The 57,671-nt window shown below is 72.9% G+C and carries 38 protein-coding genes (2 of these 38 only partly in view); 14 read left to right on the forward strand and 24 right to left on the reverse strand.

Annotation, left to right across the window (positions count from 1 at the left end):
* Positions 1 to 1,148, forward strand: partial view of a glutamine-hydrolyzing GMP synthase gene (guaA, locus tag ACLJWH_RS32445; RefSeq protein WP_411145343.1) — the 3' portion only. The gene continues 439 nt to the left of window position 1, outside the view; the window shows 1,148 of its 1,587 coding nt (coding positions 440–1,587); the start codon falls outside the window, past its left edge; it ends in the stop codon at positions 1,146 to 1,148.
* Between the two features lie 91 nt (positions 1,149 to 1,239).
* Here guaA and ACLJWH_RS32450 read toward each other — a convergent pair whose 3' ends face one another.
* A complete protein-coding gene (locus ACLJWH_RS32450) occupies positions 1,240 to 2,229 on the reverse strand; it encodes a GlxA family transcriptional regulator (protein WP_411145344.1) in 990 nt (329 codons plus the stop codon).
* Positions 2,230 to 2,329: 100 nt separating this feature from the next.
* Between ACLJWH_RS32450 and ACLJWH_RS32455 the strand changes: the two genes are divergently transcribed.
* Both ACLJWH_RS32455 and ACLJWH_RS32460 read left to right on the forward strand, forming a co-directional pair.
* On the forward strand, positions 2,330 to 3,097 hold the full coding sequence (locus tag ACLJWH_RS32455) for a DJ-1/PfpI family protein (RefSeq protein ID WP_411145345.1): 768 nt from the start codon (positions 2,330 to 2,332) through the stop codon (positions 3,095 to 3,097).
* A 253-nt stretch (positions 3,098 to 3,350) separates the two neighbouring features.
* Entirely contained in the window at positions 3,351 to 4,136 is a 786-nt protein-coding gene (locus ACLJWH_RS32460) for a class II aldolase/adducin family protein (protein ID WP_411145346.1), read from the forward strand.
* 169 nt (positions 4,137 to 4,305) lie between these two features.
* Here the strand turns inward: ACLJWH_RS32460 and ACLJWH_RS32465 are convergent, their stop codons facing one another.
* Complete coding sequence (locus tag ACLJWH_RS32465; RefSeq protein ID WP_411145347.1) at positions 4,306 to 5,064, reverse strand: hypothetical protein; 759 nt, start codon at positions 5,062 to 5,064, stop codon at positions 4,306 to 4,308.
* 9 nt (positions 5,065 to 5,073) lie between these two features.
* Positions 5,074 to 5,736, reverse strand: a complete 663-nt coding sequence (locus ACLJWH_RS32470; protein ID WP_411145348.1) for a hypothetical protein — start codon at positions 5,734 to 5,736, stop codon at positions 5,074 to 5,076.
* A gap of 417 nt (positions 5,737 to 6,153) precedes the next feature.
* Here ACLJWH_RS32470 and ACLJWH_RS32475 point away from each other — a divergent pair, with 417 nt between their 5' ends.
* Positions 6,154 to 7,455, forward strand: coding sequence for a hypothetical protein (locus tag ACLJWH_RS32475; protein ID WP_411145454.1), 1,302 nt, complete (start codon positions 6,154 to 6,156; stop codon positions 7,453 to 7,455).
* 254 nt (positions 7,456 to 7,709) lie between these two features.
* Here ACLJWH_RS32475 and ACLJWH_RS32480 read toward each other — a convergent pair whose 3' ends face one another.
* Positions 7,710 to 7,916 carry a hypothetical protein gene (locus ACLJWH_RS32480; RefSeq protein ID WP_411145349.1) on the reverse strand — a complete coding sequence of 69 codons (207 nt, stop codon included), beginning with the start codon at positions 7,914 to 7,916 and terminating at the stop codon, positions 7,710 to 7,712.
* On the reverse strand, positions 7,913 to 9,406 hold the full coding sequence (locus ACLJWH_RS32485) for a PspC domain-containing protein (RefSeq protein ID WP_411145350.1): 1,494 nt from the start codon (positions 9,404 to 9,406) through the stop codon (positions 7,913 to 7,915). Before ACLJWH_RS32485 ends, ACLJWH_RS32480 begins: the two co-directional genes overlap by 4 nt.
* Positions 9,407 to 10,242: 836 nt before the next feature.
* On the opposite strand from ACLJWH_RS32485, the gene ACLJWH_RS32490 reads away from it, so the two are divergent.
* The 4 genes from ACLJWH_RS32490 (at position 10,243) to ACLJWH_RS32505 (ending at position 15,718) form a co-directional block, all read left to right on the forward strand.
* Positions 10,243 to 12,000 (forward strand): serine/threonine-protein kinase, encoded by a 1,758-nt coding sequence (locus tag ACLJWH_RS32490; RefSeq protein WP_411145455.1) that lies wholly within the window; start codon positions 10,243 to 10,245, stop codon positions 11,998 to 12,000.
* 155 nt (positions 12,001 to 12,155) lie between these two features.
* The gene (locus tag ACLJWH_RS32495) at positions 12,156 to 13,439 is read left to right on the forward strand and encodes a PspC domain-containing protein (RefSeq protein WP_411145351.1); all 1,284 of its coding nucleotides are present in this window, start codon (positions 12,156 to 12,158) and stop codon (positions 13,437 to 13,439) included.
* A gap of 164 nt (positions 13,440 to 13,603) precedes the next feature.
* Positions 13,604 to 14,329 (forward strand): LuxR C-terminal-related transcriptional regulator, encoded by a 726-nt coding sequence (locus tag ACLJWH_RS32500; protein WP_411145352.1) that lies wholly within the window; start codon positions 13,604 to 13,606, stop codon positions 14,327 to 14,329.
* Between the two features lie 264 nt (positions 14,330 to 14,593).
* Positions 14,594 to 15,718, forward strand: a complete 1,125-nt coding sequence (locus ACLJWH_RS32505; protein ID WP_411145353.1) for an alpha/beta hydrolase — start codon at positions 14,594 to 14,596, stop codon at positions 15,716 to 15,718.
* On the opposite strand, the gene ACLJWH_RS32510 is transcribed toward ACLJWH_RS32505, so the two are convergent.
* Positions 15,708 to 16,436 (reverse strand): GNAT family N-acetyltransferase, encoded by a 729-nt coding sequence (locus ACLJWH_RS32510; RefSeq protein WP_411145354.1) that lies wholly within the window; start codon positions 16,434 to 16,436, stop codon positions 15,708 to 15,710. The two genes, ACLJWH_RS32505 and ACLJWH_RS32510, sit on opposite strands and share 11 nt — an antisense overlap.
* Before the next feature lie 167 nt (positions 16,437 to 16,603).
* Complete coding sequence (locus ACLJWH_RS32515; protein WP_411145355.1) at positions 16,604 to 17,728, reverse strand: NlpC/P60 family protein; 1,125 nt, start codon at positions 17,726 to 17,728, stop codon at positions 16,604 to 16,606.
* Positions 17,729 to 18,146: 418 nt separating this feature from the next.
* On the opposite strand from ACLJWH_RS32515, the gene ACLJWH_RS32520 reads away from it, so the two are divergent.
* Complete coding sequence (locus ACLJWH_RS32520; protein ID WP_411145356.1) at positions 18,147 to 18,500, forward strand: hypothetical protein; 354 nt, start codon at positions 18,147 to 18,149, stop codon at positions 18,498 to 18,500.
* 186 nt (positions 18,501 to 18,686) lie between these two features.
* Entirely contained in the window at positions 18,687 to 21,188 is a 2,502-nt protein-coding gene (pcrA, locus tag ACLJWH_RS32525) for a DNA helicase PcrA (protein ID WP_411145357.1), read from the forward strand.
* 148 nt (positions 21,189 to 21,336) lie between these two features.
* On the opposite strand, the gene ACLJWH_RS32530 is transcribed toward pcrA, so the two are convergent.
* Positions 21,337 to 23,169 carry a peptidoglycan DD-metalloendopeptidase family protein gene (locus ACLJWH_RS32530; RefSeq protein ID WP_411145358.1) on the reverse strand — a complete coding sequence of 611 codons (1,833 nt, stop codon included), beginning with the start codon at positions 23,167 to 23,169 and terminating at the stop codon, positions 21,337 to 21,339.
* A 380-nt stretch (positions 23,170 to 23,549) separates the two neighbouring features.
* On the reverse strand, positions 23,550 to 24,353 hold the full coding sequence (locus ACLJWH_RS32535; RefSeq protein WP_411145359.1) for an esterase/lipase family protein: 804 nt from the start codon (positions 24,351 to 24,353) through the stop codon (positions 23,550 to 23,552).
* Positions 24,354 to 24,746: 393 nt separating this feature from the next.
* On the opposite strand from ACLJWH_RS32535, the gene ACLJWH_RS32540 reads away from it, so the two are divergent.
* Positions 24,747 to 25,205, forward strand: coding sequence for a cobalamin B12-binding domain-containing protein (locus ACLJWH_RS32540; protein WP_411145360.1), 459 nt, complete (start codon positions 24,747 to 24,749; stop codon positions 25,203 to 25,205).
* A gap of 65 nt (positions 25,206 to 25,270) precedes the next feature.
* Here ACLJWH_RS32540 and ACLJWH_RS32545 read toward each other — a convergent pair whose 3' ends face one another.
* Both ACLJWH_RS32545 and ACLJWH_RS32550 read right to left on the reverse strand, forming a co-directional pair.
* Entirely contained in the window at positions 25,271 to 27,085 is a 1,815-nt protein-coding gene (locus ACLJWH_RS32545; protein ID WP_411145361.1) for a DUF5691 domain-containing protein, read from the reverse strand.
* Between the two features lie 212 nt (positions 27,086 to 27,297).
* The gene (locus ACLJWH_RS32550; RefSeq protein ID WP_411145362.1) at positions 27,298 to 28,656 is read right to left on the reverse strand and encodes an SWIM zinc finger family protein; all 1,359 of its coding nucleotides are present in this window, start codon (positions 28,654 to 28,656) and stop codon (positions 27,298 to 27,300) included.
* Between the two features lie 259 nt (positions 28,657 to 28,915).
* Between ACLJWH_RS32550 and ACLJWH_RS32555 the strand changes: the two genes are divergently transcribed.
* The 3 genes from ACLJWH_RS32555 to ACLJWH_RS32565 are packed head-to-tail and all read left to right on the forward strand — an operon-like array spanning position 28,916 to position 34,234.
* The gene (locus tag ACLJWH_RS32555) at positions 28,916 to 30,049 is read left to right on the forward strand and encodes an ATP-binding protein (RefSeq protein WP_411145363.1); all 1,134 of its coding nucleotides are present in this window, start codon (positions 28,916 to 28,918) and stop codon (positions 30,047 to 30,049) included.
* Positions 30,046 to 32,790 carry a DUF5682 family protein gene (locus ACLJWH_RS32560; protein WP_411145364.1) on the forward strand — a complete coding sequence of 915 codons (2,745 nt, stop codon included), beginning with the start codon at positions 30,046 to 30,048 and terminating at the stop codon, positions 32,788 to 32,790. The genes ACLJWH_RS32555 and ACLJWH_RS32560 overlap by 4 nt, the downstream gene beginning before the upstream one ends.
* A gap of 25 nt (positions 32,791 to 32,815) precedes the next feature.
* A complete protein-coding gene (locus ACLJWH_RS32565; protein WP_411145365.1) occupies positions 32,816 to 34,234 on the forward strand; it encodes a VWA domain-containing protein in 1,419 nt (472 codons plus the stop codon).
* Between the two features lie 418 nt (positions 34,235 to 34,652).
* Here the strand turns inward: ACLJWH_RS32565 and ACLJWH_RS32570 are convergent, their stop codons facing one another.
* From ACLJWH_RS32570 to ACLJWH_RS32630, 13 genes are all read right to left on the reverse strand, one after another.
* On the reverse strand, positions 34,653 to 36,236 hold the full coding sequence (locus ACLJWH_RS32570; protein ID WP_411145366.1) for a DUF6519 domain-containing protein: 1,584 nt from the start codon (positions 36,234 to 36,236) through the stop codon (positions 34,653 to 34,655).
* Between the two features lie 321 nt (positions 36,237 to 36,557).
* Positions 36,558 to 38,744, reverse strand: a complete 2,187-nt coding sequence (locus ACLJWH_RS32575; protein WP_411145367.1) for a hypothetical protein — start codon at positions 38,742 to 38,744, stop codon at positions 36,558 to 36,560.
* A gap of 121 nt (positions 38,745 to 38,865) precedes the next feature.
* Entirely contained in the window at positions 38,866 to 42,807 is a 3,942-nt protein-coding gene (locus ACLJWH_RS32580) for a putative baseplate assembly protein (RefSeq protein WP_411145368.1), read from the reverse strand.
* Positions 42,804 to 46,139: a putative baseplate assembly protein gene (locus ACLJWH_RS32585; protein ID WP_411145369.1), complete on the reverse strand. Its 3,336-nt coding sequence runs from the start codon at positions 46,137 to 46,139 to the stop codon at positions 42,804 to 42,806. Before ACLJWH_RS32585 ends, ACLJWH_RS32580 begins: the two co-directional genes overlap by 4 nt.
* Positions 46,136 to 46,522 (reverse strand): GPW/gp25 family protein, encoded by a 387-nt coding sequence (locus ACLJWH_RS32590; protein WP_411145370.1) that lies wholly within the window; start codon positions 46,520 to 46,522, stop codon positions 46,136 to 46,138. The genes ACLJWH_RS32585 and ACLJWH_RS32590 overlap by 4 nt, the downstream gene beginning before the upstream one ends.
* Positions 46,519 to 46,983: a hypothetical protein gene (locus ACLJWH_RS32595; RefSeq protein WP_411145371.1), complete on the reverse strand. Its 465-nt coding sequence runs from the start codon at positions 46,981 to 46,983 to the stop codon at positions 46,519 to 46,521. Before ACLJWH_RS32595 ends, ACLJWH_RS32590 begins: the two co-directional genes overlap by 4 nt.
* A gap of 23 nt (positions 46,984 to 47,006) precedes the next feature.
* Positions 47,007 to 47,531: a phage baseplate assembly protein V gene (locus ACLJWH_RS32600; RefSeq protein ID WP_411145372.1), complete on the reverse strand. Its 525-nt coding sequence runs from the start codon at positions 47,529 to 47,531 to the stop codon at positions 47,007 to 47,009.
* Between the two features lie 193 nt (positions 47,532 to 47,724).
* The gene (locus ACLJWH_RS32605; RefSeq protein WP_411145373.1) at positions 47,725 to 48,867 is read right to left on the reverse strand and encodes a hypothetical protein; all 1,143 of its coding nucleotides are present in this window, start codon (positions 48,865 to 48,867) and stop codon (positions 47,725 to 47,727) included.
* On the reverse strand, positions 48,860 to 49,243 hold the full coding sequence (locus ACLJWH_RS32610; protein WP_411145374.1) for a hypothetical protein: 384 nt from the start codon (positions 49,241 to 49,243) through the stop codon (positions 48,860 to 48,862). The genes ACLJWH_RS32605 and ACLJWH_RS32610 overlap by 8 nt, the downstream gene beginning before the upstream one ends.
* A gap of 3 nt (positions 49,244 to 49,246) precedes the next feature.
* Positions 49,247 to 49,915 (reverse strand): hypothetical protein, encoded by a 669-nt coding sequence (locus ACLJWH_RS32615; RefSeq protein ID WP_411145375.1) that lies wholly within the window; start codon positions 49,913 to 49,915, stop codon positions 49,247 to 49,249.
* Entirely contained in the window at positions 49,912 to 50,598 is a 687-nt protein-coding gene (locus tag ACLJWH_RS32620) for a hypothetical protein (RefSeq protein ID WP_411145376.1), read from the reverse strand. Before ACLJWH_RS32620 ends, ACLJWH_RS32615 begins: the two co-directional genes overlap by 4 nt.
* A gap of 14 nt (positions 50,599 to 50,612) precedes the next feature.
* Complete coding sequence (locus tag ACLJWH_RS32625) at positions 50,613 to 57,404, reverse strand: DUF4157 domain-containing protein (protein ID WP_411145377.1); 6,792 nt, start codon at positions 57,402 to 57,404, stop codon at positions 50,613 to 50,615.
* Positions 57,401 to 57,671: the 3' portion of a hypothetical protein gene (locus tag ACLJWH_RS32630; protein ID WP_411145378.1), read on the reverse strand. Its footprint extends 191 nt past the window's final position; the window shows 271 of its 462 coding nt (coding positions 192–462); its start codon lies beyond the right edge, outside the window; the stop codon is at positions 57,401 to 57,403. The genes ACLJWH_RS32625 and ACLJWH_RS32630 overlap by 4 nt, the downstream gene beginning before the upstream one ends.

Consider the following 57,671-nt stretch of genomic DNA (forward strand, 5'->3'; position numbering starts at 1 on the left):
CCGAGGGCTTCACGGTCACCGCGTCCACGGACGTCGTGCCCGTCGCCGCCTTCGAGAACGACGCGAAGAAGCTCTACGGCGTCCAGTACCACCCCGAGGTGCTGCACTCCACCCACGGCCAGCAGGTCCTGGAGCACTTCCTCTACCGCGGCGCGGGCATCGAGCCGGACTGGACCACCCACAACGTGGTCGAGGAGCAGGTCGCCGCGATCCGCAAGCAGGTCGGCAGCAAGCGGGCCATCTGCGGGCTGTCCGGCGGCGTGGACTCCTCGGTGGCCGCCGCGATCGTCCAGAAGGCCATCGGCGATCAGCTGACCTGCGTCTACGTCGACCACGGCCTCCAGCGCAAGGGCGAGTCCGAGCAGGTCGAGAAGGACTTCGTGGCCGCCACCGGCGTCCAGCTGAAGGTCGTCGACGCCGAGGAGCGCTTCCTGACCGCCCTCGCCGGGGTGTCCGACCCCGAGGAGAAGCGGAAGATCATCGGGCGCGAGTTCATCCGCGTCTTCGAGCAGGCGCAGGCCGAGCTCGTCGCCGAGGCCGGTGCCAGCGGCGAATCGGTGGCGTTCCTCGTCCAGGGCACCCTCTACCCGGACATCGTCGAGTCCGGCGGCGGCACCGGCACCGCCAACATCAAGTCGCACCACAACGTGGGCGGCCTGCCGGACGACATCGAGTTCGAGCTCGTCGAGCCGCTGCGGCAGCTCTTCAAGGACGAGGTCCGGATGGTCGGCACCGAGCTGGGCCTGCCGGACGCCATCGTCCAGCGGCAGCCGTTCCCCGGCCCCGGCCTGGGCATCCGGATCGTCGGCGAGGTCACCAAGGAGCGCCTGGACCTGCTCCGCGAGGCCGACGCCATCGCCCGCGAGGAGCTCACCGCCGCCGGACTCGACCGCGAGATCTGGCAGTGCCCGGTCGTGCTGCTCGCCGACGTCCGCTCGGTCGGCGTCCAGGGCGACGGCCGCACCTACGGCCACCCGATCGTGCTGCGGCCGGTCTCCTCCGAGGACGCGATGACCGCGGACTGGACGCGGATGCCGTACGACGTGCTGGCCCGCATCTCCACCCGCATCACCAACGAGGTCGCCGACGTCAACCGCGTCGTCCTCGACGTCACCAGCAAGCCGCCGGGCACCATCGAGTGGGAGTGACCTGACCGGTACCCCGCCCGCCCCGCCGACGCCGTCGCTCACCCGCTGAGCGGCGGCGTCGGCGTATGCCGTGGCGGGTGGGGGAGATCCGTCAGGCGGGCTGCGGCCGGGCGGCCGGGTGGGCCAGGGGCCGGAACGCCGTCCGGTACCCCACCGGGCTCGTCCCCACCTGGCGCCGGAAGTGCAGCCGCAGGGTCACCGGCGACCGGAAGCCGGACGCCGCGGCGACCTGCTCGACCGGGAGGTCGGTGGACTCCAGCAGCGCGCGGGCGTGGTGGATCCGGGCGCGCAGGAACCACTGCATGGGCGTGGTGCCGGTCTGCGCGCGGAACCGCCGGTTGAGGCTGCGTACGCTCAGGTGCGCCTGGTGGGCGATCTCGTCCAGGGTGAGCGCGCGGTGCACATTGCGCTGCATCCACTCCAGGACCGGTTGCAGGCTCGCGCCCGCGTCCCCGTCCTCCGGCATCGCGTGCGCGATGAACTGGGCCTGGCCGCCGCCGCGTTGCAGCGGCATGACCACCAGGCGCGCGGTCTCGGCGGCGACCCGCGCGCCGTGGTCCGCGCGGACGAGGTGCAGGCACATGTCCAGCCCCGCGGCGGCGCCCGCCGCGGTGAGCAGCCGGCCGTTGTCCACGAACAGCACCGAGGGGTCCACCACGATCCGCGGGTACCGCTCGGCCAGCCGGCCGGCCAGGGCCCAGTGGGTCGTCGCGCGCAGTCCGTCCAGCAGCCCCGCCGCGGCCAGGACGAAGGCCCCGGTGCAGATCGAGACCACCCGCGCCCCGCGCCCGGCGGCCGCGCGCAGCAGGGCGAGCAGTTCGGCGGGCGGCTCGGCGGCGGTGTCCCCGATCCCCGGGACGACGATCGTGTCCGCGTCGGCGGCGTCGGCGATACCGTACGGCGCTTGCAGCCGGTAGCAGGGGACACCGGCCGCGTAGGAGGTGGCGTCGCCCGTCGCGCACACCCTGACCTCGTAGGCCGCCGAACCATCGGGCAGCCGGGCGCTGGCGAACACCTGGCAGGCCGCGGAGAGGTCGAATCCGGACACGCCGTCGGGGGCGAGGACGGCGACGGTGTGCATGGCCAGAACCTATCGCACGGCGGCATGCGTGCCACTTTCGGCGGACCGTGGCCGGGAGCGAGGCTGATCCGGCAAGGACAGAGGGGGACGAGGAGGAACAGTGCGTCGCAGGGACATTCTGAGGTCGGCACCGGCGGTCGCGGTGGCGGGAGCGTTCGGGACCGCGGGCAGCGCCGCCGCGGCCGGCCGGCCGGCACCCCGGGCCGGTGTCACGGGCGGGACGGGCGGGCCCCGGCGCGGACCGCTGCGCGTACAGGTCCTGCTCTTCGACGGCGTGGAGGAACAGGACTTCATCGGCCCGTACGAGGTCTTCTCGGGGGCGCAGCGGTTCGGCGGCGCCGTCGAGACGCGCTATGTCACCCTCGACGGGCCCCGGACGGTGACGGCCGTCTACGGGACCCGGATCGCCGTCGGCCACGGCTGGTCGCCGGGCTCGGCCGACATCCTCGTGGTGCCCGGGGGCGGCGGTGACGGCAAGGGCGGCCCGGGAGTGCTGCGGGAGATCCGCCGGGGCGCCCTGCCCCGGGCCCTGACGGCCGCCCGCCGCCCCGGGCTGACCCTGGCCGGGGTGTGCACCGGCGCCCTGCTGCTGTCCGCGGCCGGCCTCACCCGGGGCCGCCCCTGCACCACCCACCACAAGGTCAAGGACACCCTGCGGGCCCAGGGCGCGCTGTTGCGCGACGCCCGCGTGGTGGACGACGGGGACCTCGTCACCTCCGGAGGGATCACCTCGGGGATCGACCTGGCCCTCTGGATGGTCCAGCGCGAACTCGGCGCCGACCTCGCGGTGGAACTGGAAGGGATCCTGGAGCACGAGCGCCGCGGCTCGGTGTGGCGCCGGGAACCGGGCGCCCGGCTGGTGTCGTAGGCGCGGCACCGCCCGTACGGCTCAGTTGGACCGGGCCGTACGGGCCCGGCGGGGGCCTGCGGGGACGGTCGGCCGGGCCGCTGTCCGGGCCCGCCGCCATCCGGGCCTGCCGGAGTTCTGGCCTCCTCGCGCGGTGGGGGATAGCTTCCGCCCCGAGCGCGGTGAGTCAGCCGCGAGCCGGCCGGGGGTCGGCCGTGCCGCGGCCGCGACCCGTACGGCCAGGCCGTGCCGTACTGCCAGGAGGAGAGCCGAGATGCCCGAACCGACGCCCGTGCCCATCGAGCAGCTGCGGTTCGCGATGCCGCCGCGCCACGCGACCGTCGAGGGCGAGCGGCAGTACCGCAAGGAACGCCTGGCCGCGGCGCTGCGCCTGTTCGGCCGGCTGGGCTTCGAGGAGGGCGTCGCGGGCCATGTCACCGTCCGGGACCCGGAGTTCACCGACTGCTTCTGGGTCAACCCCTTCGGGATGGCCTTCCGGCACATCACGGTGAGCGAACTGATCCTGGTCAACCACGACGGAAAGGTCGTCGAGGGCCGCCACCACGTCAACCAGGCGGCGTTCGTGATCCACGCGCAGGTCCACCGGGCCCGCCCGGACGCCGTCGCCGCGGTCCACAGCCACTCCACCTACGGGCGGGCGCTCTCCTCCCTCGGGGAACTGCTGGACCCGATCACCCAGGACGCCTGTGCCTTCTACGAAGCGCATGTGCTCTACGACCGGTACACGGGCGTCGTCGTGGACGAGGAGGAGGGGCGCCGGATAGCGGCCGCGCTCGGGCCGCACAAGGCCGTGATCCTGCGCAACCACGGGCTGTTGACGGTCGGCGATTCGGTGGACGCGGCGGCCTGGTGGTTCATCGCGATGGAGCGGTCCTGCCAGGTGCAGCTGACCGCCAGGGCCGCGGGCAGTCCGGTGCCGATCGGCCACCACGACGCCGTCCGTACCCGCGAGCAGCTCGGCAGCGACCTGGTGGCGTGGATCAACTACCAGCCGCTGTACCAGCACATCGCCCGGAGCGAGCCGGATCTCTTCGACTAGCGGGGGCGGACCCGGCGTTCCGGCCCCTGCCCCGCCCCGGCGACGAGGATCGGGCCAGGGGCCGGTGTACGCCGCCGGCCGACGGTACGGACCGGCCGACGGCGGGTGCTCACCGCACGCTCCCCGCCGCTACGGGAAGCGCGACGGCCTCATGGACGGCGGCACGGCCTCAGAGATGAGGGAAGAGGCCGGTGAAGGATTCGGGGCCCGCGGAGAGCCCCCGGGTGAACGGGGCGTCGAAGTCCCACACCAGGAAGAGCAGCAAGGCGATCAGGGTGCTGAAGACCGCGGCCATCAGCAACTCCGTTCCGGAGCGGCGGATCTGGAGGGCGAAGATGAGACCGATGGTGATCACGGCACCGGTGATCAGCCCGAACCAGACCACACCGGGCAGCGTCGAACCGGCGTTGTCGGCGCGGTAGGTACGGGCCCCGTCGGCCACCGCGAGCTGATCCGTGAGGGGCTGGTAGGAACGCGCCTCGAAGTCGTTGCGCGGGTGGTAGTCGGTGACATCGGCCCGTACCTGCGCCAGCAGGTCCGTGCCGCGCTGGGTGACCTCTTCCCGGTCGGCCATCGCCGGCCATTCCTCGCGCACCACGTACGAGACGTAGGCGTCGACGTCCGCGCGGAGGTGATCGCGTACCGCCGGTGGGTACGCGCGGGCCCGTGCGCTGATCTCGTGCAGGGACTGCGCCTCGGTCCGCACGGTGTCCTCCGCGGTGCCCCGGGCCTCCCAGACACCGGCGATGGCGAGGCCGAGGACGATCGCGTACACCACCCCGACCATCATCGTCATGTACTCGATGACATCGGGGGTGTCGGACGGATCGTCGTCGTCGCCGATCCGGCGCTGCTTGAGCACCATGATGAGCAGGACGACACCGCAGACCGAGGCTATGGCGATGCCCAGTACCAGCCATTGCGACATGAGGACCTCCTACGGGGAACGGCGTCCGGCGGCGCCGGACGAGGAACGCGAACGGGGGCGCAGGGCGGCGGCGGCCAGGATGGCCGGGGTGGTGATCAGCAAGGTCGTGGTCACCATGGAGTGCCCGGCGTGCGGCTGACGGGTCACCGGCGCGTAGCGGTCCGGGAGCGGGTGGACGGGGGTGGGAGCGGGCTTCGAAGTGGGCGCGGGGGCGGATTCCGGCGGGCGAGGGGTGCGGGATGGCGCGGCGGCGCGCGGGCTCGGCCGCGGGGGCGCGGGCGCGGGGTGGAGGGGGCGGTCCGGTGGTGGCGGTGGGGCGTGCGGCGTCGGCCGGGGCGCGTGGGTGGGGGCCGGGCGCGGCGGGGGAGCGGGCGGCGGCGGTGAGGGCTGCCAGGTGGGGGTGGGGTCCGGTTTCGTACAGGGGAAGTGCCAGCCGTGCGGCAGGGGGAACCCGGTCGGCGGCACGGGCGGCGAACCCCGCCCGGCGAAGGCGCAGTTGTCGCCTCCGGTCCGTCCCGCGTACGCCGCCGCCACCGCTGACGCTGCCCGGCCCGGCGCGGCGACCTCGGCGAGCGCGATGAGCGCGAGGCACGCGGCGACCGCGAGCGCCGACCCCAGCCGGCGCGGCGGGCGTAGGGGTATCCGGAGGGGTGCGCGGCGGGCTGCGGGCATCGGTGCGCGGATCGGTGCGCGCGGTGATGCGGATGCCGACGCGGGCGCGGACATGGGCGCCGACACGGGTGTCGATGCGGAGGGTGCTGCGGGCGTCGTCGCACGCGTCGATGCGCGTATCGATGTGTGTATCGATGTGTGTCTTCCACTCACGCCGAGATCCTGTGCCGCGGGGGTGCCGGTCAGCCGCGCCGCGCGGCCGGTTCCCCCGAATGTGGGAAGCGGTTCGGTCCGGTGGGCGGTTGCCGTTGCGGTGTGCGTGTACGGGTTCGCGGCGCGGGGTTGCCAGGTCAACCGATCGCGGCCGCCCGTACCCCCTGTCAGCAGGACGTTTAGGGGGTGAGGCCGCTGTGTGAGGCACAATTCGCCCGCAAAGAAGATAAGTTGACGACGAGTGGCGGCGGGGCGGTAGCGGACGTGTCGGTTGATGCGGCAGGCAGGGTGGCCGGGACGGGCGAGCCGGGGGGCGGCGCGGCGGGCGGCGAGGGCGGCGCGTGTCTGTGCGGACGGTGCCCGCACGGCACCCGCGAGGGGCACCGGCGGGCGGTCGCCGCGTTCGTCGCGCTACGCGAGGAGTTCGCGGCGGGGCGCGGAGTGCCGGCCGGGCTCGCGCACTCCGCCGGGGCCGCCCGGCAGTGGGTTTCCGATGAACTGACACTCTCCGCACGGGCATTGGCCGAGCGGGGTGCCGTCGAGCGGACCGCCTGGCTGGTGACCGTGCGGCGGCGCACCCTGCCGGCGGTGTGGGCCGGGGTCGCGGTGCTGCTGCTGGGACAGGCGCTGACCGCCATCGGCGCGGGCTGGACGGTGGCGCGTACGGCGGGTCTCGCCGCGGCCGTCGTGGCGGCGCTCGGTCTGACGGCGGTGGCCTGGTGGCACCGCGAGCACGGCGGGGTGCTGGCGCCACTGACCGGCGAGGACCGGCGGCTGTCCACCTCGCGCGTGGTCGCGGCGGTCTGGGTGGCCGTGGCGCTGTACGCGGTGCTGATGGCGGCCGTCCAGCTGGCCGCCGCGACCGGCGGACGTACCCGGAACCATCTTCTCGTCGGCCTCGAACTTCCCCAGGCCCAGACGCTGTTGGCGGTGCTGTTCATCGTGAGCGGGGTGGCGGTGGTGGCGCGCCGGGTGGTGGCTGTCCGGATCCGGGCGGGACGGTTGCAGAAGGTGCCCGCGGAACGTCCGGGGGCGGTGGACCTGCTGGCGGACGATGCGGGGCGCGCCAGCCTCACGGACGCGCAGTACGTGCTGGTGAACGCGGTCGTGGTGGTCTTCGCACTGGTGCGGCTGGCCGTCCGGCCCACTCAACTGCCCGCTGTGTCATGGGGGCTGGTGGTGCTGGTGGCTCTCTCCGGGGCGGTCTATCTGGCCGGGAAGGCGGCGGAGGGCGGCCGTCCGGTCATCCTGTCGGTGGTCCGCGCCCGGGAACTGGGCGATCTCGCCGCGCCGATCCGTACCGGCGACGACATCGAGATCCGCGGCACCGGCTTTCTCCCGCCGGGCGCCGGCACACCGGACCGGCTCGCCAGGACCGTCGTACGCATCGGCGCGGTGCATGTCCCGGTGCCCCTGGTCCCCGTGGCGGGCGGCTTCGCCAATCCGACGGACGGGGTCCTGACCGTGCCGGTACCGGTGGATGTGGAGCCGGGGCGGGTCGAGGTACGGGTGGTCACGGCCGCGGGGGTGGAGACGGCCGCCTATCCGATCGACGTGCAGGAGTGAGGCCGGTGAGGACGTCGCCGGTGGCGGGCACCTGGCGGGAGGGCGGGCAGCAGGCCGGGACCGGGACCCGCCTGGGCGCGGGCGCCGTCCGAGGGCAGGGGCCTGCCTGAGGGGCTACGGGGCCTGCCTCAGGGGTTTGCTCGCCCTGTGCCGCCGCCGTCCTGCCGTTGCCGTCCCGCCGCCGCGGCGCGGGCGTTGTGGCGGGGCCGCGGGGGCGAGAGGCGTCCGGGGCGCGGCAGGGAACTCAGGACACGTCAGGTGCGCTGCGGGCGGTGGTGGCGGACGGTCGCCCAGACGGCGGCGGTGATGCCGGAGAGCAGCAGACCGACGGGGACGGCGAGCAGCAGCCAGTGGCCGGGCGCACGCCAGATGCCGAGGGCGTCGAGGGCGTAGCCGGTGCCGACGACGATGGCCGTGAGGCCGGAGATCAGCCGGGCCGGTTCGAAGGGGTGGCGCTTCATGAAGGGGCTCCCTGGGGGGTCGGGGCCGTCGAGGGGGTACCGGCCGGACCGCTGGGCGTGGCGGACGGGGAGGCCGGGGCGGACGAGGTGCCCGGGGAGCCGGAAGTGGCGCGCTGGATCTCGATCTGGCCGACGCCGACCTTGAGGGTCAGGTCCAGGGAGCCGCGTGGTTTCTCGCCCTTCGCGAGGCCGTCGGGCGGCAGGGTGACCGTCCGCTGCCGGCTGCCCGCGGTGAAGTCCACGTTGTCGTACGCCTCGTTGGGCATCTGGATGTCGCCGAGGCCGATGGAGGTCCGCAGCTTGATGGTGACCCCTGGCGGCAGCGTCACCTTCAGTCGGCCGGCGCCCACTTCCGCGCTGGTGCGGACCGTACGGCCGTCCTTGATGGCCAGCGAGCCGAGATCCAGAGTGCCTTCCCCGGAGCCGACGTCGTACCGCTGCTGGACGGCGGCGAGGCTGGTCGGGGTCCAGGAGCGGTACTGCCAGTGGGTGGTGAGGTTGTCGGGGAGCACCGTCGCGCCCGCGAGCAGCAGGGACGTCAGGGCGACCATGAAGACCGTGCCGCCGCCCGTCCGGCCGAACCAGGTGCTGAGCACCAGGCCCAGGCCGAGGACGACCAGCGCACCTGCCAGCCCGGCCTGCAAGGACACCGTGGGGCCGGCGTACCGGGCGACGGCGAGGGCGGTGGCGGTTCCGGTGAGCAGGGCCAGCAGGAACGTCCAGCCGCCGATCGGGCGGCCGGCCCGTGCCACCCTGCGCGGCGCGCCGGCGGGGTGCGGAGGCCGGCCCGCGCCGGGCGGAGCGCCGCGCTCGCCGCGCTCGGCGGGGCGGCCGGGCTGTCCGGCGCCGTGTTCGAACGTGTAGGTGATGTCGAGGGGGGTGCTCTCGGGCCCCCACAGATAGGCGTTGGCGGCCATCGCCTCCTTGGAGCGGGGGTCGCGCCACCAGGAGGGGCTGTTCGGCGTGGGGGGTGCCTTGGTCTCGGGCGGGGCGTCGGCGACGGCCTGGGCCGTGGCGGCGTCCATCGTCTCCAGGCCGTCGGCCTCCGCCTGGCGGCGTCGGCGCGACCAGTAGGCGGAACCGCCCACGGTCAGCGACAGCATGATCGCGAAGGACATGGCGCTGCCCTTGCCGACCGTCGTCAGGAACAGGCCGCAGCCGATGAGCGCGAGGAGCAGGGCCGTCAGCGCGGAGCCCTCGACGCGGCCGGAGAGCAGCCTGCGGCCCTCGTTCTCCTCCTCGCCGTCCATGGGGATGATCAGCCAGGCGAAGCCGTAGGCGATGAAGCCGAGGCCGCCCACGGCGAGGACGGCCAGCACGATCCGGAAGATCACCGGATCGAGATCCCACTGCCGGCCGAGCCCGCCGCAGACCCCGGCGACCACCTTCTGCCGCCGGCTGCGGCGCAGCGGCGGCAGCGGTGACTGCGGCGGGGTGGGACCGGCGGCATCGGCGGGCGCCGGGTCCTCGGCGTGGGCTGCATCGTTCATGGACCCATGGTGACAAGCGCGGCGGAATCCCGGAATCCGTGGAAACCCTGGCAGATCCCTGAGATCCGGGCTGGGGGGTAAGGGGTAAGGGGTGGGGGCCAGGACCGAGGGGCGGGCGGCGCCGCCACCGGCGTCAGATTCCTCGGGCCTGCCCAGGCCCCTCGGGCCCTCGGGCCCGCACCGACAGCTGGGCCCGCCCAGGCTCAGGGCCTCCGACGCCTGGCCCTGGCCCAGGCATCTTGGCCCCGACGCCTCGGCCCCGGCCCTCGGCCCCGGCCCTCGGCCCCTCGGGCCCGCACCGACAGCTGGGCCCGCCCAGGCCCAGGCCCAGGCCCAGACCCTGGCCCCGGCCCCGGCATCTTGGCCCCGACGCCTCGGCCGGGCCCTGACACCCAGGCTCGCCGCTGGGACCACCGAGCCCACCGAGCCCATCGAGCCCACCGAACCCACTGAGATCGCCGATACGCCCGCCCATCCGCCCCCGAAACGCCCGGCCACCCGCTCCTGCCCGTCCTCGGACCACGTCCCGCCCTCCGGGTTCCGCGAACCGTTTCGCACGGCCACCGCCGCCCCCGCTGTGTCCCCATATCCCCCGCGGGTTCACATAACGCCCCGTGTCCCGCCGACAGCCCGCCCCGAGCCGGGCCGCCGACCAGGGAGCGGTGTGACGGCGAGCGGTGGCCGACGGCCGATCCGGCGGGTTCGGCGACTATCGTTACGCACTGAATACGTACGGGTTTCCGGAGGGGCGTGCGGTGACGGAGGCGGCGTCGGTGGACGAAGGACGACTGGTCGCCAGGCGATATCGCCTGCTGGAACGGATCGGCCAGGGCGGTATGGGCACCGTCTGGCGGGCCCGTGACGAGGTGCTCGGCCGTCAGGTCGCGGTCAAACGACTGCATGTGTCACCCCAGTTGCAGCCGGACGAACTCGCCACGCGCTATGAGCGCACCACCCGGGAAGCGCAGGCCGCGGCACGTATCAACCACCCCAATGTGGTGGGCGTGCACGATGTCGTGGACGACGAGGGGCTGCCGTGCATCGTCATGGAGTACGTCCCGTCCACGACGCTGGGCGACGCCATCAAGGCAGCGGCGCGGGCCGACCGTTCGGTGCTGCCACGGGAGGCCGCCCGGATCGGGCGCGGCATGATCGCGGCGCTGCGGGCCGCGCACTCCGCGGGTGTGCTGCACCGCGACGTCAAACCGGGCAATGTGCTGCTCGGTGACGACGGCCGGGTGGTGCTGACCGACTTCGGGATCGCGGTCGCCACCGGTACCTCCACGCTCACCAAGACCGGCGAGCTGGTGGGCTCCATCGACTACTTGGCGCCGGAACGGGTCAAGGGCGGCACCCCCGGACCCGCCTCGGACCTGTGGGCGCTGGGCGCGACGCTCTATCAGGCGGTCGAGGGGCGGCCCCCGTTCCGGAAGAACACGGCCGTCGAGACGGCGTACGCGATCGCCATGGACCCGCTGGAGCCGCCGCTCAAGGCCGGGTCGCTGGCCCCGCTCATCGAGGCGCTGCTCGCCAAGGAGCCGGCGGACCGGCCGACGGCCGAGGTCGTCGAACAGGCGCTGCGGGCGGCCGAGGCGGAGGCGGACACCGCGCTGATGGGCTGGCCGACGCTGGCACTGGGGACGGTGGGCCGCGGCCGGCCGGAGCAGCCCACGGCACCCGAGACGGCCACCCGCCCGGTACCGCGCCCGGACGCGCAGCAGACCGCACCGGACGCCGGTACGCGTACGGGGACGGCGGCCGGTACCGGGGCGGGCGCGGGCCGGGAGGCCACCACCGGTACGGGAACGGGCGCGGCCACCGGGGCCGTGACCGCTCCGACGGCGGTCACGGCGGGGAGCGTCGCGGAGTCCGCCACCGCCGACCGTACGGGTGCGCTGCCCGCGGCCCTGCCGCCCGGTAAGCGCCGTGGCCGCAGGGCCATGGTCTGGGGTGTCGTCGGGGTACTGGCCGCCGGAAGCGGTGCGGGCGTGGTCTGGTACACGATGCAGCGCGACGGCTCCGACGTGTCCAACGAAGCGGCGAACGGCAGCGCCACCGGCGACAACGGCAAGGGCAGCGGCAAGGCCACCCCGTCGCCGCCCGGCGTCCCGCGGAACAGCGTCGGACCGCCGCCGCCCCTCCCCAGGGGCTACCACCTCGCCGAGGAGCCGACGCTCGGCATCTCCTTCCCGGTGCCCGACGGCTGGAAGCGGGAGGTCAAGGACAGCGGCCGGCAGGTCACCTACAGCTCGGACGCGGAGATCGCAGAGCTGACGATCAACGTCCTGGACTTCGCCACGGCGGACCAGGTGCAGCACTTCAAGGAGGTCGAGACCGACCTCAAGGAGCGCTACCCGGCGTACAAGCGGCTGCGGCTCCAGGACACCGTCTTCCAGGGCGAACCCGCCGCGATCTGGGAGTTCACCTTCCAGGGCAAGTCCCGCGAGTACCGGGGCATCGACCTCGGGTTCGGCCACGAGGGCGGCAAGGAGTACGCGATTTACGTGTCCGCGCCGAGTGCGACATGGAAGAAGTCCGAAGAGATCTTCTCGCAGGTGAAGGACGGGTTCCGCAAGACGGTGCCGACGAGCTGAGGCGTGCCGTCGGAGCCCGTCGGCGCCCGTGGCGGGTATCCGGGGCGCCGTCGGCGGACCGGCCGCGCCCCGGAAGCCGTCCGGCGCAAGGTCAGGGGCGTCCTCAGGGTCGCCCCTGATGCGACGGGCCCCGGCCGCATGTGACGATCGGGGACATGACCACCGCGCCGCCCCGCGCCGAGACGATCTACGACGCGGCACCAGCCCCTGACGATCCGCCCGTGCGCAAGCTCTACCGCAGCGCCGACGGCCGGATGCTCGGTGGCGTCGCGCGCGGCCTCGCCGGACACCTCGGGCTGCCGGTCTCCTGGGTCCGGGTCGTGTTCGTGGCCCTCTTCATGGCCGAGGGCATGGGCGCGCTGCTCTACGCCGCCTTCTGGTTCTTCGTTCCGCTCGGCGTCGGCGGAGTCGAGGACAAGCGCGCCGCATCGCCCGACGACAAGCGGCGGCTGCTGGGCCGCAAGCCCGAGAAGGGACAGCTCTTCGCGCTGATCGCGCTGCTGATCGGCGCCGCGATCGTCGCCTCCAGATTCCAGCTCGGCCAGGCCAACGGCTATCTCTGGCCGGTGCTGCTGATCGCCGCCGGTGTCGCCGTGGTGTGGCGTCAGGCCGACAACGCCCGCCGCGCCCAGTGGCTGGAGCTCGGCCGCCGCAAGGACCTGCTGCCGGTGCTGCGCGGCGCGGTCGGGGTGGTGCTGGTCGGCGCCGGGGTCACCGGCATCGTCGTGCTCCAGGGCTCGGTGCGGCATCTCGGCTCGGTGCTGCAAGCGTCGCTCGCCGTCATCGTCGGTATCGCGCTGCTGGCCGGCCCCTATCTGGTACGGATCACCCAGGACCTCTCCGAGGAACGGCTGATGCGTATCCGCGCCCAGGAGCGCGCCGAGGTCGCCGCCCATGTCCACGACTCCGTTCTGCACACCCTCACCCTGATCCAGCGCAACGCCGACGACCCCCGCGAGGTCGCCCGGCTCGCCCGCGCCCAGGAGCGCGAGCTGCGCGCCTGGCTCTACAAACCCGAGGGCCGCGGCAAGGACGAGGACGAGCAGCCGGACACCCTGGCGGAGGCGGTCCGCGCGGCGGCCGCCGAGGTCGAGGACCATCACGGCGTCCCCATCGAGGTCGTGGTCGTCGGCGACTGCCCGCTGGACGAGGCGCTCGGCGCGCAGATGCAGGCCGCCCGCGAGGCGATGGTCAACGCCGCCAAGTACGGTGGCGAGGGCGGCGCCGTGCAGGTGTTCGCCGAGGTGGAGGGCCGTACGGTCTTCGTCTCGGTGCGCGACCACGGCCCCGGATTCGACCTGGACGCGGTCCCCGAGGACCGGATGGGCGTACGGGAATCCATCATCGGCCGGATGGAGCGCAACGGCGGCACCGCCCGGCTGCGCTCCGCCCCCGACGGCGGCACCGTCGTCGAGCTGGAAATGGAGCGCACGGAATGACCGGCCGGCGCGGCCGCCGCCCTGTCCGGTGTATCCGGCGAGGGCCGCGCCGCAGGGCGGGCTGACGGGCGGCGCCGGGCGGGCCGCGGCACGGACCGGTGGAGACATGGCGGAGCGGGGCACGGGATGATGTCGGCGCAGACACCGAGGGACGGACGGACGAGATGAGCAGCGACGGCGCACAGCACGGCGCACAGCAGGACGGTGCCGGAAGCGGTACGGACGGGGGACGGACCGTACGGGTCGTGCTGGTCGACGACCACCGGATGTTCCGTACGGGCGTCCAGGCCGAGATCGGCGAGACCGGGCGCACCGGTGTCGAGGTGGTCGGCGAGGCCGCCGACGTCGACCAGGCGCTCACGGTCATCGCCGCCACCCGCCCCGAGGTCGTCCTCCTGGACGTCCACCTCCCCGGGGGCGGCGGTGTCGAGGTGCTGCGCCGCAGCGCCTCGATGATGGCCGACGCGGACCGCCCCGTCCGCTTCCTGGCGCTCTCCGTCTCCGACGCCGCCGAGGACGTCATCGGTGTCATCCGCGGCGGCGCCCGCGGCTATGTCACCAAGACCATCACCGGCACCGACCTGGTCGACGCCATCTTCCGGGTCTCCGACGGCGACGCGGTCTTCTCGCCGCGGCTGGCCGGTTTCGTCCTGGACGCCTTCGCCTCCACGGACGCCCCGCCGGCCGACGAGGACATGGACCGCCTCACCCAGCGCGAGCGCGAGGTCCTGCGGCTGATCGCGCGCGGGTACGCCTACAAGGAGATCGCCAAGCAGCTGTTCATCTCCGTCAAGACGGTCGAATCGCACGTCTCGGCGGTGCTGCGCAAGCTCCAGCTCTCCAACCGCCATGAACTGACGCGGTGGGCGACGGCCCGTCGGCTGGTCTGACCCCCGGCGCCCCGCCCGCCGCGGCGGGGCCGCCGAGCCGGTCCTCCCCGGCGGCCCACGGGCGGCAGGTGCCGGTTGAGCGGGCCATGACCCGGACCGGAGCCGCAGGTGAAGACCGGTCGGAAGTCACAGGTAAAGAAGGGGCAACCACGGGCAACCAGGACGACGCCGATCGCCATCTAAGGGCGCGGAGAGGCCAGTCGCCGAAGGCGCGGACCGAACCATCCCACGTCCTTCGGCACCTGTCCTGGAAGCGAGATCCCGATGAGCCTGACGGGCACGCCCTTCTTCCTCACCTCGATCGCGCTGCTGATAGTCGCCGTCGTGCTGCCGTTCGCGCTCTGGAGCCGGATGGCGGGGCCGCCCGTGCTGCGCGGTCTCGGCCGGCTGGCGATGCTGCTGCTCGCGCAGTTCACGGCCATCACGGTGGTCTTCGTCGCGGTCAACAACGCGAACAATCTCTACGACACCTGGGACGATCTGCTCGGCACCGGCAGCCACATCGAGGCGGCCAGGGACCTCGGCCCGGACGGAATGGGCGGCCGGCAGGTCAAGGACGAGCCCAAGGAGCTCCAGAAGTTCCGGCCGGCGGACGATCCGGTGGTGGGGCCGGGCGTCCAGATGACCGACCTCAGCGGCAAGATCTCGGGGGTCAGCGGCGAGGTGTATGTGTGGCTGCCGCCGCAGTACAACGAGCCCGCGTACAAGGACAAGAAGTTCCCGGTGGTCGAGGTGCTGCCCGGCTACCCCGGTTCGTCGAAGTCCTGGCTGGGCTCGCTGGACGCGGGCAAGCAGCTCCAGCCGTTGATGCAGAGCGGCGAGATCAAGCCGTTCATCATCGTCGCGCCGCGCACCAACGTGCTCACCAACGCCGACACCGGGTGCGTCAACATCCCGGGGAAGGTCAACGCCGACAGCTGGCTGACGGTCGATGTGCGCCAGATGGTCATCGACAACTTCCGGGCCGGCGACACGCCGGACTCCTGGGCCCTCGCGGGCTATTCGGCGGGCGCCCACTGTGCCGCGAAGCTCGCACTGTCCCACCCCGACCGCTACCGCGCCGCCGTCGCCATGTCCGGCTACAACGACCCGGCGATAGAGAAGGACTCGCTCGCGGGCAAGGACCCGAAGCTGCGCACCGAGTCGAACCCGATGCACATCCTGAAGACCGCCAACGCGAACGGGAAGCCGCCGCGGCTGGCGCTGTACGTGTCGGGCGCGGCGGGCGACGGCTACGAGGCCGGTATCGGGCTCAAGCAACTCGCGAAGAAGCCGACGACGGTGACCGTCACAAAGATCTCGTCGGGGGCCGGCGGCCATGCGACCTCGGTGTGGCGGAACCAGGTACCGGAGATCTCCCGGTGGCTGGGGCAGCAGCTCACGCCGTGAAGACGGCGGCCGTGACCGGGGCGCGGAGCCGCCAGCCCAGGGCTTCGTAGAGCGCCCGGCCGTCGGGGCCGGCGACCAGCACGCCCTGCCCGGCGCCGAGTTCGGCCGCGCGGTGGGCCAGGGACGCCATCAGGAAGCGGCCCAGGCCGCGGCGGCGGTGCGCGGCTTCGGTGCCGATCATGTCGAAGACGGCGGCGGCGCCCGGCGGGGCCGGGGCGGCGTCCGCGGCGGTGCCCGGCGCCTCGGTGGTGAGGGCGGCGCGGCCGCTCGCGGCGGGGACGGCGTCACCGGAACCGGAACCGGAGAACAGGACGCGGGCGTCGATGATGCCGTCGTGGTCGGTGAGGTCGAGGGTGTAGCCGGGCGGCGGGGTGGCCGGCGGCACCGGTGCCAGGGCGGACACCATCAGGTACTGCGGTTCGCTGATCCGCCAAGCGGGGGTCAGGGCCGGTTCGAGCGCCTCGCGCGGTGCGCAGACCTTGATCCAGAGGCCCGGGGTGTCGATGGCACCGACGAGGTCGCGCAGCACGGCCGCATCCGCGGCCGGCAGGACGTACCGCGCGCGGTGGTCCGGCAGCCCGACCTCGATCCGGAACCCGCCCGGCACGTCCCGCGGCGCGTCCGTACCCCGCGAGCGCGCCCAGCCGTCGACCCAGGCGCGTACGACGGCCGGCAGTTCTGCGCGGGAGCCGCCCACGGCGACGGGAGGAGCGCTCACGCCGCCGAGCGTAAGGCACACCGAACGGGCAAGCGACCGGATTACCTGGACAGTTGGCGGCCGGACAGCTGGCTGCCGGGCGCCGGGGCGCGGCGCGCCGACGCGCGGTGAGGGTGCCGTCCGCTGCTCCCGCCCGGTCCGTTGCCGTGCCCCTCCGGCGACTGCCGCTACGCGGGCCGGGTGGCTCCCGCGAACGGCATCTGGTTGATCGGCGCGATCCGTACCGGTGCGCCCGGATGCGGTGCGTGGATCATCTTGCCGTCGCCGATGTAGAGCCCGACATGGCTGATGCCGGAGAAGAAGAACACCAGGTCCCCGGGGGCGAGCCGGGACTTGTCGATACGCGGCCCGGAGCTGATCTGCGTGTAGGTCGTCCGGGGCAGTGAGACCCCGCCGGCCTTCCAGGCGGCCTGGGTCAGCCCCGAGCAGTCGTACGCGGCGGGGCCCGTCGCGCCCCATACGTACGGCTTGCCGAGCGCGGCGTACGCGAAGGAAACGGCCTGTGCGGCACGGGGATTGGGCGCGGCCGGTGCGGAGTGGGAGGTGTGCGCGGACGACGACCGGCCGGCCCGGTCCGCGGACCCGGGCCCGTCGGAGCCGTCCTCGTGCCGCATCCGCTGCCGCTGCTCGGCGGTCAGCTCGTTCAGCAACTGCTCGGCGGAGGCCAGCTTCCGGGTGATCGTGGCGCGGTTCCGGGCCAGCGTGACCTCGGTGCTCCGCAGCTGTTCCGCGGTGTCCTCGGCCCGCTCGCGGACCTGCTGGACGCTGCCGAGCCGGCGGGCGTAACCGGCGATGGCGTTCGCCTGGTGGCTGCCCGCGCGCTCCAGGACGGCGGCGCCGTCCAGATAGCGCTGTGGATCCGAGGAGAGCAGCAGCCGGACGGTGGGGTGCACACCGCCGGACCGGTACTGGCCGGCGGCCAGGGTGCCCAGCTCGCTCCGTGCGGCGTTCAGCTGCTCGGTCCGGCGGGCGGCCTCGTCCTGCAACCTGCTCAGCTCCTGGTGCGCGGCCGCGGCCCGCTCCTTCGCGCCGTCGTACTTCTCCGTCGCCACCTCGGCCTCCTGGTACAGCGCGTCGACCCGTTCCTTGACCTGGGCGGGGGTCGGGCGGGGCGCGGCGTCGGCCGGGGCGTCGAAGGCGGTGGCGGAGGCGACGCCCGCGAGCGCCAGGGTCGCGGCCGTACGGGCGATGCCGGCCTTCCGGGCGGTGCGCGGGGCGCCGTCGGTGAGCAGGAACGAGAACGTGCGGGGGTGGTGCTTGGGCTTGCGGTGCGACGCCACGAGGGCCGTCACTTCCTTCCCTACGGGCCTTGCGGTCTGGGTGATCCGGCCTGTGCGGGTGGTGCGGCCGGGCCGCGGCGGCTCGGGGGAGGAGCCGTCGTGGCCCGGTGATCCGGGGTGGTCCGGCGGCGGCCCGTTACCGGGGAGGGCGGGCCGCCACCGTTCCTGTCGCCGGTCTCCGTCCCCGCCGGGCCGCCGGGGCGGAGGCCGGCGACGGCGGGGAGTCGACCGCCTGGAGGAGGACGCTAAGCCTGCGCGTCACGGCGGAGGACCCACTTGCCCGGCACTGTCCGCATCTGACCGCCACCGGCGCGTGGATGACCGGGGTGCTGCCGTCGCTGACGCCGGATTCGGCCTGTCCTGACCGAAGTGGCGATTGCGGGCGCCCTGCCCGAAGTCGCGTGCTAAGCGGCGGATACGATCCAGCACTATGGACGTAGTAATCAATATCTTCGTCGGGCTGCACATCATCGGCATCGCCTCTCTCCTGGGCGGCTTCCTCACCCAGATGAAGGCGATGAACGGGGACGGCGCCCGCTTCGTGCCGGCGATGCTGCACGGCGCGCTGACGATGCTGGTCACCGGCATCGTGCTGGTCGGCCTCAACCAGTCCCAGGACCACACCGTCAACAACATCAAGATCGGCATCAAGCTGGCCCTGCTGGTGGTGATCCTGGCGCTGGTCTACGTCAAGCGGGACGAGCAGAAGATCGCCAAGCCGCTCTTCGGCACCGTCGGTCTGCTCACCGTCACCAACATCTTCATCGCGGTGCTCTGGACCTGAGCCGCGGGCCGCGGGGGAAGGCCGTCACACCCCGTGGCGGGACGTCCCGCCACGGCCCCATGGCGGGACGGACCGCCACGTACCGGACGGCCACGGGGCGCCGGGCCCGGACCGCCGGCCGCTCCGAGGCCGACTTCGACCACTCCCGGGCGGACTGTCGGTGGGGCGGCCTAGACTCGGTGGGCGATGAGCAGCCTCTTTGACGACAGCTTCCTGGCGGACCTCGGCCCCTCGGGCGAGGAGCCCCCGCCGCCGCCCGAGGACGAGCACGGCCCGGCCCCGGAGGAGATCCCCGCCGACCTCTTCGGCGGCGCCTTCGACGCGCCCGCGCCCAGGGACGCCTACTACCGCGACGGCGCCGCCCGCCCCGCCGTCGATCCGGCGGCGCTGCTGGAGGGGCTCAACGACGAACAGAAAGCGGCCGTGGTGCACACCGGCGGCCCGCTGCTGATCGTCGCCGGCGCCGGCTCCGGCAAGACCCGGGTGCTGACCCACCGCATCGCGCATCTGCTCGGCGCGCGCGGCGTCCACCCCGGCCAGATCCTCGCGATCACCTTCACCAACAAGGCCGCGGGGGAGATGAAGGAGCGCGTCGAGGAACTGGTCGGCCCGCGCGCCAACGCCATGTGGGTCTCCACCTTCCACAGCGCGTGCGTCCGCATCCTGCGCCGCGAGTCCAAGAAGCTCGGCTTCACGTCCTCCTTCTCGATCTACGACGCCGCCGACTCCAAGCGCCTGATGGCCCTGGTCTGCCGCGATCTCGACCTGGACCCCAAGCGCTTCCCGCCCAAGTCCTTCAGCGCGAAGATCTCCAACCTCAAGAACGAGCTCATCGACGAGGAGGACTTCGCCGGCACCGCCGCCGACGGCTTCGAGAAGACCCTGGCCCAGGCGTACGCGATGTACCAGTCGCGGCTGCGCGAGGCCAACGCCCTGGACTTCGACGACATCATCATGACGACGGTCCACCTGCTCCAGGCGTTCCCGGACGTCGCCGACCACTACCGCCGCCGCTTCCGGCACGTCCTCGTCGACGAGTACCAGGACACCAACCACGCGCAGTACACCCTCGTACGCGAACTCGTCGGCCCGGCCGAGTCCGCCGCCGAACTGTGCGTCGTCGGCGACGCCGACCAGTCGATCTACGCCTTCCGCGGCGCCACGATCCGCAACATCCTCCAGTTCGAGGAGGACTACCCGGACGCCACGACCATCCTGCTGGAGCAGAACTACCGCTCCAGCCAGACCATCCTCAGCGCCGCCAACGCCGTCATCGAGCGCAACGAGAACCGCCGCCCCAAGAACCTCTGGACGGACGCCGGCGCCGGCCCCCGCATCACCGGCTACGTCGCCGACACCGAGCACGACGAGGCGCAGTTCGCCGCCGACGAGATCGACCGGCTGACGGACGCCGGTGATGCCAAGGCAGGCGACGTCGCCGTCTTCTACCGCACCAACGCCCAGTCCCGTGTCTTCGAAGAGATCTTCATCCGGGTCGGGCTGCCCTACAAGGTCGTCGGCGGCGTGCGCTTCTACGAGCGCAAGGAGGTCCGCGACATCCTCGCGTACCTGCGGGTGCTCGCCAACCCCGAGGACACCGTCCCGCTGCGCCGCATCCTGAACGTCCCCAAGCGCGGCATCGGCGACCGCGCCGAGGCGATGATCGACGCCCTGTCGGCGCGCGAGAAGATCACCTTCCCGCAGGCGCTGCGCCGGGTCGACGAGGCGTACGGCATGGCCGCCCGCTCCGCCAACGCCGTCAAGCGGTTCAACGTCCTGATGGAGGAACTGCGCACCATCGTCGAGTCCGGCGCCGGTCCCGCGACCGTGCTGGAAGCGGTACTGGAGCGCACCGGCTACCTCGCCGAGCTCCAGTCCTCCACCGACCCGCAGGACGAGACCCGGATCGAGAACCTCCAGGAACTGGCCGCCGTGGCCCTGGAGTTCGAGCAGGACCGGGGCGAGGGGAACCCCGCCGAGGCCGCCGGGCCGGGAGCCGCCCCCACCGCCACCCTCGCCGACTTCCTGGAGCAGGTCGCGCTGGTCGCCGACTCCGACCAGATCCCGGACGAGGACGAGGACGGCAGCGGCGTGATCACCCTCATGACGCTGCACACCGCCAAGGGCCTGGAATTCCCGGTCGTCTTCCTCACCGGCCTGGAGGACGGCGTCTTCCCGCACATGCGCTCGCTGGGCCAGACCAAGGAGCTGGAGGAGGAGCGCCGGCTGGCGTATGTGGGCATCACCCGCGCCCGTGAGCGGCTCTACCTCACCCGCGCGACGATGCGCAGCGCCTGGGGCCAGCCCTCGTACAACCCGCCCTCCCGGTTCCTGGAGGAGATCCCGGACCAGTACGTGGAGTGGAAGCGCACCGGGCCCGCGACGCCGTCCGCCACGATGGGCGGACTCTCGTCGGGCGGCGGGAGCGGCGGCGGTCTCGGCGGCGGTATCGGGTCCACCCTGTCGTCGGCCCGCGCGAAGGGGCCGAGCGGCTTCGCGACCCGGCGCGCCAAGGACCGCCCCGTCGTCTCGCTGACCGCCGGGGACCGCGTCACGCACGACAGCTTCGGCCTCGGCACCGTCGTCGCGGTCAAGGGCAGCGGGGACAACGCCGAGGCGACCATCGACTTCGGCGGCGAGAAGCCGAAGCGGCTGCTTCTGCGGTACGCACCGGTGGAGAAGCTGTAGCGCGGCCCGCCCGGCCGTCCGGCCGGAGGTGAAGGGCCGGGACCTCGTCCCGGCCCTGGGCGGCCACTCGCCGCGCGCCCGTGCGTCCGCGGTAAGCCGGAAGCCGAGCGCGTCCGGCGGTCAGTCAGCGGGTGAGTGCGTCCGGCGGTCAGTTGGGGTTGAGACCGTGGTTGCGCAGCCACGGCAGCGGGTCGATCGGCGAGTCGCCGCCGGGGCGCACCTCGAAGTGCATATGCGGCCCGGTGGAGTTCCCGGACTTGCCCGAATAGGCGATCGTGTCACCGGCCTTGACCGAGCCGGAGCGGATCTTGGTGCTGCTCAGGTGGCAGTACCAGGTCTCGGTCCCGTCGGGCGCCGTCACGATCGCCATGTTGCCGTACGCGGAGTTCTGCTGGGTCCGTACGGTGCCGTCGGTGGCGGCCATGACGGGAGTGCCCATGCCGACCGGGAAGTCGATCCCGGTGTGCACGGACATCCAGTTGACTCCGGCCTGGCCGAAGAGCGCGCTCAGCCCGTGCTGCGCGACCGGCAGGGCGAACTTGGGGCGGGCGGCCTCCTTGCGGGCCGCCTCCTCCTGCTTGCGCTTCTTCTCCGCGACCTGCCGCGCCTTGAGGTCGATCCGCTCCTGGGTACGGCTGGCCCGGTCGGCGAAGTCGTCGGCACCGTGGCTGAGTCCGGCGAGCTGGGTGTCGAGCTTGCTGTTGGCCGCGGCGGCCTTGACGGACGCGAGGTCCGCCGCGGCCTGCGTGGTCGTGCCGCTCCTACCGCCCTTGTCGTCTTTGTCGTCCCCACCGAGACCGGAGACGGAGGCGGCGGCCACGGCGCACACCCCCAGTGCGGCGACCGACGGAACGGCGACGGTCAGCAGCGCCGAGCGCTTGACCGTACGCCGGCGCCCGCGGCCACGGGCCGCCTTGTCGGTGTCCGGCGCGGCCGTCGGTGTGCCACCGGGGCCGGGCACGGCGATGGCGATCGGCATGGCCTGTGTCATCGCATCGGCGACGTCGGCGGCGTCGGGAAGGTCCGGGGCGGCGGCAGGCGAGCGGAACTCGTCGTCGGCGCCGGGCTCGTGTCCCTCGCGCGGCTGTCCGGCGGGCTGGGGAGAGGCGGCCGGCCGGCCGGTGCTCCGGGGGGAGACGGTCTCGTGGGTGACGGTCTCGAACTGGTCGGCCGCGTACCGGCCGGTGCCGTACGGGCCCGGCTCGTCCCAGGTGGTGGTGTCCCACAGGACGGTGTCGTCCGGCGACGGGCCGGGCTGCGCCGGGATGCCGGGGATCAGATCCCGGTCCACGACGGCCCACACCGCGGTGGCCTCGTAACTCCCGGCCGCGCTCCCGGACTCCATGGCCGCGGCGGCCGGATAGCCGCCGGTGCCGTGGTCATGGCCGGGGGCGTGGTGGTCCGGGGCGGCGTAGTTCCCGGTCCCGTAGGCCCCGGTGGTCCCGTAGCCCGCGGTGTCGTACGGGCCGGTGGGGTAGCTCCCGGAGCTGTACGCGTCGCCGGAGTAGCCGTCGGTGGGGTGGCCGGTGGTCTGCCAGCCGCCGGTGTCGTAGGGCGCACTGTCGTAGGCGGGTGTCCCGTAGGCGGTGTGGGCGTACGGGTCGTAGGAGCCGTGGCCCGCGGCGCCCGGCTGTCCGCCGGTGTCGTACGTGGTGGTGGCGTAACCGCCCCCGGCATAGCCGTTCGTGGCATACGCGCCCGTGCCGTACGCGCCGGTGTCGTACGCGGTTCCGGGGTAGGCGCCGGTGGTGCCCATGGGGTCCGTACCGCCCGTGCCGTAGTGGGCCGTGTCGTACGCGCCCGTGCCGTTCCGGCCGGTGCCGTCGAACGAACCGAAGAGAGGGTCGCCGTTGCCGTACTCGGCATGGCCGTGCGTGGCCGGCTGCTGCCCGTAGGAGTCGTAGGCCGGGTACTGCGCATACGAGGCGTCGGAAGTGGAGCCGGTCGGAAGCGGAGCTCCCGGTGGGGGACGGTCGTTCACCAACTTCTCTTTCGCCTCGGCATCAGGAGAATTAGCGGCGACTGTACCCGGCGGTACACGACGCCGACAATCTCCGGCAGGTTTCGGGCTCGGTGAGACCGGGCATTTGGCCGCCTTTCGGCAGCACGATGCGAGTTCTTGGCGCCTCGTTCGAAAACTGTTCGATGATATTCCGGGTGTGTGGGGGGAGGGGCTTGGGGGAACGCCGGAAGGGTCTCGGGGGACGCCGGGAGTACGTCATGAGTACGTCGGAAAAAACCTCATAAATATCTCGTCGGCCTCTCGGGAGAGTCTTGTGGGCTCCGTGTTCGTTGCTTACCCGATGCTTGCCGGCACTTCGGAAATGCGCGGCCGCCGGGGTGTGGGGTGGGAGGTGGGGGTCAGGCCACCGAAATGACGTGCTCGGCTCCCTCTGCCGCCTCATTTGCCTCTGCCGTCTCCGCCGAGGCAAGCGCCTCGCGTATACCGGCCGCGACAGCGCCGTTGACCGGCAGCGCGAGATGTCCGACGCCGGCGATATGCACATTGGACGCGAGGAGGTCCGGGTGATCGATGCGCGCCGTCCCGGTCGGCACCATCACCTGGTCCGCCTCGCTCCAGAACGCGACGAAACGCGTCCGGCAGTGCGGGGCCGGACCCGCCAACTCCGCGATCAGACCGGAATCCGGGCGCAACTGCCGGACGAGCGGGTGCGCCGACATCAGCGGGGCGACGCGGGTGCCGGAGTGCGGGGTGCCGAGCGTGATGACGGTGCGGACGCGGGCATCGCCGCCGAGCCGCTGTACGTAATAGCGGGCGATGAGCCCGCCGAGGCTGTGCCCCACGATGTCCACCCGGCGGTGCCCGGTCCGCGCGCAGACCTCCGCCACATGTCGGCTCAACAGCTCGGCGGCCGCGCGGAGATCGCAGGTCAGCGGGGAGAAGTTGAGCGCTACGACATGTCGTCGGCCGTGCCGGAGCAGGGTGCGCCGCAGCAGCACGAAGACGGAACGGTTGTCGATGAAGCCGTGGAGCAGGAGGACCGGCGGCTGCGCGCGGTCCTCGGCGGGGAGGGCGGGGGCGGGGTGCGGGAGGTGCCGCTCCTGGGTGATGCCGGTCGGATAGAGCAGCAGATGTCCGGCGAGGACCGCCAACTCCACGGCCGTGCTGCCGAAACGGGTGCGGAAAAAGGGCATGGCCTGCATGGGCCGACCTCCCGAACGGCATGCGGGAGGCGGCTTCGGCCCCCGTATGCCCTCATGGGAAGCCGTGAGCGGCGACGTCGAGATGTGGTGCCCGTGGTGCGTACGCGCCCAGCAGCGCGGTGCACGGCGCGGCGGTCCGGCTGCGGCTCCCCTGACGCCCGCCCCGCGAGCACTCCGCCGCCCGGCTCCGGCGGCACCACCCGCGGAACGCGGCGCGTAGCGAACGTGTCCCGGTGTGTGATTTCCCCCTCCCTGCATGTCACGAAACGGCTGGGTGCGCGATGCTGGCGATAACGTTCGTTCACGCTCGTGGCCGCCGGATCGCGGTCGCGCGATCGATTGTCGGCTCGGCGGCACCGCTCTGTGCGTGCCGTGCATGGCTTGGAGGCAGTGATGAGTGTGGCTCGGCATGACGGAGCGCAAGCGGGAAGCCAGGGCGCGGCGGGCAGGTCGGGGCCGATCCGGGTGGTGGTGGCCAAGCCGGGGCTGGACGGCCACGACCGGGGCGCCAAGGTGATCGCACGGGCGCTGCGCGATGCGGGCATGGAGGTCATCTACACCGGGCTGCACCAGACCCCGGAGCAGATCGTCGACACGGCGATCCAGGAGGACGCCGACGCGATCGGGCTCTCCATTCTCTCCGGCGCCCACAACACCCTGTTCGCGAAGGTGATCGCCCTGCTGGCGGAGCGCGACGCGGCGGACATCAAGGTCTTCGGCGGCGGCATCATCCCCGAAGCGGATATCGCCCCGCTCAAGGCCCAGGGCGTCGCGGAGATCTTCACGCCGGGTGCGACGACGACCTCCATCGTGGAGTGGGTGACCGCGAACGTACGGCCGCTGTCGGTCTGAGGGAGTGCCGGGGCGAGCGGCCGGCCCCCGTGCCGGCGTGGACACGGGAGCCGCCGCCCAGGCGGTCAACGGCCCTCCGGCTCGGGGGCGGTCGGCCGGTCGGGTGTGGCGGGGTGGCCGGGCCGGTCGGGTTGCGCGGGGGCGGTGGGGGACGGGGCGAGTTCGGTGAGCATGGTGGCGCGGAGACGCAGGGTGGCGACGAGGCGCTGGAACGTCTCGGACCAGTAGCCGACGGAGCCCGGTGCGGCGTCCTCCGGGTCGTCGGTGAGCGTGGTGAGCATGTCGAGGCGGTCCGCGGCGGCCGGGTCGAGGCAGCGTTCGGCCAGGCCCATCACCCCGCTGAAGCTCCAGGGATAGCTGCCCGCGTCCCGGGCGATGTCCAGCGCGTCGATGACCGCCCGGCCCAGCGGCTCGGCCCAGGGGACCGCGCAGACACCGAGCATCCGGAACGCGTCCGAGAGGCCGTGTGCGGCGATGAACTCCGCGACCCACCGGGCCCGTTCGTCCGCCGGCAGGACGGTGAGCAGCTTCGCCAGGTCCCGTGCCGGGCCGGCCGGTGCGGCTTCGGTGCCCTGCGGTGGCGCGGTGGGCGCGCCGAGCAGCGCCCGCGCCCAGTCGGCGTCCCTCTGGCGCACGGCGGCGCGGCACCAGGCGTCGTGCAGTTCCGTACGCCAGTCGTCGGCCACCGGCAGGGCGACGATCGCCGCCGGAGCGCGGCCCCCGAACCGCTCCCGCCAGCCGTCCAGCGGGGCCGCTGCCACCAACTGGCCCAGCCACCAGGACCGTTCACCGCGTCCGGACGGCGGTCTGGGCACCACGCCGTCCCGCTGCATCCGCGCATCGCACTCGTGCGGCGCCTCGACGGAGATCGCCGGACCGGCCGCCCCAGGTGATGCGGCCGTGCCGGTGGGCGCGGTGCCGGCGGGTACGGTGCCGGCCGGGGCCGCCTCGGCCGGGCGGTCGAGGCCGACGCAGGCGTGGGCGCGCTGTGCCATCCGGGCCGCGAGCGCGGAACCGGGCAGCCCGGCGAGAAGTTCGGCGGCCGTGGCGCGGACGGTGCGGCTGCGGTCGGCGAGCGCCTGTTCCAGGAACGGTTCGTCGGCCGCCGTGAGACCGTCACGCAGCGCGTCGAGGAACACCAGGCGGTCCTCCGCCCGTTCGGTGGCCCAGGTGGTGCGGAGGAGTTCGAGACCGGCGCGCGGGTCGCGGCGGCGCACCGCGGTGAGCAGTGCGGACCGCTCCGCGAACAGCCCCTCCGCCCAGATCCGTGGTACGTCCTCGGGTGCGCCGGGGAGCGAGGCCAGGCCGCCGGTGTCGCGGAGCGCGAACTTCCAGTCGTCGTTGAGCCGCGCGAGCCACCGGGCGCGCGGGCCCGCCAGGGCGAGCGCCGTGGGCCGCAGGTCCGTACGGGCACGGGCGGCGTCGAGCAGCGCGGGCAGCAGCGCGTCGGGGGCGCGGTAGCCGTGCGCGGCCGCGGCGGTGAGCCACTGGGGCAGCAGCTCGGTGAGGTCCGGGGACGTGCTGCGACGGCTGCCGCCGCCGGTGCCGCCGCGGTCGGCGAGCAGCAGGGACAGCCGGCGCCGCGCGGCGGGCGGCAGGGGTGGCCGCGGGTCGGCCGGGGCCGGGGCGGGCCGCTCACCGGCCGGCGCGGGACGCAGCGCGGCACGGCGGCGCACCGTGCTCACCGCGGCCGCGTCCAGCAGGGCGGCCGCGCCGTTCTGCCCGGCCCGTACCACCACCGGCGGCGACCGCCGCTCCGTCCCGAGCAGCGCGGCGCCGACCAACTCGGCCCAGGCGGGCGGCGTCGCGGGTGCCGGTGCCGGTGCCGGTGCCGGTGCGGGTGTGGGTGTGGGTGTGGGTGTGGGTGCGGATGAGGGCATGGGCATGGCCGTGGGCGTGGGCGTAGGCGAAGGCGTGGGGCTCGTCATGGGGTTCCTCCAGGCATCGGGTGGGGCGCAGGCCGGGCCGGTGGGATGGGCGGGCTCGGGCGGTCGCGTGCGCGGCGGGGACGGGGGCACCTCCCGTTCGGGCGGAGCCGGGAGCGGGGCGGGCTCGGGCGGGTGTGTGCGTCGTGCGGCGGTTCGGGTGCGGATCACAGGGACACCGGTGTGGGGTCCCAGACCGTCAGCGGCAGGAAGCCGCGGTGGCCGCATTCGCCGAAGACCGTGACCGGGAGACCGCCCGATATGGCGGCGAGCTGCCACAGCCCCGCCCGCCCGAGGCAGCGCGGGTCGAGCGGGAGCGCCGACTCGCCGTCCGTGTCGGCCAGTTGCCACCCATGACCGGCGCGGCCCGGTATCACCGTGACCTCGGCGAGCACCACCGGCCAGGACTCCAGCCAGGGGTCGTCGCGCAGTGCGTCGCCGTAGGCGGCCAGGGCCGCGTCGATACCGCAGCCCGCGGGCACCGGGCCGGGCGCCGCCGGGGCGTGCCGCTCGCCCAGGGCGGCACGCAGCGGGCGGGCGCCCGGGTAGTGGGCGAGGTCCGCATCGAGCACCAGGCCGGGCGGCAGGGCCAGGTCCAGGGGGCGGTTGGCGCCGCCGAAGGAGAGATGCAGCGCCATCCGGCCGGTCCGCTCACCCCGCAGATAGATCCTGCGGGTGGTCAGTCTGCCGTCCTCGTGGTCCTGTTGGGCGAGCACCAGCCAGCGGTCGCGGACCGGTGCGGCCTCGGGGCCGGTCAGCAGTTCCGCGGCCTCCGTGGTCAGACCGACGCGGGAGCGGACCGTCGCCGCGAGCGGGGCCGGCAGCCGCGCGATCCCGAGGAAGCCCTGATCGAGGAGGTGGAGCAGGGCGCACTCCTCCAGGAGCCGGGCCGGCCAGTCCGTACCGGCGGCCGCCACGGAACCCAGCTCACGGACGTACGCCGCGAGTCCGGGGGCCTGGGCGTCCACCATGCGCGCGGCCGTCTCGTCCCAGGAGCCGTAACCGTCACGGTCCGCCGTGGCCAGTCCGGAGTGCAGCAGATCTTCCAGCCGCTGCTCCAGCTCCATGGCCCCGGCGCCGATCCGCTGCATCCGCCGCTCGGCCCGCCGTTGGGCGGCCGCCGGGTCGGCGGGCGCGCGCGACGGGGCGCCGCCGGACGGGGCGTCCGCGGGCCGCCCGGCCCGCTCGCGGCGGCCGGTCAGCCATTCGCCCGCCCACTGCGGTGGCTCGTGATCTGCCACCGCCCGGTCGTCGCCGGACCAGAGCAGCAGCAGCCCCAGCGCGTGTTTGCACGGGAACTTGCGGCTCGGGCAACTGCACCGGAACGCCGGACCGTTGAGGTCGACGACCGTGCGGTACGGCTTGCTGCCGCTGCCCTTGCACTGGCCCCACAGCGCGCCGTCGGCCGTGCCCGTCTCCGACCACGGTCCCGGCGCCGCGAGCTTGCCGCCCGCCTTGCGTGATGTCGCGTCAGGCGCCAGCGCGAGCACCTGATCCGTCGTCCAGCGTTCCCCCTGCGGATTCATGTTCTCGACGCTACGACCGACCACTGACAACCGCCGTCGGCGGCGCTGGAGTCGGCGCTGGAGCCGGTGCTGCCGACGGCGCTGTCGACGGCGTTGAAACAGCCCTGGGAACAGTGCGGAAGCAGCCCCGGAGGATTGCTGAAACGGCAGGTCAGTGGCGGTTTTCCGGTGATTGTCAGTGGTGTGGTGCAGGCTTGATTTCGCAAGCGGCCGACGGGATGCGGGGAGTCGGCCGCACACCTTGCGACTTGGGGGAGCCATGTCCGGGAACAGCATCAAGACGACGCCTGACGGAGTGCGCGAGGCCGGGACCGGCGAGGCGCTGCGGCCGCATGCGGAGGTCACCTTCGCGGCGGAGCTGGCGGCCCTCGCCGCCGCCGACGACCGGCCGCGGCCGGAGCGCTGGCGGCTCTCGCCCTGGGCGGTGGCGACCTACCTCCTCGGCGGCACGCTCGCGGACGGCACGGTCATCACACCCAAATATGTCGGCCCGCGGCGGACCGTCGAGGTCGCCGTGACGACCCTCGCGACGGACCGCGCGCTGCTGCTGCTCGGCGTCCCCGGCACCGCCAAGACATGGGTGTCCGAGCATCTGGCGGCGGCGGTCAGCGGCGACTCCACCCTCCTCGTGCAGGGCACGGCCGGCACGCCGGAAGAGGCGATCCGCTACGGCTGGAACTACGCCCAGCTGCTCGCGAACGGCCCCAGCCGGGACGCGCTGGTGCCCAGTCCGGTGATGCGCGCGATGGCGCAGGGCATGACCGCACGGGTCGAGGAGCTGACCCGTATCCCGGCCGACGTACAGGACACGTTGATCACCGTCCTGTCGGAGAAGACCCTGCCCATCCCGGAGTTGGGGCAGGAGGTGCAGGCCGTCCGCGGTTTCAACCTGATCGCGACGGCCAACGACCGCGACCGCGGGGTCAACGAACTCTCCAGCGCGCTGCGCCGGCGCTTCAACACCGTCGTACTGCCGCTGCCCGCGACACCGGACGAAGAGGTGGACATCGTCTCCCGGCGGGTCGCGCAGATAGGGCGTTCGCTGGAACTGCCGGCCGCCCCGGAGGGGATGGACGAGATCCGCCGGGTCGTCACGGTCTTCCGCGAGCTGCGGGGCGGTATCACCGCCGATGGCCGCACCAAGCTCAAATCGCCGTCCGGCACGCTCTCCACGGCCGAGGCCATCTCGGTCGTGACGAACGGCCTGGCGCTGGCCGCGCACTTCGGCGACGGCGTGCTGCGCTCCGGTGACGTGGCCGCGGGCATCCTGGGCGCGGTCGTCCGGGATCCGGCCGCGGACCGCGTCGTATGGCAGGAGTACCTGGAGGCAGTGGTGCGTGAGCGCGACGGCTGGCAGGACTTCTACCGGGCCTGCCGAGAGGTGAGCGCATGACCGGGGGAGGGGCGGGTCCGGCCACGGGGGTGGCGGTGACCGGGACGGCGGCGGCGCCCGTAGCGGCGGTGCGTACGGCCGGGCCGGTGCTGCTCGGTGTGCGGCACCACGGCCCGGGGTCGGCACGGGCGGTGCTGGCCGCCCTGGAGCAGTGCGCGCCCAGCGCGGTGCTGATCGAGGGCCCACCGGAGGCTGACGAACTGGTGCCGCTGGCCGGGCAGGAGGGCATGCGGCCACCCGTCGCGCTGCTCGCCCATGTGCTGGACGATCCGGGCCGCGCGGCGTTCTGGCCGCTGGCCGAGTTCTCCCCGGAGTGGGTCGCGCTGCGCTGGGCGGTGGAGCGTGGCGTCCCGGTCCGCTTCATCGATCTGCCCGCGGCGCATTCCCTGGCGTGGCGAGCGGAGAACGAGGAGAGCACGGAGAGCACGGAGAGCACGGAGAGCACGGAGAGCGGGGAGAGAAGGGAGAGCGGAGAGAGAAGGGAGAGCGCGAACGGGGAGGACGGGGAAGCCGGGGCGGACCGAGCGGGCATGGACCGTGGCGCGGGCGGGGAGCACGGCGCGGGAGCGGTTGGGGAGTCCGAGGCGTCCGGGGCTGCCGAGGTGTCCGGGGACGGGGCCGATGTGCGGATCGATCCGATCGGGGCGCTGGCGGCGGCCGCCGGTTACGACGACGCCGAGCGCTGGTGGGAGGACGTGGTCGAACACCGCGGGGGCGGGGACACCTCCCACCGGAGCGGAGCCGGGCGCGGGGCCGGGGGAGGGCCGGGGGCGGACGCGCTGGCGCCGTTCGCGGCGCTGGCCGAGGCGATGGGCGCGCTGCGCGAGACGTACGGCGACGGCGGACACGACCGCGACCCGGTGCGGGAGGCCCATATGCGGCTTCGGCTGCGGGCCGCGCGGCGGGAGTTCGGGGACGGTCTCGCCGTGGTGTGCGGGGCGTGGCATGTGCCGGCGCTGGCCCGCCGCAGCACCGTGACCGCGGACCGGCAGCTGCTCAAGGGCCTGCCCAAGGTGAAGACGGCGGTGACCTGGGTGCCGTGGACGCACCGGCGGCTCGCCCGCCGCAGTGGTTACGGCGCCGGTGTCGCCTCGCCCGGCTGGTACGGCCATCTCTTCGACGCCCCCGACCGCCCCGTAGAGCGCTGGATGACCAAGGTCGCCGGGCTGCTCAGAGCGGAGGACTACGCGGTCTCGTCGGCACACGTCATCGAGGCGGTACGGCTCGCCGAAGGGCTGGCCACGGTGCGCGGCCGGCCGCTGGCCGGGCTCGCCGAGACCACCGACGCGATCCGGGCCGTCATGGGGGACGGTTCCGAGGCGCCGTTGTCGCTCATCCACGAGCGGCTCGTCGTCGGGGAGGTGCTGGGCGAGGTCCCGCCGGACGCCCCCGCGGTGCCGTTGCAGCGGGACATCGACCGCAGCCAGCGGTCGCTGCGGCTCAAACCGGAGGCGCTGGAGCGGGAGGTGGAGCTGGACCTGCGCAAGGAGACGGACGCCGGGCGCAGCCGGCTGCTGCACCGGCTACGGCTGCTCGGCATCCCCTGGGGCGAGCCGACACGATCCCGCGGCAGCACCGGCACCTTCCGGGAGACCTGGCGGCTCCACTGGGAACCGGAGCTGTCCGTACGGGTCGCGGAGGCCGGCATCTGGGGCACGACCGTGCTCTCCGCCGCCACGGCCAGGGCCGCGTCCGACGCAGTGGGCGCGACGGCGCTCGCCGAGGTCACGGCGCTCGCCGAGCGCTGTCTGCTCGCCGGGCTCCCGGACGCCCTGCCGGTGGTGATGCGGGCACTGTCGGACCGCGCGGCACTCGACGCCGACGTGGGACATCTCGCCCAGGCGCTGCCCGCCCTCGTGCGATCCGTGCGGTACGGCGATGTACGCGGCACGGACGGCGCGGCGCTCCATGAGGTCGCGACCGGCCTGGCCGAGCGGGTCTTCGTCGGTCTGCCGCCGGCCTGCGTGGGCCTGGACGCGGACGGCGCCGCGGAGCTGCGCGGCCATCTCGACGCCACCCACCGGGCCGTCGCCCTGCTGGACCAGTCGGCGACCGATGCGCACCCCGGCGACGAACTCGGGGACGAACCCGGGGACGAGCTCGGGGACGAACCCGGGGGCGAACCCAGGGGTGAACCGGGCGGCGGGGACGGCGCCGTAGCGGGGCTGCGGGTCCGGTGGGCCGGGGTGCTGCGGGCGATTTCCGGTCGGGACACCGTTCCCGGACTGATACGGGGACGAGCCGCCCGACTGCTGCTGGATGACGGGGAGTTGGGCGACGGGGGAGCGGAGCGGCTGATGGGGTTCGCCCTCTCGCCCGGGACCCCGCCCGTCGACGCGGCCGGGTGGATCGAGGGGTTCGCCGGGGGCGGGGACGGCAGCGGGCTGCTGCTGGTCCACGACGAACGGCTGCTCGCGCTGGTGGACGGCTGGCTGACGCGGGTGCCGGCGGCGGCGTTCACGGATGTGCTGCCACTGCTGCGCAGGACCTTCGCGGAGTACGACGCCGGGGTGCGGCGCACGCTCGGTGAGCTGATCCGGTGCGGGCCCACGGCCGCCGCCCGCCACCCGGCGGACGGCCACACGGACGCGGCGGCACCCGGCTTCGGCCCCGGCCTGGACCGCGACCGCGCCGCGGCCGTACTTCCCACCCTGCGCCTCTTGCTGGGCATAGCCCAGGCCGGTTTCGAGGACACGGGCCCGAACGGTGGAACGGCCAACGACCTTACGGGGGCGGCGTGATGACCGACTTCCCGGGGGTGGCGGAATGAGCGATACGACGGCCGATACGACGGCCGATACGACAGCCGGCACAACGACCGGCACAACGACCGGCGAAACGGCCGATATGACGACCGACGCGGTGATCGACATGACTACCGACGCGACGACCGACATGACGTCAGACGCGATGACCGACGCGATGACCGACACGAAGACCGACGCGTCGGCCGCCCCCGGGACGGACGCACCCGCCCCCGTAGCCGACGTCGCCACCGCCACCGCCACCGCCACCGACGCCGAGCGGCTGCGGCGGTGGCGATTGGTGCTCGGGGGTGGTGGGGCGGACGGGACCGGCTGTGAGCTGCGCGGTCAGGACGCCGCGATGGATGGTGCGCTCGCCGCGCTCTACGGGCAGGGCGAGGGCGGCCGGGGCAAGGGGGGCGCGGGCAGCGGCGGCGGGAAGCGGGCGGCGGGGCTGGGGGCCTCGGCACCCGGGGTGGCCCGCTGGCTGGGCGACATCCGTACGTACTTCCCGTCGTCCGTGGTGCAGGTGATGCAGCGCGACGCCATCGACCGGCTGGGCCTGTCCGCGATGCTGCTGGAGCCGGAGATGCTGACGGCCGTCGAGGCGGACGTCCATCTGGTGGGCACCCTGCTCTCGCTCAACAAGGTCATGCCGGAGACGACGAAGGAGACCGCGCGGGCCGTCGTCCGCAAGGTCGTCGAGCAACTGGAGAAGCGGCTGACGGCGCGCACGCGTGCCACCCTCACGGGCGCGCTGGACCGTTCGGCGCGGATCAGCCGCCCGCGCCACCGGGACATCGACTGGGACCGTACGATCCGGGCGAATCTCAAGAACTACCTTCCGGAGTACCGCACGGTCGTCCCCGAGCGGCTGATCGGCTACGGCCGGGCCGCGCAGTCGGTGAAGAAGGACGTGGTGCTCTGCATCGACCAGTCCGGTTCGATGGCCGCGTCGGTCGTCTACGCCTCGGTGTTCGGCGCGGTGCTCGCGTCCATGCGGGCCATCGACACCCGGCTGGTCGTCTTCGACACCGCGGTGGTCGATCTGACGGACCAGCTGGACGACCCGGTCGATGTCCTCTTCGGCACCCAGCTCGGCGGCGGTACGGACATCAACCGCGCACTCGCCTACTGCCAGTCCCGGATCAGCCGCCCCGCCGAGACCGTCGTCGTCCTCATCAGCGATCTGTACGAGGGAGGTATCCGCGACGAGATGCTCAAGCGGGTCGCCGCGATGAAGGCGTCCGGGGTGCAGTTCGTGACGCTGCTGGCGCTCTCCGACGAGGGGGCGCCCGCATACGACCGTGACCACGCGGCGGCCCTCGCGGCCCTGGGCGCACCGGCGTTCGCGTGTACGCCGGATCTCTTCCCGGAGGTGATGGCGGCGGCGATCGAGAAACGGCCGCTGCCCGTACCGGATACGACAGAGCGGAGATGAGCGGAGAGAGGGAGTGGAGATAACAGAAGTAGAGACGAGCGGAGATGAGTGGAGATGAGCGGAGATGGAGGGGCGGCGGACGGACTGCGGCGACTGCGGGGGACTGGGGCCCGGGGAACCGAGGGGGCTTACGGTCCCGGTCCCTGATCCCGGCCCCGGCCCCGGCCCCTGATCCCCGGTCTCCGTCCCCCGATCCCCGGCCGCCACCCGCCGAGTGGATTCCGCCGGCCGGCCTCCGTCCCTACGAGTTCGGGTGTCCCGGACGGCGCCCCCACCCCTGCAAGTACGGGCGGCGGTAAGCGCCACCGACCTCAGCCGCCGCCGACCCCAGCGGCGCCGCTGACCGCCGGTGCACCCTCAGCCGCCACCGACCCCAGCGGCGCCGCTGACCGCCGGTACGTCCTCAGCCGGTGCGCCCTCAGCCGGTGCCCTCCTCGTCGACGGCGGCCTCGGCCGCGGCGGTGGTCTGGGAGCGGCTGGGCCTGGTCGCCGCGGCATCGGTCGCCGGGTCCGCCGTACCGGCCCCCGCCCCGGCGGCCGGTGGTGCGTCGGCCGTCGCCGGGATACCGGCCGACAGCGGCCGGAACGCCAGCCGCAGATCGGTGGCCGGCTGGGCGCCCCGCACCCACGCCAGCGGCGCGTAGTGCACCGCGATCCCGGCCGGGGCCTGGAGCAGCGGGCGGCGCGCCGCGTCCGTCGGCCACTCGACGTCACCGGTGGCCGTCCGGGCCGGGATCAGCCAGAAGTCGCCGGTCCGGTAGGTACCGCCGGTCCCGAAGTACACCTCGACGCCGTCCTCCAGCGGCAGCCAGCCACCCTCCTCGACGCGCACCGCACCGTGCCGCAGCCGGTCGGTCCGCGCGCCGCGCCGGCCCTGCCAGCCGCCCTCCTGCTGGTCCCAGCGGCGCAGGAACGGATGGAGCTCGGGCCGCCGTCCGACGCCCGGCGCCGGTTCGTCCGAGAGCCGCACCCGCCGCCCCGGCAGGTCCACCTCCGCCACCCGCAGCAGCGGCTCCGCCGCGCCTCGGCTCGTATACGCCGTGTCCACGAACTCGACCCAGTCGCCGACGTTCAGATCGAGCTTGTCGTCGCTGCCCAGGGTCGCCAGGTCCACCCAGGTGCCGTCGAGTTCATCGACCGGGAAGGTGACCGAACCGTTCTCGCGGGACCATTTGAAGGTGGCCTCCTGCGCGGTGCCGCCCTCGTGCACCTCGACCCGGTAGAGCTGGTTCTCCGGGCCCCGGAAACGGGCGTCGGGTGCGACCAGGCACGGGTCGTCGTCCGCCTGGCCGGGACGCTCGCTGCGCGCCGCGAGGCGGGACGCCGGGGCAGCGGCCCGCTGCGCCCAGCGTGTGAACGCCGCGCGGATGTCGTCGGCCGGCGGGTTGTCGCCGTCCAGCCCCAGCTCCGCGCCGGGCAGCGGCAGTACCTGCCACACCACCTTGGCGCGCGCCGCGGTGTCCGGCAGCGCCGCACCGAGCGCGACCTCGCGCAGCGCCGGGTCCTCGGCCGCGGTGACGCTCCGCTCCCACACCTTCAGGTAGGCCAGATACGGGAAGGCGGTGGGCAGCCGGTCGCCGGGCCGCTCCGGGTCGCGGAAACCGTCCGGCTGGTCCCAGTACGTCCAGGTGGCGGGCGCCCCGGCCGGCGCACCCGGATCATCCGCACCGCCCTGCCCCTCGGCGCCCTCCGCGGGCACCGGTACACCGGGCTGCGGGCGGGCCGCGTCGCACGGGATGCCGTCCACGTAATAGCGGCCGCCGCCGATGAGCAGATCGTCCAGTTCATGGCTGCCGCCGCGCAGTTCGATCCGGAAGCCGGTGGCGTCCTGCGGCCCGCCGTGCTGCCCGATCAGGTCGGCGGCGAGCGTACGGGCCTGGAAGAGCTGGATCGCGGTCTGCTCATTGGCGTCGGCGTCCAGCTGGACCCGGCCCTGCTGGGCGAGGACCGCGGAGTAGTGCCGCTCCGGCCGGTAGGTGATGCGGGAGAGATCTGCGTGCATGGAAGGGTTCCCCCTCGTACGGGAAGCTCGGACGGTCGGAGTCGGAAGGCCGCGGGTGGTGCGGGCCGGAAGCCGGCAGGCCGCGGCGGGTGCGGACGGTACGGGACGGGCGACGGCAGGCCGCGGACGGTGGATCGGAACTCGGCACGGCCCCGCGCGGTTCCTGGTGTCCGCGCGGTCCGCACCGCACGGACGGCGAGTGCCACAGCCGCCCCGTGCCAAGGGACGGTGACCCGTCGCCACGCAACAGCGAGCGGAAAGAGCCCCCGTCGCCCCGGAACGGCGAGCCGCACCGGCGCCCGGCGGAACGGTCGGCCGGGCTCACGTCACGAACACGATCCCGGCGTCGGTGCCCGCCGGGGTGTACTCGGCGAGCCGGGCCCGCAGGCTGTCCTCGCGCTGCGGCTGGTAGAGGTCGTGGTACGCGCCCAGCTCGGCGCCGTCCGCCGCGCCGCGCCGGATCTCCTCGGCGCACCCCGCCGCCAACTGCCCGTACGCGGCCGCCCCGTAGCGCTCGGCGCGCAGCAGCGGACGGACCCGGGCGGCGTCGCCGGGGCCCGCCAGATCCGGCTGGCAGCGGTAGCGGCGCGGGGTGCGCGAGCCGGGCGGCACATAGCTGAACCGCAGGCAGCCGATGCCGCGCCGGGCGACCTCCAGCCGTCCGGTGAAGATGCTGTCCTCGGCGAGCCGCACGGCGTGCGTGTGCACCTCGCCGAGCACCGTGCTGCGGTGCGCCGACAGGACCGCGTGCGCATACCGGCAGTCCGGCGCGGACAGCGCCGCACGGTCGTGCCCGGTGGCGTCCAGGATGCTGTCGCGCAGCTGGACGGTGAGCGGATCGGTGCCCACCTCGTCGCCGATCACCTCGATGGTGCCCAGGATGCTGCGGTCGATCTCGACGCAGGCCGTGGTGCGGTCCAGGACCAGGCTCGGCTCCTCGGGGGAGTGCGGAGCGCACTCCGGCTCCAGCGACCAGCCCGGCACCAGGGTGCAGTGCCGCAGCACCACCGCGCCCATCGGCCCGGTGACATTGAGGCCGCGGCCGGTGACCAGCAGGCCGTCCAGCACCATCCGCGGCCGGTCGCCGGGCGCGCAATCCGACTCCCTGGCACGGATGTTGAGCGCGTCGGGCCGGTTGCTGTACCAGTCGAGCAGCCGGATCACCGGCCGGGTGCCCTCGGCGGCGCGCAGCTGGAGCCGGTCGCCGGGATCGAGGTCGAAGTCCAGCTGCTCCTGGTAGGCGCCGCTGTGGGTGATCTCGATGATCGCCTCCGGGCCGCAGCGGCCGGACCGCCGGTCGTGCCGCCACGCGCCGTACGCGTCCATGATCCGCCGGAAGTCCCGGCCCGGCCCGACCCGGTAGACGGTCGCGTCCGGCGGTGTGTGGCGGTCCGCGCGCGGGTACTCGCCGCCGCCCAGGTCGTCCCCGAACGCGTAGTGGTAGTCCACCCAAACGCCCTGCCGGGGGGCCGAGCGCGTGCCGAAGGCGAGCCGGCCCAGCTCCGGATCGACGGCGACCTGCCCGCGCTTGGGCCGGTAGCGCCAGTCGGAGAGATCGGCCACGACGATGTCGGAGAGCGGTACGGGGGTCTCATGGCCGTCCCGCCGGATGGTGAAGCTCTTGCCCGGCCCGTAGTAGTCCGCGAGCCGGTCGTGCAGCTGCCGGCGGCGGATGACGGCCGGCACATTGTCGAGGGTGGCGATATGCGTCGCGGACGGCTCCGGCTCCGGACGGGTCACCAGCGGACTGTCGTTGCCCAGGATCGAGAAGGTGTAGAGGTTGCGGGCCCGGTCGATGCAGTACGCGGGCGCCCGGGTGACGGAGTACGGCTTGAGCCGCCAGACGAACAGCCCGACCCCGGCCGGGGTGTAACCGCCCTGGGTGTGCCGGGAGGCGGCGCGACGTACGTCCACCGAGCGGGCCACCGTGCCGAACGGGCCGCCCGCCAGATCCAGCGCCGCGCCGTCCCGTACGTCCACCAGCCGGCCGCGCCCGGCGCGCCGCGCGTCCGCCGCCGCGGTGCCCGAGCCGTACAGCTTCACCGGCTGCTGCTGGGCGAGGAGGCGGGAGAACTCCACCGCCCGCGCCGGCCGGCCGGCCACGTCCTGCGACAGCTCCTCCAGCAGTGCGAGGGTGCCCTTGCGGCGCCGGTTGCCGACGGTGGCCGCCACATCGCGGCGCGGTGCCAGCGCCTCGGCCAGCCGCCGCCGGGACGCGTCCGGCAGTCCGTCGCCGTCCGGCCCGCCGTCCCGCAGGCCCGTCGCCAGGACCCGTTCGTAGCCGGGCAGCGGGCGGTAGCCCACCAGGTCGCCGAGGTAGGGCAGCACCCACTCGGCGGCGGTCTCCACGAACCAGTCGTCGTACTGCTGCTCGACCCCGTCGCGTATCCGGTCCGCCTGCTCGGCGATGACGGCCAGCAGGGCGCGCAGCGGCTCGCCCTCCGCCGCGTCGCGCAGCCGGTGCCACTGCGGGAGCAGCTCCGCGAGCCCGTCCGGTTCCCTGGTCATACCGTGCCCCCGCGCCGCTCACGCGCGACCGCGCACGCCGGACGGCGGACGGGCGGCCGGCTCCGGTCCGGGCCCCGGCTCGGGCTCATCGGGCAGCCTCCGTTCATCGGGCGGCCTGCGTTCATCGGGCAACCTCCGTGAGGATCAGGGTGTCGGCGACCCGTGGCGAGAACAGGGCGAGCTGGGCCGGCCGGATACCGCGGAAGACGCGGACCGCGCGGCCCGGTGCCAGCGGCCGGGTGTCGGTGATGTCGGGGTTCAGGCGCAGCAGTTCGGCCAGTGAGATGCCGTGGTGGGCGGCGATGGAGGTCAGGGTCTCCCCGTCCGCCACCGGCGGCGGAGCCCCCGGGCCGTCCGCGGTGACCTCGTACACCTGCTCGTCGTAGGTGGCGAGCCGGGACGGCACCGAGGTGGCGGGCGGGCCGGTGAACCGGTCGGCCAGCAGGGCGAGCCCCTCCGGGGTGACGGACGCCGGGACGCCGGTGAAGGCGTCCACGTCCACCCGGTCGACGCCGGGCACCGCCTGCGCGGTGGCCAGTACCTCCGACAGCCGGGCCGGCTGGCCCAACTCCCGCCCCTCGTAGCCGAGTTCTGCCAGCAGGGCAGCCCGGATGCGGGGCTCGACCAGTGGCCAGGAGTGGTCCGGCGCCACCTTCACCCGCGCCGCGAGCAGCAGCAGGACCGTCTCGCGGACGTCCACCCGCACCGGAAGCCGGGCATCGCCGTACTCGGCGAGTGCGGCCCGCAGCGCCCGCAGCACCTCCGCGTCCGGCGCGATCGGGATGTCGTCCACGCCCGCGACGGTGACGTGCAGCACCGTGCGCCGACCGTCGAACAGTTCGCGGGCCGAGGCCCGGCCGATGCCCGCCCGCGACCGCGCGAAGTCCGCGTAGTCCGCGACGGAGACCAGGCGGTCCAGCGCCGAGACGGCCAGCGGCACGGTGCGGCGGGTCAGCCCCGGGCCGTCGGCGTCCGTACCGCCGGTCGCGGGCTGCGGGTTGGTGACCCCGGTGACGCCCAGCGGCCGGGTGACCGCCTGGGTGATCCGGTCCGCCGCGACGTTCGCGGCCCGGCCGCTGCCGAAGCGGTAGCGGGCCCGTACGTTGTCGTGGCCGGTCGGCAGCCGGGCGCCGTGCACCCCGTCGCCGAACGTCACCGTCGTCCGCCCGTCGCCCGCCGTGCCGGTCACATACACCCGCGCGCGCGGACCGCGCCCGGCCAGACTGTCCACCGCGTGCCACCGCAGACCGTCCACCCGTACCTCCAACTGCGGGGTGGCGCCCAGCGGATTACCGTCCGGCAGCCAGGTCAGCGGTGACTGCCAGAGCGCGAACGTCTGGTGGGCGCGGGCGGCGTCGCCGCTGCCGATCGGCTCGTCGCGGCTCTCGCCGTGCGTGGCGGGCACCACATTGCCCTGGACGCGGACCGTGTCACGACGGTAGCGGTGGACCAGATCCGTGGTGAGGGTGAGCGTGGTGTGGACGCGGTCGCCGGGCAACTGCGGATCCAGCGTCTGGCGGACGCCCGCGATCACCACGAGTTCCGTGCCGCGCACCCCCGTCACACCCGGAATATCGGTCCGCTCACCGGACACGACGAGATACCGGCCGGGCCGCAACCCGTCGTACAGCTCGGCGAGTTCGAGCTCGTCGCCGTGCACGTCCTCGCCCACCGGGTCGTCGGCCTGCCGCAGCGCCTCGCCCGCCGCGTGCACCGTGGTGTCCCGGATCGCGGAGAGCACCACATCGTGCTCGTCCAGCCACGGGTCGGCGAGGGTGAGCAGGGTGCCCCGGCCGGTGACCCCGTACTGGGTGTGGACCGCGGTCCGCACCCCCGTCACCCTGGTCGTCACGGACGCGAGCCGCTTGTCGCCCGGGATGCCGTCCGGGCCGTCCGCACCCTTACGGGGCCGCTCCACGGTGACCCAGCCGCCGACCGTGATCCCGTCGTACACCGCGTCCAGCGGCAGCGCCAGCCGGTCGGCGGGGCGCGGCACCGTCGCGATGCCGATCTCCACCCCCGGCGGCTCACCGCCGGACGCCACCGTCACCGTCACCTCGTACTCCCCGTGCGTGACCTGCTTGTGCTCGCCGGGCGCCAGCCGCCACTGCAACGGTGTGCCGTTGTCCAGCGCGATATGGATCCGGCCGTCCTCGGCGGGCCGCGACACGAACAGCGTGCGCTCGGGCAGCCCCGCCAGCAGCCGCGCGGTGACCCCCGGCTCCTGCGAGTCGGCCGGCCGGCGGCCCAGCCAGCTCAGATCGTGGTCGGAACCCGTACGGGTGGACAGTTCGACCCGGCCGGGCCCCAGGGGGAAGGTGAGATCGGCGGGCAGGTTCTCGCTGCGCTGCACCGAACTCCCGGTCTCGACGTACTGGAACTCGGCCCGCACCGGCACCTTGCCCGCGGTGTCGTACACCACCCGCACCGTGGTCAGCGCCGCCCCGGTGAGCGGCCAGTCCGCCGTCCGGATCACCCGGCCGCGGTCGTCCTGGACGGGCTTGAGCGGCGCCGTCGCCCCGAACGGCGCGGCCGTCACCCGCATGGCCAGGACCTCGCGCAGCACGGCGGGGGCCGGGGCCTGCGCGCCACCGGACGCGACGGACGGGGCCGCCGCGGCCCGCCGCCACGCCGGGTACAGCCCGTCGGCCACCCGCGGATCCAGCGCCGCCAGCAGCTGCGCACCGAGATCCGAACCCGCCCCGAAGAGCCGGGCCGGATCGTGGGAGAGCGCCCGCGACCCGGCCGGCGGGCGGACGGCACGGGTACGGAGGGCGGGGAGCAGGGCGGCCAGCGCCCGGACGGCGGCGGGGGTCCGGTCGGCACGGGGTGCGGACCGGAAGGTGGCACCGACGGCGGGCGCCGCCTCCGCCGGGGCCGGACCCGGCGGGGCGCCCGGCGGCTCCTCGGCCGGGTCCCCCGACAGCTTCCCCGCCCGCGCCGCCAGCTCGCCGACCACCGCCGCCAGCTCCTCGAACCAGGCGGCGACCCTCGCGTACCCGGCCGCCAGTGCCTGCGCCTCCGCCAGCCGCTCATGCGGCCCGGCCAGCCGCCCGGCGAACTGCTCCGGGGTCGTGATGCCGTCCAGGTCCGCCCGCAGCGGAGCCAGCACCTGGACCTCGAAGTCGGCGATGAACCCGCTGATCGGGCGTGGGTTGGGGTGCTGCGGGGTGGGCGGCGGCGGATAGCCCGGGTCGTCCGGATCACCGGCGTCGGCCGGTTCGGTGATCCATCTGCGCAACTCCGCCACCAGCTCCGCGAGCGAAGCCGGCGCCGACTGCGCCAGCCCGAGCCCCGTCACGTCCTCGGTACGGTCCGTCCGCACCGAGGCCACCGGGAGCAGCACCCGCTGCGCCCCGAAGTCGAACAGCAGCCGGTCGCCGACCGTGAGCGCCGTATGTGTGCCCTCGACCAGCAGCTCCGGGCGGGTGCCGAGGTCGTCCGCGGTGAGCAGCGCGGGCCGCCGGCGCCGGACCGCCAGCTCGTTCCACGCCCAACGGGCCGTCAGATCCTCCGTGGTCTCGAAGGTCTGCGACTCCTCGTCCGGCCCCGCCGGCACGCTGTGGCTGCGCGCCCCGCGCGGGATCACCACCGGCAGATCGGCGGCGCGCGGATCGCGGTCCAGGGTGTACGCGAGAGAGGTGTCGGCGGCGACGCCGGGCCGCGGCCGGTGCCCCACCAGCCGCCCCAGCAGCGCCAGCGACCGGTGCTCGTTCGCCGTCCGCAGATACCCCTCCTCGGCGATCCGCTCACTGTGGAACGTCAGCAGATCGCCCAGCACGGCCCAGGAGTCCAGCAGCCCGATCGACGGATCGTCCGGGGTGCGGACGGTCAGCCCGCGCAGCGCCGGGTAGGCGGGCGAGGCGAGCCGGTCGACCATCGCGGCCAGGAAGGAGCCGTACGCGCCGACGCGGTAGTCGAGGGTGGTGCGGCCGGGCGGGTTGTGGGGCGGGGCGGGGGCGCGGCGCTCGTCGAGCCCGCCGGCACCTCCGTTGCACCCGCGGCCACCGCCGCCGTACGCCGTCTCGTTCGCCGTCTCGTGCTCCGTCTCGTGCTCCGTCATCGCCCACCCCCGAGTTCGATGGCCAGCCGGCCGTTCTCGGGCCGGTCCGGATCGTTGTCGCACCGGGCGATCTCCAGCGGTCCGAGCCGCAGCACACCCGCCTCCAGTTCCCCTTGGTCCTCATGGAACAGCCTGCGCAGCCGGGTCACCGCCACGCTCCGTACGCCCGGCACCGCCGCGGCCACCGCGACGAGGCGGCTCAGCCGGACCGGCTCCCCGAAGGTCAGCGCGTCCGGATGGAAGAAACCGAGCCGCCCACCGGGGAGCGCCCGGTTGCCGAACAACCGGCTCAACTCGGCGAGGATCTGCCCGTGTTGATGTCCGGGCACGGCGCAGACCTCCAGCGCGATGTCCAGCGGCACCAGCCGGGCCGGCCCCACGACCAGGTCGTGCCCGATCCTGCGGTACCCCTCCAGCGCGTACGCCACCGAGTCCAGCAGCGCGGGGGAGGGCTCCTCGGTCCCGTACGCGTCGACGGCGACCTGCGCCTCCTGCACGCTGCCGGTCCACCGGATGTCCGCCGCCGCCCGCTGCACGCCGGGGAGCCCGGCCGCCAGCGCCGCGTAGTCGTCCGCCGTGACGGCCCGCAGCCGGGTCCGCCGGAGCGCGAGCGGCGCCAGCTGCCGTACCTGCTCGACCGGTTCGGGTGCGGTGCCGCCCACGGCGGGCAGCGGGTTGCGTACGCCCGCCACCGGCATCGGGCCGTCGGCGCCCGACTCCTCGGGGGCGCGGCGCAGGACAAGGTGGTTGATGGCCTCGGCGCCCACGTTGCCCGCGGTGCCGCCGCCGAGCCGGTAGCGCAGCCGCAGCCGGGCACCGGGCGCGGGGCGGGCCCCGTACCGCCCGTCGCCGAAGCGCAGCGCGAGCCGGCCGTCGTCCGTCAGCTCCCCGACGAAGTGCCGGTCGCGGCCGCCGCTGGCGAGGAGGTCGCGGCGGGGGGTCCAGGTGACCGCTGTGCCGCGGCGGTGGTGGGGACGTACGGCGGCCGGGTCAGCGGCGGTGCCGACAGCCGCGTCCGCTTCCCCATGCCCTTCCGATTCCGTATCCGCTTCCGCTTCCGCCTTCGGCGCCACCTCCGCCTCCGCTGTCACCTCCGTGCTCGCCTCCGTCAGGTGTACCGCCGGGAGGGCCTGGCGCGGGTCCTGGCGGACGGCGGCGGCCGGGCCGTGCAGCACCGGCTCCCTCGGGTCCAGACCGGCCGCGTACACGGGCCCCCACGTATGCGCGATCTCCCACGCCGTACGCCCGTCCAGCACCGTGCCCGCCCGTGCCCGCGCGCCCAGCACCGCCAGCCGCCGCAGCTTCGCCGCCAGCAGCCGCGGGCTGCGGTGCAGCAACTCCCGCAGTGCGCGCACCGGATGGCGGCGCAGCTCCAGCCGCTCCAGCACCTTCAGCCCGAACAGGAGGGTCAGTTCGTCGATCTCGGCCTCCCCGAGCCCGTCGTGCTCCCGGGCGTCGCGCCACAGCTCCACCAGCCGCCCCCGCACCCGCTCCGGGATCGCCGCCAGCCGCTCCGCCTGCCCGGCCGCGAGGAACCGCGGCTCCGGGAACGGCACGCGCTGGACGACGGGGGAGCGGTGCAGTACGGGACGGAAGCGCGGTGCGATGCCCGGGTAGACGGACTGCGCGAGCAGCGTGCGCAACGCCGCCGCCTGGGCGTACGCCGTACCCGGTACCACCTTCTCGGTCCGCCGCCCGGCCGACTCCAGGCCGAGGCCGGCCCGCCCGGTGGCCTCCTCGCCGACGACGGTGAACAGCTCGCGGATGTCGTCGGGGGAGAGCGCCTGGTGGGCGCCGGTCTTCTCGATGAGGTCGCCGACGAGCCGTGCGGTGGCGTTGCCGCCGTCCTTCACATCGCCGCAGCCGAAGGCGGGCGGGCCGCAGGAGCCCAGGACGGCGGGGACGGGCGGGACGGTGACGGTCTCGCCTTCCGTCTCCTCCGTGGCCGGGTCCCCGAAGGCCGGTGAGCGCCCGTGATCCACCAGCACGACATTGCCGCGCGCCACACTCACGTCCTCGACGGGCGCGCAGTCCGGGCCGCCCAGGGTGGACAGGCACAGCGGGAACGTCAGCGCGTCGGCCGGTGCCCAGGTCACCTCCAGCACCGGCTGATCGTCGAGCCGGTCGACGGCCGGGGTGACGGAGAGGAGCCGGACCGGCTGCCGGTGCGCCGGGTCCTGGTCCCCGGGCGTACCCGTCCGCGCTCCCTTGACCTCCTCGAAGAGCAGCAGATCGCCGGGGGCGAGCCGGAGCGCACGCGTCTCGCGGCCCTCGTCCGTCCACTCGTCGCGCAGCGTCGCGCCGGTGGCGCCCCTGGGCAGGGTGCAGACCTCGCCGCCCCAGGTCCACAGCCGGATGGCATTGTGCTCGGGCCGCAGGACGAGGGGTGCGTCGGCGACCGGCTCGAAGACCTCCACCGCACCGCGCTCGTCCAGCACCGCCAGGTCCCGGTCGTCGATGACGGTCCCGGTCCCGGGCCGGTCGTGCGGTCCGTACGTCCTGGTGTCGACGGCGGCGAAACGGTAGTCACCCGGGAGCAGGGGCAACTCCTCGACGACGTCCACGGACACGAACGCCCGAGCGTTGCAGCCGTCGTGCATCGGGTAGTCGATGAGCCGCACATGCCGCCGTACGGAGACCCGCCGCCGGGCCGTATCGAGATACGCCTCGGTCGCCACCGCGTCCTGCTGGTAGCTGATCTGATCGGCGGTGTACGCGAGCAGCTCGGCCAGCGTCACGCCCAGGTCGGCGGGGTTGCGCTCGGTCCAGTCGGGGGTGGTCAGCCGCAGCCGGTCCAGTACGAGCTGCCGCAGGGTGTCGTAGTCGCGCGCGGTGTAGTCGATGACCGGCGCCGGTTCGACGGTGTCCGGGCAGTCGTCGGCCGCGGCGCCGTCCGCGCAGTCGAACGGACTCGGACAGTCCACCCGGAAGAAGAACTCCTGGCTGAAGTACCGCTGGTCGAAGCCCTCGTACGGCTCGCTGCCGGGGCGCCCGTACGGGTCGGTCCCGACGAGGGAGAGCCGGTAGCGGGAGGTGTCGCCGGTCCGGTCCAGCCGGACGAACAGCCGGTCGTCGAGTTCCGGATCCTCCTCCCGCTCGACGGATATCTCCAGCGCCGTCAGCCCCGACACCCGCCGCCCACCGTCGATCCGGACGTTCTCCGGACGCAGCCCGTGCGGCGCCTTCCCGAGAAAGGTGACCGTCAAGGTCACCCCGTCATCCGCGACCTCGACCTCGTCCACGCCGTTGAGCCGCGCCGACCGGATACGACCCCGGCGACCGTCGTCCGTCCGGCACGCCAATTCACCGGCCGTGCCCTTCAGTTGCGTCATGCCTCGCCCCGCCCCTCGAACACTTCGTCACGCCGGCTCGCGGTGGCACGCACCACATAGCGCAGATACACCCGTACGACGTTCTCCTCGCTCACCACGTCCAGCGATTCGACCTCCATCAGATCGCCCAGCCATCGCTGCAACGAGGCTTGGACGGACAGCTCGACGGCCGAGGCCAGTTCCGGACTGTTCGGCGTGAAGACGAGATCCAGCAGCCCGCAGCCGAAATCCGGCCGCATCACCCGCTCGCCCGGACTCGTGAACAGCAACTGCTCGATCAGATCCCGTACATGGTCGTCATGGCCGGCCAGCGCGGTCCGCCCGCGCCGGTCGATCCGGTACGGAAACGCGATGTCGGTACGGATGTGCCGTGTGGCCCTCATCGGTGGGACACCCCCTGGTGGCCGTGGTGGCTCTGGTGGGCCTGGTGGGCCTGGTGGGCCTGGTGGCCGTCATGGCGGTGATGGCTGTGGTCACTGCGATCGCCCTGGTGAACCTGGTGAACCTGGTGGCTCCGGTGGGCGGAGGTCACGACCGGCGGGCCCTGTGGCACCAGCCCGGCGCTGAAACACATCGCCGCGGTGGTGTCCAGCAGCACCGGCACCCCGTCGATCCGTACGGCGTCGGCCGCCCTGTCCGGCAGCCAGCGCAGGCTGATGCACGGCTGCGGCCGGCCATCGACGACCTGCGGGCACCCGCTGATCGTGAAGAGGTCCGTGGTGGTGGCCACCGGCGCGCCGTCGATCCGTACACCGTCCGATCCGCCGGCCGCGGTGGATGACGCGCGCCCTCCGTGCGGGCAGCTGATCACCGCACCCCCATGGACGAGATTTCCGGTCGCCACGTAGTACTCACTCCCCGATCCGGCTATCGCTTCTTGGGCACGGTCAACCGGCCCTCATTGATGTCAACTTGATCGCCGATCACCGAAATCGACGCACCGAGCCCGTTGTTGATATGGACACCCGTCGCATCGATCTTCACGTACGCGCCGCCCGGCGCCTCCAGCAGAATTCCGTTGCTGGGCACATCCGACATCACGATCTTGTGCTTTCCGGGCGTCTGTATCACGACGGGATGCGCCGTCGCGGGATCGGTCCGCGCATCCTCCGGCAGCTCCTCGCGCCGCCCGTACCAACACCCGGTCCACACCGGGAAACTGGGATCCCCCTGCTCGAACTCCACCCAGACACCCGCCCCGACGGACGGCACCACCACCTGCCCCGCCTGCTCTCCCGTGAACGGAAAACAGGGCAGCGCCCAGGTGGAGGTCTCGTCCCCCAGCACATCCGGAACCTGAACTCTCAGCCGCCCGACGCCCATCGGGTCGTCATTCGCCGCCACTCGGCCGCGGAACTTGCCGAGAAAGCGGTTGTTCGATGCAGCAGCCATGCGCGGCTTCTCTCCTTAGGGGACTCTGCCTTGATGGACCTCATGGACCTTGTGGACCTCATAGACCTTGTGGACCTCATAGGACTCTGCGTATGAGTGGGGCCGTGGGCCTCTGCTTGCGTGTGTTGCGGCGCGCTTGTGTGACGGCCCTCCGGGTACGAGCGGTGCGGGGTTATGGCTCCGCGGTGTGGGATTACGGCCGCACGGTGTCGCTGCGGGCGATCAGACCCTCCCTCGACAGCGTGAAGTTCTGCTGGTACGAACCGGGCCGCAGATTATGCGTCACCGTCTTCACGTAATAGTCACCGTCATACGTGACCCCGGCGCCCCGTACCCCCACCAACTCCCGTGGCCGCAGCACATATCCGTGCCGGGTGACATCCAGCGACCCGGAGCCCGAGATGGCATCGGCGCTCGTGGCTGCCCGCCCCAGGGCCTCCGCCTTCGCCAGCCCCTCATCCTTCTTCGCCGTCCCGCTCAGCGTCCGCCGCTTGAGCGCCGGCGATCCCCGCAACCCGAGCGGCGGCCGCAGCGGACTGATATCGGGCGGCGCCAGCAACGGCGCCTGCCGCGTCACCGGATCCTGCACCCGGGCCTGCGGCTCCTCCCGCGCCGTCCCGTCGTACGCGAACGTCAGCTGATCCACCGTCGAATTCGCGTCCATATTCACGTGCAAGGCGTGCTGCCGCTGCCCGAGCCGCTGCTCCGGCCCCCAGAACGCCGTCGACCGCCCCGGCACCGGACCCGGATCCAGATAGAACGTGTAGCCGTTCGCCCGCGCCAGGTCATTCACATACTGAAGATCGGTCCCCGTCTGGTAATCGACCCGCACCTGCTCCCGCGGCGGCTGCGGGATCTGCTCGCGAATGATCCGGGCGTCGATCCCGTAATCGGCGTACTTCCCCAGAATCCGCTCCACCCGCTGCGACGGCGCCAGATTCGGATACCGGTCCGTCCGCTCCTCCAGATCCATCAGCAGCGTCAGGTCTTCTCCCGTGATGGTGAGTGTCGTCTGTCCGGGCTGATTGCTGGCCCCCACCTCATGGCGGACGATCACCCCGTCCAGCAGCACCGCCGGCGTCCCCTTGACGGCGACGGTCAGAATCACCCTGGTCTTCGGGTCGAAGAAACCCTCCGGCAGCAGCCGTTCGACGATCGCCCCCTTCTTCGTCAGGTCGAACGCCAGCTGAAACCCGCTCCGCTCGCCCGCCGTACTGGTGATCTGCGCCGAGAGCAGCGCTTCCACCACCTCCTGTGGAACCAGCCGCGTCAGCTTCGGACCCATGTACAGCGAGAGGTGAATCGGCCCCTGCCCGACCGGCTGGTCCTCACCCATTCCGCACCCCCGGCCCACCCATCCCGCCAGGGAATCCACCCGCCAATGGAACGGCTGTCTCCGCGCCCGGCTCGTCCGTCAACTCCCGTGGATCCAGTACCGGATTGGCGTCCGCGATCCGCCACCACTGCCCCGGATCCCCGAAATACCGCTGCCCGAGCTGATCGGGCCGCTCACCGCTGCTCACCGTATGAGCCACCGCCCCCTCGGCGGCTTCCCCCAACGGCGGCAGCAACCGCCGCTTCGCATACCGCACTTCGGTCCCGTCGGGCATCGTGTGCACCCCGATCCCGATCCCCGCGTACCGACTGCTCCGCGGATACGGATGCGCCCCCGGCACGTCGTCCAACGCACTCTCATACGGCTCGATGCCCATGCCTCAGATCCCCCTCCCCAACCCCAACTGCGCCAACGACCCGCCCAGCGCTTTCCGCGCCAACTGCTCTTTCTGCGCGAGATGCGCCAGATACAGCGCGGCCCCGGGGTGCCCGGCCGGCAGATCACTCACCGTCAGCACCTTCATCCCGATACTCAGCGAGGCCCGTATCGGATTGAGGTTCACATCGAACGCCGACTCGTTGACGGACAACTCGGTCAGTCTCACCGGCATCACCCGCTTACTGCCCCACGTGAACAGCGTCAACGGCATCTCTATCGGACTGATCTCGATGGTCCCCTTCTTGGTCAGCTTCGACGCCGCCAGAAGCTGCGCGATGGTCGGCTGCACCAGCATCTCCAGGACCGCCAACTCCGGATGAATCCCGTCCGGCGCCGCTACGTCGAGCTGATCGGTGGCGTCGATCTCCGCGGTGAACTTCCACGTCTCCTGCGCGGGCCCTTTGAGCCGCAGCGCCTCGTTCCGGTCCCCGCTCCCGCTCCCCCCGCCACCGCTGTCCCCCTCCCCACCGGCCGCCTGCGGCGCCACGGACCGCTCCAGCGCGTCCGGGTTGAATTGCAGCACGATGACGCGCTGGGGGATGCCGAGCTCGGGGTCGACGACGACTAATCCGGAGCGGATGGGTTTGGGGATGTCGGCGTAGCGGGTCATAGGCGGGCCTCCAGGCGGTTCACGAGGGGGACATAGTCGTACTGGGGGAAGGCTTCAGAAAATAGCGCAAGGCTTTCCCCTAGATTCCGGGAAGCCGCATGGAATTCTGGGCTACTCAAATTGACATCGGTAAAGAGGTACTGCCAGCCGAAGGCTCCCTTGGTGGCGAGTGCGGTTTCTGCGTATGCCCCGTAACTCAATTCCATGCGGGTAAGGCGTGACCGGGGCGTGTCGTGGTACCAGATCTCGGGTTCCGTGTCTCTGCTGGTGATGCGAATACCCGTTACTCGCCCGGTTCCGGAAAATGGTTCCTGATCCACTACTTTAAGGCTTGCCAGAACCTCTTGGTCGGATCGTGCCAGTGTGCTGTCCCCCAGAGGTGCCTGCCAGCGCGTCAGGCAAATGAGAATGTTGGTCAGGCATAGTTCGCCACTGGCCCGCGGTTGTCCAGTGGAGTCCCAGGATGCGTGAATTTCGTCTACCGGGAAGTAATGCTCTTGGAGATCTTCCGCTACAGACGGCGCAACATACTTCAGCAGTGTCGTGCGGACCTCCAGGTGATCGGCTGGGAGGGTGATTGACGGATCCGGAGGGCGGACCTCGACATTGAAGCCGGGAGAATCGATCAATTCTTTTACGGCGCGGGAGCTGCGTACCGAGAACCGATCTTCGCTTGACGGCAATTCGGATTCCTTTCCTACTGGAATGTTCGCCAGTCGATTTCTTTCTCGATTTTCTTGAGATTCACTATGGCCCTCCAGAGGTCCCTCCTCGTTTTGGCTTGCATGCGGGGGTGGGCGGCGAGGACGGCTTTTCCGATGTCTGGAATGCCGTTGTAGACAGGTCGCGTACCGAATGTCTTGCCGTTGGCGTCCTTTCCTGCTATGTAGCGGGCAACGGTGATCGAGATCTCTCCGGATGCGGTATAGATGCTGTCCTCTCCGGCTTGGTTGATGAAGAGCTTGTTTTGCTCGTCCTTGCCGGGCAGGGGGATGTTTCCGCGCCGTATCGTCTTCTTTGCGGGCTCGCGGAGCCAGGAGCTTCGCTTATCACGCGGCTCGCCGTTAAGCCTGCGATACCCGCCGTAGCTCGATTCCATCGAGCTAGGGAACCCCTCGGGGTATCCGTCCGGAGATTGGGTCGTGCCTCCGGTGTGGAACTGGACATTGGAGTGGAACCAGACCATCTCTTCCGGATTGGGCATGGCGTCATAGGCCGGGCGTTCCACGGCGGTCTTGAAATCGCCGTTCATGATGTTGCGGGCCGGCACCAGATTGTTGTCGGTGGCCATTCCCCCGATGGCCTCGGGGATGAGGTGCATACGCACCCACCCTGTATTATCCGAAAGCCGGTGATTCTTGACGTATGCCCATCCTTCCGGATGGTTCCCACGCTCTGCATCGCTGGCGATCTGGCCCGTATTCTTCACATGCTTGCTGAGGAAGTTAGCCGTCATTTGACTGGCCTTGCCCTGGTGGAAGATGGGGAGTTCCGGTTTGGGTAGACCGTCTTCTTCCACCTTGTCGAGCTGAATCCTTTGGTTGACCCGTTCACCAACGATGACCATTCCTTGAGGGTTGAGTCGGGCGATTACGGAAACCTCCGGATTCCCGGTGCCTTCCAGTGCTGACAGTCGGTACCACTCCCGCTCTCCTGCGAGCAGTTCGCGGAATGCGATCTCCTGCATTCCGTTGCCCTTGAGCTTGCTTTGCAGGGTGCGTCGGATCTTTGTGATGATCTTCCTCAGGCGGTCGCGTTTCGACTCTTCCGAGTCTTCCTTCTTCTTTCGTTGATCCTTCTTGTTCTTCTTGTTCTTGAACGGGTTCTTGCTTCTGGGCTTCTCGTGCCCCGGCTTTTTCGGGCCCTTGTCGTCTTCCCTGTGACGGGGCTTCTTTGGGTCACCCTCCTCGCTGTGCTTCGGTTTCTTAGGGTCGTGTTCGTTTTCCGGCTTGTGCTTGGGGTTCTTGGGGTCTTCGGCCGGATGCTTGGTCTTGGGGGTGTGGGGGGCGTCGGGCTCCTTGTTGGGTTTGGGCTTGCCGGGACCCTTGTCGTCTTCCTTGGGGGTGGGCTTGGTGGACGGATTTTCGTCTTCCTTGGGCTTGCTGGGCCCCTTCTCCCCGTCCTTGGGCTTGTTCGGGGACTCTCCCTTCGGCTTGGGCTTTGGTTCCGGTTCGGGCTTGGGATTTGGTTTGGGTTCCGGCTTGGGCTTGGGGGACGGGGTCGGGCGGGTGTCCGGCTTCTCGTCGGCGTTGGTCTTGGGCTTGCCGTTTTTGTCGTTGCCGGTCGGCTTTTTGCCGGGGGCCGTCTCGGGGCTGGGCTTGCCGGGGGCCGGTTCCTTTTCCGGGTGGCCGTGCGAGGTGGGCTTGGTGAGGTCGGGTTTTTCGCCGGGGCGGGGTTTGGTGGTCGCCGGGCGGGTGGCCGGGGCGCCGGGGGCCTTCGGGGCGGGTTCCTTGGACGGTTCCTGGTGCTGGGGCTTCTTGTCGCCGCCCCGGCCTCCTGAGTCCTCGCCGGCCGCGCCCTTCCTGCCACCGCCCCGGCCCTCCTTGCCGAAGCCCTTGCCGAGCCGGGCGGCGACACCCTTCAGCCGCTGGCCCACCTTGGCGACGTACTTGCCGATGCCGTTCAGCAGCCACTGGTAGAGGACTTCGAGGAGGGCGACCACGCCGGCCGCGACGGCCTTGGCGAAGAGGAGGCCGGCGCCGCCGAGGCGGACGGCCTTCAGCCAGTCGAGGACCATGGTCAGGGCGCGCAGGATCGCGCTCAGGGCGCCCCAGGCCGTGCGGATGGCGTCGATGACCGCCATCACCCACCCCGCGCCCGGGATCAGCTTGGCGACGACCTTGGTCATCACCAGGTCGCCGATGATGACCGGGAGTTGGGGGAGTACCGCGTCCCAGGCTTCCTTGACGATGCCGTCGAGTGTGAAGCCGCCGTTGAGCAGCTTGTCCAGGATGGCCTTCGGGACGCCGATGATCTCCTGGATCTTGTCCTTGAACCACTGTTTGACGGCCGACGAGACCTCCGCGAACAGATGGTTCTTCGCGCCGTCCACCGCCGAGTTCTTGGCGCCGCTCAGCCAGCCGCCCGGGTCGGAGAGGAAATCGACCGCGATGAGCATCCAGTCGCCGAGCGCGCTCAGCAGCTTGGAGGCGAAGGCCAGCACCGCCTTCACCGCGTCCACGACCGCCTTGACCGCGGCCTGAAGCAGCTGCTTGAGGATGTCCAGAATGCCGCTCAGCAGCTTGCCGATGGCGTTCAGCAGATCGGTGATGACCTGCTTCAGCATGGTGGCGAGCTTGTTGACGAGGGCGATCGCGGCGGAGATGAGGTCCGTGATCAGCTTTCTGATCCGGCGGGCCAGTTCGAGGACCGCCCGCACCATCGACTTGGCGAATTCGACCAGGTCGTTGATGAGGCTCTTGATCGCGTCGACGATGGCTTTGCGCGCCTCGCGGATCCAGCGCTCGACCGTCTCCTTGAAGTGCTTGATGAAGCCGACGACCGCCGCACGCGCGTCCTTGATGACCTTGACGATCGCGTTCTTGATCTCGATGACTTTTTGTTTGATCCAGTCGAAGGCTTTGCTGACCCAGTTGCCCGACTCGTCGACACTGTCGTCGCGCTTCTTCTTGGCGTCGTCCTCGGCCTTGGTGTTCTCGTCCTGGATCTTCTTGTCGCCGCTCTCCTTCTCCGTCGTGACGTCCTTGTCGGTGTTCTCCTCCTTGTCCTTGACGTCCTTGCGGACCTTCTCGTGCCGCTCGGTCTTCTTGGTGCCGAGCTTCTTGAGCTCCTCGTCCTGCTCCTTGCGCCAGTCGTCGCGATGACCGGTGACATCGGTCATCGCCTTCTCGCGCTCGCCCGCCTGGCTCTTGGTGTTGGCCGAGATCTCGGTATCGACCTGCTTCTTGTGCTTCTCCTGCGCGTCGCGGGAGTCCCGGTCCTTGGTCTGGCGGCCCTGGGACATGCTCTTCTGACCCTCGCCGAACGCGGCCTGGAACTGCGGCCCGCGCTCGTGCTCCGCCACTTCGGAGGCCGCCTCGGGAGGTACGGCTCCCGTAGCCGCGCCGCCCCCGGGCGCACCGCCCTGGCCGCCCTGCTGCCCCGGCACCTTCGCGGCCATCCGCTCCTTGGGCGCATCCGGGTAGACCTGGTCCTCACCCATCGGACGGCCCGTGTCGTCCCGTCCCGTCGCGATGGTCTGCTGACCCTTGGTGTCGACGGCTGCGCCCTGCTCGTCGGCCTTCTCGCCGGCGGCGCCCTGCATCTGCACGCCCGGCGCCTGGCCCGCCTGGGCCTTCTTGAGCGCCTCGTCCTGTGTCGGCAGCCCTGCGAACTTGGCGGCCAGCTTCTGCTTGTCGACTGTGATGCCGACCTTCTCCGCGAGCCAGCCCAGGCCGAAGCCCAGGGCCATCTTGAAGGTCTGCCAGCCGCTCGGCTCCTCGGCCTTCTCCGCCTCGATCTGGCCCTCGGGCTCCTTGGCACCCGTGACCTCGGCCTTCTCCTCCTCGGGAGCCTCCGACCGCTGCGGCGCACCCTGGTCGTACTGCGCCGGGGCGCCGGCCTTCGGCTTCCCCTGGAGGGTCTGCGGCGCACCCGCCGGACGCTGCATCGTGGGCGGCGCCGCGGCGAGCGACTTGTGCTCGTCGCCGACCGTACGGTCCACCGCGCCGCCCACCCCGCCCATGGCCTCAAGTGCCTTGTGCGGTTTGAGCTTTGCGGCCGTGGACAGTCCGGCCTCCGGCGACACGTTCGCGAGGTTCGGGGCCGGCCCGGAGTCCTTCTGGCTCTTCTTGACCGGGACGGCCGCACTGCCGCCACCGCCCCCGCCACCTCCCGCCCCCTGGGCGACGGGAGCCGGCCCGGCCGCCGCGGCCCGGTGCTCCGGTGCGGCCTGCGCGGCGGGCGCGGCCTGCGCGGCGGCGTCCGGAGCCGTACCACCCTGCTGCGCGGGGGCAGGCGCCGACGCCGTGCCCGTCGCACCCTCCGTACGAGGCTCCGGCCCGGCCTTCGCCGTACTCCCGCCGGACGGCGCACGCCGCGCCCCGGCGGCCGCGTCACCGCTCGCCCCACCGGAGGTGTCCGCGTTGGAGCCGCCGGAGACATGGCTGTCCCGGGCCGGTGAGGACGCCTGTGTGCCTGCTGCCGACGAGGATGCCTGCGTGCTCGCCGCCGGCGCGCCGTTGCCCGCTGGAGCCGACTGCGCCGGAGCCGACTCCGCCGGCTTCCCACCTGTCGCGGTCGCGCCACCCGTCGCGGTCGCGGTCGCACCACCCGCCGCGGAGGTACCGCCGGCGGCCTGCTGCGAGCCCTTCTCCTGCCCGCCCCCCGACGTCTCGCCCCCGGCCGGAGTGCCCTGTTCCTCCTTGGCCGCCTGCTCCCCGGGCCCGCCGCCGGTCCCCGCGGTGCCCGGTGCCTCCTCGACCGTGACCTGCGCGGCGACGGGTCCGGCCGCCGGGTCGGCGCCGCTCTTCGGGTCCTTCGGTGCCGCGCCCGGCCCCGTCCGCGCCTCGGCGGTCCGATCCGGCGCCATGGCGTCGTCCGGTCCGCCTGCGGGGCCGCCCGCCTCGTACGCCGCGTCCGACAGCCCCGTACCGGCGGGCCCGTCGGCGTCGGCGGTGTCCTCCTCGGGCCCGGCCTCCGCCGCCGCGTCCTCGGCGTCCTCCGCGTCCCGCTCGGCCTGCACCTTGTCCGCCCGGGTCGGCGGGGGAGCGGGGAACGACGGGAGCGCCGCATCGGCGGACGAGGCGGGGTCCAGCGTGTCCGCGGTCGGTACGGCGGACACATCGAGGTCCTGTGCGGGCAGATAGTCGTCCGGCTGGAGCGTGACGTCCCAGGCGCTCGGCTCCCCGCCCCCGACCGCCACCTCCGACTCGCTGCCGGCCCCGAACGGATCCTCGTCGGGCGCCTCCTCCGGACCGTCGAGATCCTGGCTGCGTACGCCGTCCAGCGTGCTGACCGCCCCGGGCGGCTGCGCGCCGGGGCCCGCCGCCATCGGCGAGCCCACGGACCTGTCCTGCCCGCGCCTGTCCTCGGGGCGCAGCTGCTGCCCCGCCACCAGCGGATCGACCGCCCCCGGACGGTTCTTGGCGGCGGACTCCTCCTTCCCCGCGACCGGGGTGCCCTGCTCGTCGGCGCCTTCCTTGCCCTCCTCGGCCCCGGTGTCCTTCTTCTCGCCACCCTGCTGCCCGCCCGCGGACGTCCCGGCTGCCGACTTCCCGTCAGCGGACCGGCTGCCCGGGGACTGCCCGTCCGAGGACTTCGCACCCCCGGCCGCACCCTGATCCGCGGCCTGATCCGCGCCCTGCCCTCCCGAAGCCGACGACGGAGCCGACGACGGAGCCGACGACGAAGCCGAGGAAGGACCCGACGGACCCGACGGACCCGAGGGACTCGACGACGGACCCGAAGACTGCTGCCGCGCCCCGCCGCCCGGCGCCCCGGCCGTCGTCCCCGTGCCCTCCGGCCCGTCCCCACCCCGCGGCGTGCTCCCGTCCTCCCGGGTGCCGCCGTTCCGCGGCGTACTCCCGGCGGCGCCCTCCGCCTCCGACCGGTCCTTCTCCGGCCCTGGCGCCACCGACGGCTGCTCCTCCTCTGCTCGCAGCTCCTCGGCCGCCCGCCGCTCGCTCTCGCGCGTGAACCGCAGCTCCTCGGCCGGATCCGTCTCGACGGCCGGCGCGTCGAGCGAGTTCTGCTCCAGCTCGTCATCGGCCTCGATCTCCGCGACGAGGTCGAGCACCCGCTCGTGCTCCGAGCTGAGCAGCCGGCTCTCCAGGCGGTCGAGAACCGCGTCCTGCAACTCCTCGGGAAGGCGGGCGAGTTGCATACGGGTGCGCTTCGACCGGTCCTCCGGATCACCCCGCACCGACCGCACCACGGAGTTCGCCAGCCGATCCACCAACGTCGCCGGATCCACCAGCTCCGCCCACCGCCGGTCCGCGTCCACCGTCGCGTACCGCAGCCACCCCGGCGTCGCCTGCCCCGGCCCGATATCTGCGGCGGGCTCCTCCCGTACGGCCCCGAGCATCGCCGCCCGCACGGACTCCTGCGCCGCCCCCTCCGCCTCCCGTTCCGCCGCCTCCTGCGGCAGGCTGACCGCACCCAGGTCGCGGCCCGCCCGCAGGGTGCCCAGGCCGTGCGGATTCTGGACGGTGTGCAGCAGCTCGTGCGCCAGCAGCCGCTGCCCGTCGGCCGTCCCGGGCCGGTAGGTGCCCTCCCGGAAGAAGATGTCCCGGCCGACGGCGAAGGCGTCCGCGCCCATCAGTTCCGCCAGCTGCCCGGAGTCCCGGTCGGTGTGCAGGCGGACCTGGCTGAAGTCGTGGCCGAGCTGCTCCTCAAGCTCCCGCCGGACGCTCAGGTCCAGCGGCTGTCCGGCGCCGCTGACGATGTTCTTCGGTTCGGGCGCCCGTGACCCGGCGCGCTCCTTGCGCTTACGGCGCTTCTCGTGGCGGGCCGCCTGGGTGTCCTGGGTCGCGGACCGTGCCGTACTCATCGGCCCTCACCCCGCCCCGCGAGCCCCGCGTGGACGGCGCGGGCCAGCGCCTCACCGATCCGTACGGGGGAGGTGGTGGCGGGCAGCGGGGGCAGCCCGGCGAGACCGTCCAGCGTGACGCCCGCCCCGTCGGCCGCCAGCGGCACGCCCCGCTCCCGTACGAGACGGGTCAACTCGCTCTGGAACGCGGCCGATACGCGGTCCGGGTCGATACGGGAATCGAAGCCGTCGAGGACCAGTTCGCCGATGTCGATACGGAAGGTGTGC

This window comes from Streptomyces sp. x-80 (assembly GCF_046549095.1).
GTDB classification, from domain to species: domain Bacteria; phylum Actinomycetota; class Actinomycetes; order Streptomycetales; family Streptomycetaceae; genus Streptomyces; species Streptomyces celluloflavus.

Bases quoted from the DNA above. Each gene is read 5' to 3' on its own strand.
- ACLJWH_RS32470 (WP_411145348.1), bottom strand. From the start codon at position 5,736: ATGCCCGCAGCCCGCCGCGCACCCCTCCGGATACCCCTACGCCCGCCG.
- ACLJWH_RS32540 (WP_411145360.1), top strand. From the start codon at position 24,747: ATGAGTGTGGCTCGGCATGACGGAGCGCAAGCGGGAAGCCAGGGCGCG.
- ACLJWH_RS32565 (WP_411145365.1), top strand. From the start codon at position 32,816: ATGAGCGATACGACGGCCGATACGACGGCCGATACGACAGCCGGCACA.
- ACLJWH_RS32610 (WP_411145374.1), bottom strand. From the start codon at position 49,243: ATGGGCATCGAGCCGTATGAGAGTGCGTTGGACGACGTGCCGGGGGCG.
- ACLJWH_RS32500 (WP_411145352.1), top strand. From the start codon at position 13,604: ATGAGCAGCGACGGCGCACAGCACGGCGCACAGCAGGACGGTGCCGGA.
- pcrA (WP_411145357.1), top strand. From the start codon at position 18,687: ATGAGCAGCCTCTTTGACGACAGCTTCCTGGCGGACCTCGGCCCCTCG.
- ACLJWH_RS32560 (WP_411145364.1), top strand. From the start codon at position 30,046: ATGACCGGGGGAGGGGCGGGTCCGGCCACGGGGGTGGCGGTGACCGGG.
- ACLJWH_RS32615 (WP_411145375.1), bottom strand. From the start codon at position 49,915: ATGACCCGCTACGCCGACATCCCCAAACCCATCCGCTCCGGATTAGTC.
- ACLJWH_RS32495 (WP_411145351.1), top strand. From the start codon at position 12,156: ATGACCACCGCGCCGCCCCGCGCCGAGACGATCTACGACGCGGCACCA.
- ACLJWH_RS32600 (WP_411145372.1), bottom strand. From the start codon at position 47,531: ATGGCTGCTGCATCGAACAACCGCTTTCTCGGCAAGTTCCGCGGCCGA.
- ACLJWH_RS32480 (WP_411145349.1), bottom strand. From the start codon at position 7,916: ATGAAGCGCCACCCCTTCGAACCGGCCCGGCTGATCTCCGGCCTCACG.
- ACLJWH_RS32570 (WP_411145366.1), bottom strand. From the start codon at position 36,236: ATGCACGCAGATCTCTCCCGCATCACCTACCGGCCGGAGCGGCACTAC.
- ACLJWH_RS32605 (WP_411145373.1), bottom strand. From the start codon at position 48,867: ATGGGTGAGGACCAGCCGGTCGGGCAGGGGCCGATTCACCTCTCGCTG.
- ACLJWH_RS32580 (WP_411145368.1), bottom strand. From the start codon at position 42,807: ATGACGGAGCACGAGACGGAGCACGAGACGGCGAACGAGACGGCGTAC.
- ACLJWH_RS32450 (WP_411145344.1), bottom strand. From the start codon at position 2,229: ATGCACACCGTCGCCGTCCTCGCCCCCGACGGCGTGTCCGGATTCGAC.
- ACLJWH_RS32520 (WP_411145356.1), top strand. From the start codon at position 18,147: ATGGACGTAGTAATCAATATCTTCGTCGGGCTGCACATCATCGGCATC.
- ACLJWH_RS32555 (WP_411145363.1), top strand. From the start codon at position 28,916: ATGTCCGGGAACAGCATCAAGACGACGCCTGACGGAGTGCGCGAGGCC.
- ACLJWH_RS32465 (WP_411145347.1), bottom strand. From the start codon at position 5,064: ATGTCGCAATGGCTGGTACTGGGCATCGCCATAGCCTCGGTCTGCGGT.
- ACLJWH_RS32490 (WP_411145455.1), top strand. From the start codon at position 10,243: ATGGGCACCGTCTGGCGGGCCCGTGACGAGGTGCTCGGCCGTCAGGTC.
- ACLJWH_RS32550 (WP_411145362.1), bottom strand. From the start codon at position 28,656: ATGAATCCGCAGGGGGAACGCTGGACGACGGATCAGGTGCTCGCGCTG.
- ACLJWH_RS32485 (WP_411145350.1), bottom strand. From the start codon at position 9,406: ATGAACGATGCAGCCCACGCCGAGGACCCGGCGCCCGCCGATGCCGCC.
- ACLJWH_RS32585 (WP_411145369.1), bottom strand. From the start codon at position 46,139: ATGACGCAACTGAAGGGCACGGCCGGTGAATTGGCGTGCCGGACGGAC.
- ACLJWH_RS32590 (WP_411145370.1), bottom strand. From the start codon at position 46,522: ATGAGGGCCACACGGCACATCCGTACCGACATCGCGTTTCCGTACCGG.
- ACLJWH_RS32535 (WP_411145359.1), bottom strand. From the start codon at position 24,353: ATGCAGGCCATGCCCTTTTTCCGCACCCGTTTCGGCAGCACGGCCGTG.
- ACLJWH_RS32545 (WP_411145361.1), bottom strand. From the start codon at position 27,085: ATGCCCTCATCCGCACCCACACCCACACCCACACCCACACCCGCACCG.
- ACLJWH_RS32505 (WP_411145353.1), top strand. From the start codon at position 14,594: ATGAGCCTGACGGGCACGCCCTTCTTCCTCACCTCGATCGCGCTGCTG.
- ACLJWH_RS32460 (WP_411145346.1), top strand. From the start codon at position 3,351: ATGCCCGAACCGACGCCCGTGCCCATCGAGCAGCTGCGGTTCGCGATG.
- ACLJWH_RS32625 (WP_411145377.1), bottom strand. From the start codon at position 57,404: ATGAGTACGGCACGGTCCGCGACCCAGGACACCCAGGCGGCCCGCCAC.
- ACLJWH_RS32575 (WP_411145367.1), bottom strand. From the start codon at position 38,744: ATGACCAGGGAACCGGACGGGCTCGCGGAGCTGCTCCCGCAGTGGCAC.